This window comes from Riemerella anatipestifer (assembly GCF_035666175.1).
GTDB classification, from domain to species: domain Bacteria; phylum Bacteroidota; class Bacteroidia; order Flavobacteriales; family Weeksellaceae; genus Riemerella; species Riemerella anatipestifer_D.
Genome location: NZ_CP142016.1, coordinates 2,351,490 through 2,409,160 on the forward strand (window position 1 = coordinate 2,351,490; position 57,671 = coordinate 2,409,160).

48 protein-coding genes, 1 pseudogene and 1 riboswitch (2 of these 50 cut by a window edge) are annotated in these 57,671 nt (G+C 36.2%); of the genes and pseudogenes, 30 read left to right on the forward strand and 19 right to left on the reverse strand.

Annotated features, from left to right (window positions below; genetic code table 11):
* Positions 1 to 348, reverse strand: partial view of a porin gene (locus VIX88_RS11810; protein WP_064971298.1) — the 5' end (the start) only. 906 nt of this gene lie to the left of the window's left edge; only the first 348 of its 1,254 coding nucleotides appear in the window; the start codon lies at positions 346 to 348; its stop codon lies beyond the left edge, outside the window.
* Positions 349 to 982: 634 nt separating this feature from the next.
* Here VIX88_RS11810 and VIX88_RS11815 point away from each other — a divergent pair.
* Entirely contained in the window at positions 983 to 2,581 is a 1,599-nt protein-coding gene (locus tag VIX88_RS11815; RefSeq protein WP_222535096.1) for a hypothetical protein, read from the forward strand.
* Between the two features lie 24 nt (positions 2,582 to 2,605).
* Entirely contained in the window at positions 2,606 to 3,325 is a 720-nt protein-coding gene (locus VIX88_RS11820; protein WP_109475076.1) for a DNA-binding domain-containing protein, read from the forward strand.
* 96 nt (positions 3,326 to 3,421) lie between these two features.
* Here VIX88_RS11820 and VIX88_RS11825 read toward each other — a convergent pair whose 3' ends face one another.
* Positions 3,422 to 3,748 carry a DMT family transporter gene (locus tag VIX88_RS11825; protein WP_222535097.1) on the reverse strand — a complete coding sequence of 109 codons (327 nt, stop codon included), beginning with the start codon at positions 3,746 to 3,748 and terminating at the stop codon, positions 3,422 to 3,424.
* Between the two features lie 94 nt (positions 3,749 to 3,842).
* Positions 3,843 to 4,880 (reverse strand): PLP-dependent cysteine synthase family protein, encoded by a 1,038-nt coding sequence (locus VIX88_RS11830; RefSeq protein WP_064970294.1) that lies wholly within the window; start codon positions 4,878 to 4,880, stop codon positions 3,843 to 3,845.
* A 190-nt stretch (positions 4,881 to 5,070) separates the two neighbouring features.
* Between VIX88_RS11830 and VIX88_RS11835 the strand changes: the two genes are divergently transcribed.
* Positions 5,071 to 5,763 carry a ZIP family metal transporter gene (locus VIX88_RS11835; protein WP_064970293.1) on the forward strand — a complete coding sequence of 231 codons (693 nt, stop codon included), beginning with the start codon at positions 5,071 to 5,073 and terminating at the stop codon, positions 5,761 to 5,763.
* An 81-nt stretch (positions 5,764 to 5,844) separates the two neighbouring features.
* Here the strand turns inward: VIX88_RS11835 and kbl are convergent, their stop codons facing one another.
* From kbl to priA, 3 genes are all read right to left on the reverse strand, one after another.
* Entirely contained in the window at positions 5,845 to 7,038 is a 1,194-nt protein-coding gene (gene kbl, locus VIX88_RS11840) for a glycine C-acetyltransferase (RefSeq protein ID WP_222535098.1), read from the reverse strand.
* Between the two features lie 89 nt (positions 7,039 to 7,127).
* The gene (dacB, locus tag VIX88_RS11845; protein WP_222535099.1) at positions 7,128 to 8,549 is read right to left on the reverse strand and encodes a D-alanyl-D-alanine carboxypeptidase/D-alanyl-D-alanine-endopeptidase; all 1,422 of its coding nucleotides are present in this window, start codon (positions 8,547 to 8,549) and stop codon (positions 7,128 to 7,130) included.
* Positions 8,550 to 8,669: 120 nt separating this feature from the next.
* The gene (priA, locus tag VIX88_RS11850; protein ID WP_222535100.1) at positions 8,670 to 11,117 is read right to left on the reverse strand and encodes a replication restart helicase PriA; all 2,448 of its coding nucleotides are present in this window, start codon (positions 11,115 to 11,117) and stop codon (positions 8,670 to 8,672) included.
* A gap of 226 nt (positions 11,118 to 11,343) precedes the next feature.
* Here priA and dnaK point away from each other — a divergent pair, with 226 nt between their 5' ends.
* Positions 11,344 to 13,251, forward strand: a complete 1,908-nt coding sequence (gene dnaK, locus VIX88_RS11855) for a molecular chaperone DnaK (protein ID WP_064970289.1) — start codon at positions 11,344 to 11,346, stop codon at positions 13,249 to 13,251.
* A gap of 87 nt (positions 13,252 to 13,338) precedes the next feature.
* Here the strand turns inward: dnaK and VIX88_RS11860 are convergent, their stop codons facing one another.
* Both VIX88_RS11860 and VIX88_RS11865 read right to left on the reverse strand, forming a co-directional pair.
* The gene (locus VIX88_RS11860; RefSeq protein WP_153926652.1) at positions 13,339 to 13,917 is read right to left on the reverse strand and encodes a pyruvate decarboxylase; all 579 of its coding nucleotides are present in this window, start codon (positions 13,915 to 13,917) and stop codon (positions 13,339 to 13,341) included.
* Positions 13,918 to 14,050: 133 nt separating this feature from the next.
* Positions 14,051 to 15,553 (reverse strand): APC family permease, encoded by a 1,503-nt coding sequence (locus VIX88_RS11865; RefSeq protein ID WP_109475571.1) that lies wholly within the window; start codon positions 15,551 to 15,553, stop codon positions 14,051 to 14,053.
* 199 nt (positions 15,554 to 15,752) lie between these two features.
* Here VIX88_RS11865 and pnuC point away from each other — a divergent pair, with 199 nt between their 5' ends.
* From pnuC to VIX88_RS11925, 12 genes and pseudogenes are all read left to right on the forward strand, one after another.
* On the forward strand, positions 15,753 to 16,418 hold the full coding sequence (pnuC, locus tag VIX88_RS11870; protein ID WP_222535101.1) for a nicotinamide riboside transporter PnuC: 666 nt from the start codon (positions 15,753 to 15,755) through the stop codon (positions 16,416 to 16,418).
* Between the two features lie 3 nt (positions 16,419 to 16,421).
* Positions 16,422 to 16,659 (forward strand): annotated as a pseudogene (locus tag VIX88_RS11875) (hypothetical protein).
* 98 nt (positions 16,660 to 16,757) lie between these two features.
* Entirely contained in the window at positions 16,758 to 19,928 is a 3,171-nt protein-coding gene (locus tag VIX88_RS11880) for a SusC/RagA family TonB-linked outer membrane protein (protein ID WP_222535102.1), read from the forward strand.
* 11 nt (positions 19,929 to 19,939) lie between these two features.
* Positions 19,940 to 21,412, forward strand: coding sequence for a RagB/SusD family nutrient uptake outer membrane protein (locus VIX88_RS11885; RefSeq protein WP_214193902.1), 1,473 nt, complete (start codon positions 19,940 to 19,942; stop codon positions 21,410 to 21,412).
* A gap of 8 nt (positions 21,413 to 21,420) precedes the next feature.
* On the forward strand, positions 21,421 to 22,329 hold the full coding sequence (locus VIX88_RS11890; protein WP_064964772.1) for a putative zinc-binding metallopeptidase: 909 nt from the start codon (positions 21,421 to 21,423) through the stop codon (positions 22,327 to 22,329).
* A gap of 6 nt (positions 22,330 to 22,335) precedes the next feature.
* On the forward strand, positions 22,336 to 23,247 hold the full coding sequence (locus tag VIX88_RS11895) for a DUF4302 domain-containing protein (protein WP_004918583.1): 912 nt from the start codon (positions 22,336 to 22,338) through the stop codon (positions 23,245 to 23,247).
* A gap of 14 nt (positions 23,248 to 23,261) precedes the next feature.
* Positions 23,262 to 23,870: a hypothetical protein gene (locus VIX88_RS11900; RefSeq protein WP_004918581.1), complete on the forward strand. Its 609-nt coding sequence runs from the start codon at positions 23,262 to 23,264 to the stop codon at positions 23,868 to 23,870.
* Positions 23,871 to 23,887: 17 nt separating this feature from the next.
* Positions 23,888 to 25,069, forward strand: a complete 1,182-nt coding sequence (locus tag VIX88_RS11905) for a DUF4856 domain-containing protein (protein WP_222535103.1) — start codon at positions 23,888 to 23,890, stop codon at positions 25,067 to 25,069.
* A gap of 34 nt (positions 25,070 to 25,103) precedes the next feature.
* Positions 25,104 to 25,871: a T9SS type A sorting domain-containing protein gene (locus tag VIX88_RS11910; protein ID WP_222535104.1), complete on the forward strand. Its 768-nt coding sequence runs from the start codon at positions 25,104 to 25,106 to the stop codon at positions 25,869 to 25,871.
* 10 nt (positions 25,872 to 25,881) lie between these two features.
* Positions 25,882 to 27,045: an imelysin family protein gene (locus VIX88_RS11915; RefSeq protein WP_153928631.1), complete on the forward strand. Its 1,164-nt coding sequence runs from the start codon at positions 25,882 to 25,884 to the stop codon at positions 27,043 to 27,045.
* Positions 27,035 to 28,408, forward strand: coding sequence for an HTTM domain-containing protein (locus VIX88_RS11920; protein ID WP_013447188.1), 1,374 nt, complete (start codon positions 27,035 to 27,037; stop codon positions 28,406 to 28,408). Before VIX88_RS11915 ends, VIX88_RS11920 begins: the two co-directional genes overlap by 11 nt.
* Positions 28,389 to 30,602, forward strand: a complete 2,214-nt coding sequence (locus VIX88_RS11925; protein WP_109475569.1) for a TonB-dependent receptor family protein — start codon at positions 28,389 to 28,391, stop codon at positions 30,600 to 30,602. Before VIX88_RS11920 ends, VIX88_RS11925 begins: the two co-directional genes overlap by 20 nt.
* A 101-nt stretch (positions 30,603 to 30,703) precedes the next feature.
* Here VIX88_RS11925 and VIX88_RS11930 read toward each other — a convergent pair whose 3' ends face one another.
* Complete coding sequence (locus VIX88_RS11930) at positions 30,704 to 31,822, reverse strand: leucine-rich repeat domain-containing protein (RefSeq protein WP_004918568.1); 1,119 nt, start codon at positions 31,820 to 31,822, stop codon at positions 30,704 to 30,706.
* A gap of 259 nt (positions 31,823 to 32,081) precedes the next feature.
* Here VIX88_RS11930 and VIX88_RS11935 point away from each other — a divergent pair, with 259 nt between their 5' ends.
* Together VIX88_RS11935 and VIX88_RS11940 are read left to right on the forward strand one after the other, a co-directional pair.
* Positions 32,082 to 32,960 (forward strand): IS982-like element ISRa1 family transposase, encoded by an 879-nt coding sequence (locus tag VIX88_RS11935; RefSeq protein ID WP_127919822.1) that lies wholly within the window; start codon positions 32,082 to 32,084, stop codon positions 32,958 to 32,960.
* A 185-nt stretch (positions 32,961 to 33,145) separates the two neighbouring features.
* A complete protein-coding gene (locus tag VIX88_RS11940; RefSeq protein ID WP_014937180.1) occupies positions 33,146 to 33,721 on the forward strand; it encodes a PepSY domain-containing protein in 576 nt (191 codons plus the stop codon).
* A gap of 581 nt (positions 33,722 to 34,302) precedes the next feature.
* Here VIX88_RS11940 and VIX88_RS11945 read toward each other — a convergent pair.
* The 9 genes from VIX88_RS11945 to VIX88_RS11985 form a co-directional block, all read right to left on the reverse strand.
* Complete coding sequence (locus tag VIX88_RS11945) at positions 34,303 to 34,689, reverse strand: HU family DNA-binding protein (RefSeq protein ID WP_064969358.1); 387 nt, start codon at positions 34,687 to 34,689, stop codon at positions 34,303 to 34,305.
* Between the two features lie 65 nt (positions 34,690 to 34,754).
* Entirely contained in the window at positions 34,755 to 36,638 is a 1,884-nt protein-coding gene (locus VIX88_RS11950) for a hypothetical protein (RefSeq protein WP_222535105.1), read from the reverse strand.
* A gap of 29 nt (positions 36,639 to 36,667) precedes the next feature.
* A complete protein-coding gene (locus VIX88_RS11955; protein ID WP_064969360.1) occupies positions 36,668 to 37,345 on the reverse strand; it encodes a hypothetical protein in 678 nt (225 codons plus the stop codon).
* A gap of 578 nt (positions 37,346 to 37,923) precedes the next feature.
* Positions 37,924 to 39,225 carry a glycosyl transferase family 1 gene (locus VIX88_RS11960; RefSeq protein WP_064969361.1) on the reverse strand — a complete coding sequence of 434 codons (1,302 nt, stop codon included), beginning with the start codon at positions 39,223 to 39,225 and terminating at the stop codon, positions 37,924 to 37,926.
* Positions 39,212 to 41,737: a YfhO family protein gene (locus tag VIX88_RS11965; RefSeq protein ID WP_064969362.1), complete on the reverse strand. Its 2,526-nt coding sequence runs from the start codon at positions 41,735 to 41,737 to the stop codon at positions 39,212 to 39,214. Before VIX88_RS11965 ends, VIX88_RS11960 begins: the two co-directional genes overlap by 14 nt.
* Before the next feature lie 25 nt (positions 41,738 to 41,762).
* Positions 41,763 to 41,984 (reverse strand): hypothetical protein, encoded by a 222-nt coding sequence (locus VIX88_RS11970; protein WP_064969363.1) that lies wholly within the window; start codon positions 41,982 to 41,984, stop codon positions 41,763 to 41,765.
* 90 nt (positions 41,985 to 42,074) lie between these two features.
* The gene (locus VIX88_RS11975; RefSeq protein WP_222535106.1) at positions 42,075 to 43,124 is read right to left on the reverse strand and encodes a DUF6263 family protein; all 1,050 of its coding nucleotides are present in this window, start codon (positions 43,122 to 43,124) and stop codon (positions 42,075 to 42,077) included.
* A 37-nt stretch (positions 43,125 to 43,161) separates the two neighbouring features.
* Positions 43,162 to 43,938, reverse strand: coding sequence for a 23S rRNA (guanosine(2251)-2'-O)-methyltransferase RlmB (gene rlmB, locus VIX88_RS11980; RefSeq protein WP_310503702.1), 777 nt, complete (start codon positions 43,936 to 43,938; stop codon positions 43,162 to 43,164).
* 10 nt (positions 43,939 to 43,948) lie between these two features.
* Positions 43,949 to 44,413 (reverse strand): DinB family protein, encoded by a 465-nt coding sequence (locus VIX88_RS11985; protein ID WP_064964763.1) that lies wholly within the window; start codon positions 44,411 to 44,413, stop codon positions 43,949 to 43,951.
* A 215-nt stretch (positions 44,414 to 44,628) separates the two neighbouring features.
* On the opposite strand from VIX88_RS11985, the gene VIX88_RS11990 reads away from it, so the two are divergent.
* From VIX88_RS11990 to VIX88_RS12030, 9 genes are all read left to right on the forward strand, one after another.
* Positions 44,629 to 45,633 carry an AAA family ATPase gene (locus VIX88_RS11990; protein WP_064964762.1) on the forward strand — a complete coding sequence of 335 codons (1,005 nt, stop codon included), beginning with the start codon at positions 44,629 to 44,631 and terminating at the stop codon, positions 45,631 to 45,633.
* A 30-nt stretch (positions 45,634 to 45,663) separates the two neighbouring features.
* Entirely contained in the window at positions 45,664 to 46,527 is an 864-nt protein-coding gene (locus tag VIX88_RS11995; protein WP_004917470.1) for a DUF58 domain-containing protein, read from the forward strand.
* Positions 46,524 to 47,426, forward strand: coding sequence for a BatD family protein (locus tag VIX88_RS12000; RefSeq protein WP_214193908.1), 903 nt, complete (start codon positions 46,524 to 46,526; stop codon positions 47,424 to 47,426). The genes VIX88_RS11995 and VIX88_RS12000 overlap by 4 nt, the downstream gene beginning before the upstream one ends.
* Complete coding sequence (locus VIX88_RS12005) at positions 47,419 to 48,411, forward strand: vWA domain-containing protein (protein WP_064964759.1); 993 nt, start codon at positions 47,419 to 47,421, stop codon at positions 48,409 to 48,411. The genes VIX88_RS12000 and VIX88_RS12005 overlap by 8 nt, the downstream gene beginning before the upstream one ends.
* A gap of 24 nt (positions 48,412 to 48,435) precedes the next feature.
* Complete coding sequence (locus VIX88_RS12010) at positions 48,436 to 49,443, forward strand: VWA domain-containing protein (RefSeq protein ID WP_064969365.1); 1,008 nt, start codon at positions 48,436 to 48,438, stop codon at positions 49,441 to 49,443.
* Positions 49,444 to 49,546: 103 nt separating this feature from the next.
* Positions 49,547 to 50,227 carry a tetratricopeptide repeat protein gene (locus tag VIX88_RS12015; RefSeq protein WP_237190323.1) on the forward strand — a complete coding sequence of 227 codons (681 nt, stop codon included), beginning with the start codon at positions 49,547 to 49,549 and terminating at the stop codon, positions 50,225 to 50,227.
* Between the two features lie 5 nt (positions 50,228 to 50,232).
* The gene (locus tag VIX88_RS12020; protein WP_250206826.1) at positions 50,233 to 51,921 is read left to right on the forward strand and encodes a BatD family protein; all 1,689 of its coding nucleotides are present in this window, start codon (positions 50,233 to 50,235) and stop codon (positions 51,919 to 51,921) included.
* Between the two features lie 45 nt (positions 51,922 to 51,966).
* Positions 51,967 to 52,569, forward strand: a complete 603-nt coding sequence (locus VIX88_RS12025; protein ID WP_015345574.1) for a MarC family protein — start codon at positions 51,967 to 51,969, stop codon at positions 52,567 to 52,569.
* A gap of 15 nt (positions 52,570 to 52,584) precedes the next feature.
* Positions 52,585 to 52,779, forward strand: a complete 195-nt coding sequence (locus VIX88_RS12030) for a hypothetical protein (RefSeq protein ID WP_015345573.1) — start codon at positions 52,585 to 52,587, stop codon at positions 52,777 to 52,779.
* Between the two features lie 45 nt (positions 52,780 to 52,824).
* Here the strand turns inward: VIX88_RS12030 and aroB are convergent, their stop codons facing one another.
* Positions 52,825 to 53,868: a 3-dehydroquinate synthase gene (aroB, locus tag VIX88_RS12035; RefSeq protein ID WP_064964755.1), complete on the reverse strand. Its 1,044-nt coding sequence runs from the start codon at positions 53,866 to 53,868 to the stop codon at positions 52,825 to 52,827.
* Positions 53,869 to 54,607: 739 nt separating this feature from the next.
* On the opposite strand from aroB, the gene VIX88_RS12040 reads away from it, so the two are divergent.
* The 3 genes from VIX88_RS12040 to metH form a co-directional block, all read left to right on the forward strand.
* The gene (locus VIX88_RS12040; protein ID WP_222535107.1) at positions 54,608 to 55,780 is read left to right on the forward strand and encodes a proline dehydrogenase family protein; all 1,173 of its coding nucleotides are present in this window, start codon (positions 54,608 to 54,610) and stop codon (positions 55,778 to 55,780) included.
* Positions 55,781 to 55,957: 177 nt separating this feature from the next.
* A riboswitch (SAM riboswitch) is annotated at positions 55,958 to 56,060 on the forward strand.
* 66 nt (positions 56,061 to 56,126) lie between these two features.
* Positions 56,127 to 57,140, forward strand: a complete 1,014-nt coding sequence (locus tag VIX88_RS12045; RefSeq protein ID WP_064969368.1) for a homocysteine S-methyltransferase family protein — start codon at positions 56,127 to 56,129, stop codon at positions 57,138 to 57,140.
* Positions 57,137 to 57,671, forward strand: partial view of a methionine synthase gene (gene metH / locus VIX88_RS12050; RefSeq protein ID WP_064969369.1) — the start only. 2,156 nt of this gene lie beyond the right edge of the window; the window shows 535 of its 2,691 coding nt (coding positions 1-535); its start codon is at positions 57,137 to 57,139; its stop codon lies beyond the right edge, outside the window. Before VIX88_RS12045 ends, metH begins: the two co-directional genes overlap by 4 nt.

Below are 57,671 nucleotides of genomic sequence, written 5' to 3' on the forward strand. Positions count from 1 at the left end.
CTGTATAGCATACAAAAACCTAGGATTACCCACATACCCATCAAACCTTAAACGAAGACGGCGAATGGCAGCCTTATATTCTGTATTTTCATTGTCATTAAAATCAGCTTCTAGCCTGTTCTGCATTCTAAAACGAATATTAAATTGAAATAGACTATCAGGAGAAGTAATCCCTACACCTTTACCAAAGTTATAGTAGGGTAGAGCCTCTAAATGGAGCTGTTTAACCGTCTTAGAGGATAAAACAGTATCTTTTTTAAGCAGAATAATGGTATCCGAAACCTTAGTTTTTTGAGACTTGGCTACTAGGGGTAGAGTAAACAAGCATAGCCAAAACAAATATTTCATCTTAGTATATTATTTAGGAGTGCAAATTTAAACAAAAATAAGCAGGCGATTGTAGGGGATAAACTAAGTTTTGCATAAAATTTCTCTTAAACACTTGCACACTTCTACAAAAGGTTATAAGTTTGCCTTAGTTTTATGACACGCTATATCAGTAACATACAAACAAGTGTAAAAAAGTACCACAATTATTTGGAACTACCAAATAATTGTGTAAACACACACACACACAGGTAGTTTCGTGGGTATGCGTCCGACTATTTAGCAAATTCTTTAGACTTTTATCGTTAATAATAAATAGAGTTCCGCCAACTTTTATTGGGGGCTTTTGGTATTTATATCATTCTAAATTTAGCTTTCATACTTACTTGCTAAAAGCGTCTCATAACATGGTCGTTCTTGTTAGGTGCTTTTAGTGTTCAGGGGGAGCGTTACGCTCTTTCTGTTTTAGCCTTCCTCCTCGTTTTGTGTGTGTTGAGAGGGGGGAGGCGTTTTTTTAGGGTAGAGGATAGATTTCAGAGTTTAGAATTTAGTATAGCCTCATCAACCCTTAAACCGAACCTCCCAACCTCTAAAATCCAATATCTAACCTCTATAATCTTAAACAATTAAATATCAACTTTTAAAATTAAACATTATGACAACAAAGATTACAAAATTAAGTGTGTTAGCCTTTTTAGGACTAGGGCTAACAGTTTATGGGCAAAGTGGAAAGGTGGGGATTAACACTGATAAACCTGCGGCCACCTTAGAAATACAACCTAGCACGGTTAACTTAGCTGGAACAACTAATGAAGGAATTTTAGCTCCTAAGTTGAGTAAAACCCGTGTGGCAAGTATTGAAACACCTGTAGAGGGAACCTTAGTCTATGTAATAGATGATGCTACTAAAACTAATGGGGCTATAAGTAATTATACAGGCAATGATACTAAAGTGGCTAAAATCACAGAAAAAGGTTACTATTATTATAATGGTGTGGAATGGATAAAAAGTAAAAATAATGTGGAAGGACTATGGAAATATACTCAAAATACACAAGAAAGTTCCGTAAATGGTAGTACATCAAAAGATGAATATGCTCTAATACCATCATCTACGAACAATAACAAATATAGAATAATAGCTTCAGTTGGAGAAAATATTAATAACAAAACTCAGTTGAAAAGCTATGAAGGTAGATTAACTGTTTTCAACTATTTAGAAGATGGTACAGAAAGTTCGAGTACAACTTTAAGAACAGGAGGTTTAGAAATTTACAGAGGAGTTAGTGAAGTTTCTCAAACAACGCTAGGGTATATTGATTTTAAAAACAATATAGATATATATAACACAAGATTAAGAGCAGTAGACTTTTTGGCAGACACCGATACTTCAAACGATGATAAAAATAAAGCTTTGCGTTTGGAAAGTATGGATACAGCTAATGGCAATACATTTACTTTTGAGGTAAATGGAAGAGAAACAACATTTTCTAATCCCAATTATATTTATTCTTTTGGAAAAAAAGGAGCTACATTAAAATCTCTAAAATCTGTCGAATCTAATTCTATAGGAAACTATATATACCATAGAATGTATGTAAAAACAGGAAAAGAAGACACAGGTAATAGTTCTTTTATTGATTGGTCAATGAATAGATTTAAGGAAACTATAGATCCCACTCAGGACTGGGAAGGTACGGTTAATCGTCTTCAAAAAAGTATTGATGAAAGAAAAATGGGATTTATAGACTTTGGAATAAGCAATAATAGTTATAACGATATATTGGATAATAATGGTCTTGGATTTGGATATAATGAGACCGTTCATGCTGTAATTAGAGAAAATGGCAATGTAGGTATAGGGATAACAACTCCATCAGAAAAATTAGAAGTAATAGGAAATATAAAAGCAAATACATTTATTGCTAGTAATGGTAATACTTTCCCAGATTATGTGTTCCAAAAGTATTACACAGGAGCCTCTAGCATTAAAGCGGATTATAGCTTTAAAACCCTTAGCCAAGTGGAAGATTTTGTAAAAGCTAATGGACATTTGCCAGGGTATCAATCTGCAGAAGCTATCAAAAAACAAGGTTATATAGACCTTATGGCAACTCAACTCACCAATGTGGAGAAGATAGAGGAACTTTATCTACACAGCATAGAGCAAGACAAGGCTCTAAAAGCTAAAGATGCTAAAATAGCAGAATTAGAAGCTCGTTTACAGAAGCTAGAAGCCTTATTAGTAAAATAATTTAACCTTAAAAAATGATACATTATGAATACCTTAAAAGCATGGTTGCGTCCCAACCTACTCACCAAAGACGACCCTAACGATTTTGTAGCCGTGCCACTTCTAGGTGGTAGTCTTGGCATTACAGAAATCATAGAAGCCCTTAAAAAAGAGGGTATGGAGATACAAACCGAAACGGCGGTAGATATTATCACTCGTTTTAACCGTAAAGCTTCAGAGTTGGTACTCAATGGGTATAGTGTAAATACAGGGCTGGTGTATATGCGTCCTGCAATTAAGGGTGTGTTTTACGACAAAACTTGGGATAAAGAAAAGCACTCGGTGTATGTAAATGTGAACCAAGGTCTAGACCTTAGAAAAGCAGTAGCAGACACTAAGGTAGAAATCCTAGGCGAACAATCCAGCCCAATGAGCGTGTTCAGCATTACCGACAAAGCCACAGGCAAAGCAGACGGCACCCTAACCAAAGGTAAGAATGCGGAAATCAAAGGCACTTACATTAAAATAGACGGCAATGACCCTAAAAATGGCATCGTCTTCAAAAACCTAGACACTCAACAAGAAGTGAAACTCTCAGTAGAGCATATTGTGCTTAATGAGCCGTCAAGGTTACTCATTCTTGTGCCTTCGGATTTAGAAGCGGGGAACTATGAACTCAGCATTACCACGCAATATTCTAAAGGTGGTATCACTACCAAAGAGCCTAGAGTGGGTGTACTTTCAGCGCCAGTGGTTATTGGTTAAATAAGGTGCTATTCCCTAGCTTAATGAGAAACGCCTCCCCACGACCGTGGGGAGGCGTTCCCTATATCCATAGGGAGGTCTTCCCTAAAAATACATTTAGCTTGATACGGCTTTCAGCCCAATAATAGAGCCTATAAGAGTGACTAAGAAAAAGAGTCTTAGTGTGGTGGCGGGTTCTTTAAATATAAAGATGCCAATTAGTACGGTGCCTACCGCTCCTATTCCTGTCCATACAGCGTAGGCGGTTCCTATAGGTAGTGTTTGGGTGGCTTTAATGAGTAACCCCATACTTGTAGTAAGAGCAACCAAAAAGCCTAGATACCACCAAACCGCTTCTGTATTTTCCGAAGTTTTGGCTTTCCCTAAGCGAAATGCAAATAAGGCTTCAAAAAGTCCTGCAATGATTAAAATAATCCAATTCATCTTAATGGTATAAAAAAGGTTTTGATGAGTTGATGTAAAATAAAAAACTGTTTCTACATCTGTTGTAGAAACAGTTTTTACCTATAATTTTAGTTTATATATGCTCCGTTTTAAAGAGCTTGTCGTAGTTATGAAGTTCGTTATTGGTAAAGCCTTGAGATTCCATCCACTCGTCATTATAGACTTTGCTGATGTATCTAGAACCGTGGTCTGGGTAGATAAGTACCACTAAATCATCTTCTTTAAACGGATTCTCCTCTGCATACTGCATAAGAGCTTGGGTAACGGCTCCTGTAGTGTAGCCTCCCATAATGCCTTCTTTTATAGCGATTTCTCTTGTGCGGTAAGCACTTTGTTCATCGTTCACTCGTACAAATTCGTCTATTAAATCAAACCTAAGAGCAGTTGGGATTAAGTTTTTGCCCAACCCTTCTATTTGATAGGGGTGAATATCCTCTTTATTGATAGCCCCTGTTTCGTGGTAAGTTTTAAGTATAGAACCATCTGCATCTACTCCAATGATTTTAATGTCAGGGTTCTGCTCTTTAAGAAATTTAGCAGAGCCAGAAAGTGTTCCACCAGTACCAGTACACGCTATTAGATGCGTGATTTTCCCTTGGGTCTGTTCCCATATTTCAGGACCAGTAGAGGAGTAGTGAGCATCTATATTTAATTCGTTAAAATATTGGTTGATGTAGATAGAGTTAGGTGTTTCTTTAGCAATTCTCTTAGCGACTTCGTAATAAGAGCGAGGGTCGTCCGCAGGTACATTTGCAGGGCAAACATATACGGTAGCACCTAATGCCTTTAGATAAGCTATTTTTTCAGGCTTGGTTTTATCGCTTACAGATAAGATGCACTTGTACCCTTTGATAATGTTTACCATTGCAATGGAGAACCCTGTGTTACCAGAGGTGGTCTCTACAATAGTAGCACCTGGTTTTAGTAATCCTTTTTTTTCTGCTTGTTCTATAATATGCAGAGCTATCCTATCTTTAGTAGAGTGCCCTGGGTTAGAAGACTCTATCTTCGCATAGACTGTAGCTGCTATATTTTCGGTAATTTTATTTAATCTAACAAGAGGAGTATTTCCTATTAAACCGAGAATATTATCATAAACATTAGTCGCCATATTACATTTTCTCAAAAACTGGGTGCAAAGTTAATAAAAAAATAAGGAATATAAGACTTAAATATCTGTTTAGTTTTGGTGGTGTTTTATATTATTAGTTATAGTTGATTTGCTTTTTTACTTCAAGCTTCTATTTTATAGCTATACTCCCAAGGTTTTTTAATATTTTTGCGGTTCTATTTTTAATTCTATGATTATTGTTCTTCTCATTCTAAGTGTAATACTGGGGGTATTGTTGGGTAAATTTTTTGGGGCTAAAGAGAAGCTAGCAAAGAATTTACTTATTCTAAGTGCGGGGTTTCTTATTACGATTTGTCTTAACGAAGTCTTTCCTCAAGTCTACCACGAACATAATCACAACATAGGTGTTTGGATTGTATTAGGAGTCCTGTTGCAGATGGTTTTAGAAAGCCTTACCAAAGGCTTTGAGCATGGGCATATCCACCATCACAGCGAAACTAAAAATATACTGCCTGTGGCACTTATGGTGGGTTTGTTTCTTCATGCTTTTATAGAAGGTATCCCTTTAGCTAACGAAACAGAGGTTTTGTCGCCTTATCTTACAGGTATCTTGTTTCATAACCTTCCTATTTCCTTTGTTTTGGGAGCGTATTTGTTTGGTAAAGGGTCATCAAAGCGTTATTCGTGGAGTATTATTAGCATTTTTGCTTTGGCTTCTCCTCTTGGAGTGTTTTTGGGTAAATATATCCCAATGGAGTGGCAGTCTTATTTTCTAGCCATAGTGGGAGGGATATTTCTGCATATCTCCGCTGTAATTATTTTTGAAAGCAACAAAAACCACAAAATGGATTGGACGAAGCTCTTGCTTGTAGTGTCAGGGATTTTGATTGCTTTGCTAGGGCATTTATTTCATCATCATTAAAAGGTTAAATCTGATTGATATAAAAAAATAAACCTTTGTAGTAAATATTACAAAGGTTTTATTTTTATAAATATAGGTCAGCTAGATAATCCCTAATTCTTTTCCTACTTTTTCAAAGGCAGCTATGGCTTTATCTAAGTGTTCCCTTGTATGTGCAGTTGATAATTGTACTCTAATTCTAGCCTTACCTTTAGGAACCACAGGATAGAAAAATCCGATAACATAGATGCCTTCGTCCATAAGTTTTTCTGCCATTTTTTGAGATAGTGGGGCATCATAAAGCATTACAGGTACAATAGCTGCATCGCCATCAGGAATGTCAAAGCCTTTGGCTTTCATTTGGGTTCTAAAATATTGGGCGTTATCCATTACCTTGTCTCTTAGGCTGGTATCTTCGGAAATCATTTCTAGAACTTTGGTTGCCGCACCTACAATGCCAGGAGCTAAAGAGTTGGAAAACAGATAAGGTCTAGAACGTTGTCTTAACATATCTATAATTTCTTTTTTACCAGAAGTAAAGCCACCCAACGCTCCACCTAGTGCTTTACCTAGTGTAGAAGTAATGATGTCCACTCTTCCCATAACTTCGTTTGCTTCGTGGGTACCTCTTCCTGTTTTGCCGATAAAACCTGTAGCGTGGGAGTCGTCTACCATCACTAGAGCATCGTATTTTTCAGCTAAATCACAAACACCTTTTAGGTCGGCTACGATACCGTCCATAGAAAACACTCCATCGGTAACAATGATTTTAAATCTGTGGTTGTGTTTACTCGCTTCAATAAGCTGTGCTTCCAAGTCTGCCATATCATTGTTTTTGTAGCGATACCTTGCCGCTTTGCAAAGTCTTACTCCATCAATAATGGAAGCGTGGTTAAGTTCATCAGAAATGATGGCATCTTCTGCTGTAAATAGAGGTTCAAAAACCCCACCGTTGGCATCAAAACAAGCCGCATAGAGAATGGTGTCTTCCATACCCAAAAACTCAGATATTTTAGCTTCTAGATTTTTATGAATGTCTTGTGTACCACATATAAAACGCACAGAAGACATACCGTAACCGTGAGAAGCAATAGCGTTTTGTGAGGCTTTCATAACTTCGGGGTGGTTAGATAGCCCAAGGTAGTTATTGGCACAGAAGTTAAGTAACTTTTTACCATTAGCTATAATTTCAGCTGATTGTTGAGAGGTAATGATGCGTTCGTTTTTATAAAGACCTTCGTTTTTGATATTTTGAAGTTCGGTTTGTAAATACTCTAGATAATTTTTAGAAATCATATTTAGTTTATTTTGGTTATAAAATCGTTGGCTAATTTAATAAAAAAAGCCTTCACTGTTGGAAGACTTTATAGATTATTTTACAAATACTAGAGGTTGAGTGTAGGCTCTAGCAGTTTTTCCATTTTAGCTTTAATCTGATTTACAGACCCTGTGTAATTATTGATTAACAATGAGAAAGTAAGGGTTCTGCCAGATTTGGTATTGATGTAACCTGCTAGACATTTTACAGCTCTTAATGTGCCTGTTTTAGCGAAGATTTGTCCGTAGCCTTCGTTATAGAGAAACATTTTCTTTAATGTCCCTGTCTGCCCTGCAATAGGTAGTGAATCGAAGTAGGATTTATAATATCTTTCTTTCATAAGACCTGCTAAAAATTTAACTTGTGAAATAGGTGTTACTAGATTATTTCTAGATAAACCACTACCGTCCATTAGGTTTAATCCATTAAAATCATAGCCGTTAGTATTTAGGTGTTCTACGATTGTTTGTCTGCCTGTTGCTAGAGACTCGTCACCGTTTTTGTAAAATCCTACCGAACGAAGCAGAGCTTCTGCAAATCTATTATTACTCACCTGGTTAACGAAATAGACAATCTCTTCTAAGCTAGGTGATTGATATTTGGTGATAAAAGTTCTGTCTTCGGGTGTGATATCAATTGTTTTTCCTTCTACTTTGCCTGTTACAGATATCTTGTTTTTAAGTAAAGAAGCCTTTAATGTATTGGCGAGAGAATAAGGTGCAGAAGGTATCTTACCAGCTACAATATTACCTTCAAAAGAATCTGTATAAACCATTTGGTTGGTGTATGGAGAAACATAGAAAAATCTTTTTTCATCGGCTTTAAATTTGCGTTTGGTGATTTTTCTCTCTTTGGTTGGGTCTATATTGGCTGTTTTGCCCACAGGGAGGTAGTAATTCTCTCTTTCTAACCATACAATGTTAGCAGGAAGGTTGTCATTATTACCTTTGAAAACTGCAGTTTGTACGAAAATACCACCATTGATTTTGGTAATCCCTAAGCTCTTTATTGAAGATATAAAATCAGAAGCAATGCTACTATAACTAGAAGAACCAGCCATACCAGTTCCCAAAGTAGGGTCGCCGCTACCTATAACGTATAGGTTGCCTTCTAGAACTCCTGTGTCAGATATTTTACCTGAGTATTCTAGCTGTGTATTGTATTTGAATTTGGGACCTATAATGTTCATGGCTGCATCTGTAGTTAACAACTTTGTGGTAGATGCAGGAACTAATGGAGTAGCCTCATTATAAGAACTTATGACTTGCTTACTTTTTGGGTCGTATACTACAAATCCCCATTGACCATTTTTTACCATAGGGTCACTTGCCAGTCGATTGATAGCGATGTCGAGTTCTTCTTTAGCCGAAAGAGTTACTTTTTCAGTAGTTGGTGTCTCGTAGGTAGGGTACGAACTAGAATACTGAGCAAATGAAACGGAAAATATAGATATACAGGCTGTTAAAAGTCCTTTTTTTATTAAATTCATACTTTGAAATTTTATTACTTTGAGGTTTTCTATTAGAAAACAACGAAACAAAGGTAAAAAATATTATAAGTCTAGACCTATGCAAGGGTGGTAAATAGACTTAAATTATGTTAAAAAGAGTTAAAAATCTACAAACACCTCTATTTTTACAGATTGATAAGCGGAGATTTCTCTGAATTCGTCTAATGATTGTGAAATGTACTCTTTGAAAGTAAAGTATTTATTATTTCTAGGCAGTTTGAGTAATATTTGGAACTGATATTTGTTTTTCAACTTTGCGATAGGTGCTTTTTCTGGACCTAAAACACAGTCTAAAGGCAAGTATTTCCTAAGGATAGAGCCTAAAAATTGTGATGCTCTATCTGCTTTACCTTCTTTGGAATGTTTAATTTCTAAAAGTACCACTTTGGTAAATGGTGGATAGAGGAATTTTTTTCTATCATTTAGAAAATGCTCATAGATTTCTTGAGTGCTATTGTCTTCAATCAAACTGAATAAAGGGTGTGCTGGGTTGTAAGTTTGTATAACTACTTTACCTTTTCCTGAAGTTCTGCCTGCTCTTCCAGATACCTGAGTGATGAGTTGATAGGCTCTTTCTTCCGCTCGGAAATCTTGTACGTAGAGGAGAGCATCAGCCTTAGGAATTGCCACTAGGTCTATATGGTAAAAGTCTAAACCTTTAGAAATCATCTGTGTACCGACAATGATGTCAGTTTCTCTATTTTCTATTTTTTCATAGAGTTTCTCATAGGCGAACTTTTTTCTCATAGAATCTATGTCCATTCTGTCCACTTCTGCCTCTGGAAATAGTCTTTTAACTTCCTCCGCCACTTGTTCTACTCCGATGCCTTTGGTATTGAGTTGTTGAGACTGGCACTTAGGGCATTGGTTAGGTTTAGAAGCTCTTTGTCCACAATAATGGCACTTCAATTCGTTAGAAGATTTGTGATAGGTCATTACTACATCACAGTTAGAGCAATAGGTTACATGTCCGCAAGCCTCACATTCTACCACATTGGCATAGCCTCTTCTATTATGGAGGATAATAATTTGTTTTTTGTCCTCTAGGTTTTCCTGAACTTTTTGAACTAATGCTGCCGAAAAATTACCATTTAGAGTTTTGGCTTCCTGCTCTTCTTTAATATTGATGATTTCAAAATCGGGTAAATTTACATTGCCGTATCGTTCGCCTAAATAAAGGTATTTAAGTTTTCCTTTTTGGGCAGCGTAATAAGATTCTAAAGATGGTGTGGCAGAGCCGAGCAGTAGATGTGCTTTATAATGATGAGCTAAAATTTGAGCAGCATCTTTAGCGTTAAAGTAAGGATTAGCTTCTCTAGGCTTGTAGGCGGAATCGTGTTCTTCATCTACAATCACTAAATCTAAATTTTGGTAAGGGAGAAACAATGCATTTCTAGTTCCAATAAGAACTTTAATCTTGTTGAGTTTTACTTTTCTCCAAACTTCCACTCGTTCAAAATCGGTGAGTCTTTGATGATAAAAGCCAATTAAATCGCCGTATTTTTTTTCTAATCTGCGGATAATTTGTTTGGTTAATGCAATCTCGGGTAATAATAATAATGTGTTTTTATTCTCTTTGATGAGTTGCTCTATCAAGTGGATATAGATATGTGTTTTCCCTGAAGAAGTTACGCCGTGTAATAATACTTTCTGATTTTGAGCAAAAGCCTCTTCTATTGCTTTAAGTGTATTGTTTTGAGTTTCAGTAAGAGGTTCAATATTTTCTATATCACCACTATAAGCCTCTAGTCGGTCGTGCTGGAGGTAATATTCATCTACTAGACCTTTATCCATCAGAGCTTTCATTTGAGCGTGGGCGAAATTACCTTCTTCAAACAAAATAGATTTTTTAATAGGAACTTCAGGCGAAGTTGTTTGTTTAGACAAAATGAGCAAGAAAAGTTCTTTTTGTTTTTCTGCTCTATTAAGGCTAAAAATGACCTCTGCTAAAGACTGATTGCCTAGCAATTCCTCTTTGATTTTTACATAAGCTACCTCCTTTACTTTGTACTTTTCTGCCACTTTTTCATCTATCTCTATATAGTGCATATCTATAAGAGCGTTGATGGTTTTAATTAAATTTTTCTTTGGAATAAAGGCTTCCATTTCAGAAAGATTGACCAATTGTTGGACTTCCAGTGCCTGTATTAAAAGTATTTCGTTGGCATCTAGGAGTTCATAATCTATATTAGCATTTGGTTTAAGCTTTAGATAGGTCTCACTTTCCAATTTTAATGATGAAGGAAATGCCAAGCGGTAAATTTCACCCAAATTACACAGATAGTAGGAAGATAGCCATTGCCAAAACTCAAGCTGTGGAAAAGGTAAAATAGGGGTGTCGTCTAAAATGCTGTAAATTTCCTTTGGAGAAAACTCTTTGGGAGTGTTTTGGTGAAGGTCTGAGATGATTCCAGTATAGATTTTTTTTCCTCTAAACGGAACAAGAACACGCATGCCTAACGCTATTTTATCCTGTAAATCAATGGGAACTTTGTAAGTGAAAGTTCCTTTTAGATTAAGTGGTAATATGACTTGAGCGTAAAGCATAGAGGGGAACAAAAATAAGTGATTTTTATTAAAAGTATTTAATGAAGAGCTAATTTTTAACAAGTGTCTTTATGCAAAAAGTACAATGCTACTGACTGAAAAAACATATCTAGGCAAATGATGAAGTTTGGTGCTGTCATTTTGTCATAAAAAAGGGAGTGGCATATTCTTGGTAAAATTGGAGGTGTACTAAAAATGAATATTAACAAAAAAATACATAATTAAAATGAGTAAAATTATAGGAATCGACTTAGGTACTACTAACTCTTGTGTGGCAGTAATGGAGGGTAAAGACCCTGTGGTAATCCCTAATGCAGAAGGAAAAAGAACAACACCTTCTATTGTAGCTTTCACTGAAGATGGTGAGAGAAAGGTGGGGGACCCTGCTAAAAGACAAGCGGTTACAAACCCTAAAAATACAGTTTATTCTATCAAGAGATTTATCGGAGCTAATTTTAAAGCAGATGCTAACGAGGTGTCTAGAGTTCCGTATCAAGTGGTAGAAGGTTCTAACGATACTGTTAAAGTTAAAATTGGAGATAGAGAATACACACCTCAAGAAATTTCAGCGATGATTCTTCAAAAAATGAAGAAAACGGCTGAAGATTATTTAGGTCAAGAAGTTTCTCGTGCGGTAATTACTGTACCTGCTTACTTTAACGACGCACAAAGACAAGCGACTAAAGAAGCTGGAGAAATCGCAGGTCTTAAGGTAGAAAGAATTATCAATGAGCCTACTGCAGCAGCTTTAGCTTATGGTCTAGATAAGGTAGGTAAGAAGGATATGAATGTAGTGGTGTTCGACTGTGGTGGTGGTACTCACGACGTTTCTGTACTAGAAATGTACGAGGTAGATGGTAACGCATCTTTCGAAGTAAAGGCTACCGATGGTGATACACACTTAGGAGGGGACGACTTTGATAATGTGATTATCGACTGGATGGCGGCTGAATTCCAAGCGGAAGAAGGTGTAGATTTAAAATCTGACGCTATTGCTCTTCAAAGATTGAAAGAAGCGGCAGAAAAAGCAAAAGTTGAATTATCGTCTTCTACTCAAACAGAAATCAACTTACCATATATCACAGCTACGGCTTCAGGTCCAAAACACTTAGTTAAAACATTAACTAGAGCTAAGTTTGAACAATTAGCAGGAGATTTAATTCAAAGAACTATCGAGCCTTGTAAGTCTGCTCTTAAAAATGCAGGTATGAGCGTTTCTGATATTGATGAAATTATCTTAGTAGGTGGTTCTACAAGAATTCCAGCGATACAAGAAGCAGTAGAGAAATTCTTCGGTAAAGCTCCATCTAAAGGGGTAAACCCAGATGAGGTAGTGGCTATAGGTGCGGCTATCCAAGGGGGAGTTCTTACAGGAGATGTTAAAGATGTATTGTTACTAGATGTTACACCTCTTTCTTTGGGTATAGAAACTATGGGTTCTGTATTCACTAAATTGATAGAGGCTAATACAACCATTCCTACTAAAAAGTCAGAAGTATTCTCTACTGCGGTAGATAACCAGCCTGCGGTTACTATCAGAGTAGGACAAGGGGAAAGACCAATGTTTAACGATAACAAAGAAATCGGTAGATTCGAGCTTACAGATATTCCGCCAGCACCTAGAGGTGTGCCACAAATTGAGGTAACTTTTGATATAGATGCTAACGGTATTTTGAGCGTTTCTGCAAAAGATAAAGGTACGGGTAAAGAGCAATCTATCAAAATTCAAGCATCGTCTGGTCTTTCTGATGAAGAAATTGAAAGAATGAAGAGAGAAGCTGAAGAAAATTCAGCAGCAGATGCTAAGAAAAAAGAAGAAGCTGACCTTATCAACAAAGCAGATGGACAAATCTTCCAAACTGAAAAGCAAATAAAAGAATTTGGAGATAAGATTTCTGCGGATAAAAAATCAGCGATAGAAACAGCTTTAGCTGAATTAAAAACAGCTTATGAAGCTAAAGACATGGCAAATATTAAAACTAAGTCTGAGGCTTTAGATGCAGCTTGGATGGCAGCATCAGAAGAGTTGTACAAAGCACAAGCTGAAGCTCAAGGAGGTGCAGAACAAGCACAAGCTAACACAGGTAATGCTGCAGATGATGTACAAGATGCAGATTTTGAAGAAGTAAAATAATAGTTGATTGTATATTCAACAAAAGAAAAAGGGAACTCGTTTAGAGTTCCCTTTTTTACTATATAAATAATAGGAGAGTAATTCTTTTTATAATTTTTCTTCAGAATTTAGCTTGTGGCGTCTGATTTCTTTATTCATCTTTTTTAACATACCTATAGTCCCTATTTTTACAGAGTTTTCAGCATTTCCTAGTAATCTAGCATTTCCTTTATAGGTATCATAAGAGGTTTCAATGATGAAATTTCCTTCTGCGTCATAAAGTTTAGCACTTACAAGCACTTGGTTAGAAAAAACATAGCGTCCGAAACCTACTTTAAAATACTTTACCTTTGGGATTAAAGCGACCTCAGCATTATTATTAAGGCAGATTTCTTTGATATACTCAGTATCGATATTATCGTAAGACATGGCACAATCTACTCTTACAATTTTACCACTGTTTTTGTCTTTTAAAAAATCGCTTGCGGCACTATAGAATGCATGGTAGGTAGGAGCATATATTTCAGGGATTTCAGGCACGACGAGTGGATTAAAGTAAACCACTTTTTTTACTTTTTTTATTTTGATATTCTTATTCAGGTAGCCAAGGCTATCTCCCCAAGCTGCACACCCAACAGTACAAATAAAAAAACTAGATATACCTATTAAAATTAGTACCTTTTTCATATATATATTATGCTACAAATATACTCTTTTAAAGCTCATTGGTGCAATACCTTTAAGCAAGATTTATATCTATCTATGCAATCATAAAAAAAGAGCCTTTGTTTAAAGACTCTTTTTTTATTGAAATTGAATTTTATTCGTATTCATCGTAACCACCGTTATTCAGTACAGAGTTGCGTCTTCCGTAGAGGAAGTAAACCAAAATACCAAATATCAACCAACCTATAGCCATATAGATAGCGGAGGTTTCTAAATTCCAAATGAGGTAAATGTTGGTTAAAATCCCTAGACTTGCTATCACAGGAAGCATAGGTGTTTTAAAATCTCTTTTAAGCTCAGGTTTTTTAACTCTCAATAACCAAACAGCAAAACAAACCATTGCAAAAGCGAAAAGTGTCCCAAAACTACACATGTGTACTAAAGTGCTAATTGGCGTAGAAGCAGCTACTGTTGCTACAATAGCACCTACTAGCAGGGTGTTTTTATAAGGTGTTTTTCTTACAGGGTGAATATCTTTAAACATTTTTGGAAGTAGACCATCTTTTGCCATGCCTAAGAAAATTCTAGACTGACCAAGCATCATTACTAATAGAACAGAGATAAGACCTACTGTTGCAGCTACCGTGATGAGAATAACAGCCCAACTCATTCCTGTCGCTTTTTCAAAAGCGATGGCAACAGGAGCGGTAAGTGCATCAGGTACAGAACCAAAGTCTTTATAGTTCATCATTCCCGTAAGGACTAACGACATTAGTATGTAAAGTGCTGTACACACCAAAAGAGAGGTGATGATAGCAAAAGGAATATCTTTTTTAGGGTTTTTAGCTTCCGCTGCTTGAGTAGAAATAGCATCAAATCCAATATAAGCAAAAAATACGGCAGAGGCTCCTGCTATAATGCCTGAAATACCATAGGCTTTACCGAGGTGTCCATCGGCTTGTTTAATCAGTGTTTCTTCAGGAATAAAAGGTGTAAGGTTATCCATATTGATGTACAATGCCCCAACAATGATAATGAAAACCACTACTGAAGTTTTTAATAAAACAATCATATTATTAGTTCCAGCAGCCTCTTTAGTCCCTCTTACTAGAATAGCGGTTACTAATAGCACGATAAGAAACGCAGGGAGGTTAAAAGCAAAAGAAGGTTCAGTTAAACCGTGGTTAATTGCATATTGTTTGGCACTAGCAAAATCGTTGGTAAGATAATAAGGAATTTCTATGCCTACGATCTTTAATAACTTGTTAAAGTAGCCCGACCAAGATACAGCTACCGTCATGGAGCCCATAGCGTATTCTAGCACAAGTCCCCAGCCTATAAGCCATGCGAAAATTTCACCAATAGTACCATAAGCATAGGCATACGCAGAGCCTTCCACAGGAAGTAATGAGGCAAATTCAGCATAGCACAAAGCTGCAAAAATACACGCTATCCCAGCGATTACAAATGAAAGTGCTAAAGCAGGACCAGCGTGATAGTAAGCTCCTGTACCTGTAAGTACAAAAATACCACCACCTATAATGGCTCCCACTCCAATAGCGGTAAGACTCCATTTTCCAAGAACTCGTTTGAGTTCACTTTTTTTCATATCAGCTTCGTAGGCACCTATGGGTTTTTTCCTCCAAATATTAGACATAGTTTATTGGGTTAAATTTTATTAAACATTGCGAATATAAAACAAATTAGCTTAAGTAACTTATCTTTATAATAAAAATAATGAATGATAGGTGTGTTTTAGTTGATTTTACTTTTAAGTAATTGATATTTTTTCAATCTGTTTTTTGATGATTTTTAAATGACCATAAGGCTCAATATTTTGTACTATATTTGGGGCTATGAATTTTGAGGAGCTTTTTTTGAAACCTTACGAAATATGCGCTTACCAAATTATTTTGGAAATGGTAGCTAGTACTTTTGGATTGCTGAGTGTTTATTTTTCTATGAAGAAAAACATTTGGGTATATCCTACGGGTATCGTAAGTACCATTATCTATGTATATCTCTTGTTCAAATTTGGGCTTTTAGGAGATATGATGATTAATTTCTACTATACTGTTATGAGTATTTATGGTTGGATATTGTGGTCTCAGAATTCGGTGGATAATGTTTATATTCAAGCGACTAGGGCTACGGCAAAAGATTGGTTAATATCGGTGGGGCTATTTGTATTGAGTGTGGTTTTGGTAGGGATTATCTACTATTTTAAACCTTATATCGACCAAAATTTTTCTATGGAAGGTGTTGAATTGGGTTGGTATCATCTAGACTGGATGAACTATACCGATATTGTAACAACGGCTATATTTTTAGTAGGTATGTGGCTGATGGCGAAAAGGAAAGTTGAGAACTGGCTGTTTTGGATTTTGGGAGACCTTATTAGTGTGCCTATGTATCTCTATAAAGGTTTAGGGATAACTTCAGTACAGTATTTTATATTTACCATATTGGCAATTATAGGGTATATAAAATGGAAAAAAAATATTTCAGTTGAAAATGCATAATTTATGAAAATAGTACATATAAAAGCGAATGATTTTTTTTGAATTACTAAAGTTAAAAGATGTTTCTATGTGGGATATTTTTGCCCAAATGATAGATGGTGAAGAAAAACAACTTCAGTTTATGGATAATAACAATGAAGTTTTGTTTTCTTATAATCTACCCACCACAACGGAACAACTACAGGAAGATAAAGCTATTTTCTCTAAACAATATGCCAAAAAATTGATGCAAAACAATTGAAGTTAATTTATTTTTATTCTAAATAAACTGATATTTATCATATATTTTTATTTGGACTTATTCTAATTAAGTTTTATCTTTGTCAAAAAAGATAAGACTTGAAAACGAAAAATTATTTTTGCAGGACGGCTTTACCTTTGTCAGTAGTGTTCTTTTTGGGGCAGAGTGTTTATGCTCAAAAGGATACTCTAAAAAATAAAGACATTGATGAAGTCGTGCTTACCGGATACACTAAGGTAAAGAATAGAGTGTTTACAGGGTCTGCCATTCAGGTAAAAATGAAAGATATACAACTGGATGGGATACCTGATGTTTCCAGAATGTTAGAAGGTCGTGTCGCAGGGCTGAATATTCAGAATGTAACGGGAACTTTTGGAGCGGCTCCAAGGATTAACATTCGTGGAGGAGCGTCTATCACGGGTAATGTACAACCGCTTTGGGTGGTAGATGGTGCTGTTTACGAGGATATTGTGAGTCTTACTTTAGACCAATTAGTTTCTGGAGATGCAGTTACTTTAGTAAGCTCTGCCATTGCGGGGATAAATCCTTCGGATATACAAGATATTCAGGTGCTTAAAGATGCTTCTGCAACCTCTATGTATGGTGCAAGAGCCCTTAATGGAGTTATTGTAATTAGTACAAAATCAGGGAGAAGAAATACACCAAACAAAATTTCTTACAATTACGAGCAAACTTATAGAAGCATTCCGTCTTATGCAGACTATGACTTGCTTAACTCACAAGAGACGATGTCTATCTATCGGGAAATGGAGAAAAAAGGGTATTTCTCTATGGCAAATGCTTATTATGGAAGAAGGGGAGGCGTTTATTATAGAATGTATGATGCCATCAATACCTTTAATCCTAATACCAGTACTTTTTTATTGCAAAACACCGAAGAAGCTCGTTTAGCTTTTCTTAGAACTCACGAATATGCCAATACCGATTGGTTTAAACAATTATTCAATATTACGCCAACCCAAAATCATACTATTAGTTTTTCTGGAGGTGGTAAAAATACAGCCAATTATGCTTCGTTAGGATTTTTCAATGATGCGGGTTGGTCTGTTACGGATAGGGTCAGTCGTCTTACGGCCAATTTGAGAAATACTTTTTACCTTAATGATAACCTCAAGTTGGATATTGTAACGCAAGGAAATATAAGGGAACAGAAAGCGCCAGGCACTTTTTCTCAAAGAAGAAATACCGTCATTGGTTCTTTTGAGAGAGATTTTGATATCAATCCTTTTTCTTATGCCCTTAATACTAGCCGTACATTGCGTGCCAAAGACCAGTATGGAAATTTAGAGTATTATCGGAATAACTGGGCACCATTCAATATTCTTAACGAATATCAAAATAACTATATGGATATTAAAGTTTTGGATTTGAAGGTGCAGACGGAACTTGAATATAAACTCAATAAAAAATTAACAGGGAATTTATTAGCGGTGGCTCGCCGTGCACAGACGGAGAACAAGCATTATGTTAAAGAAAATTCTAATACCATTTTGGCATTTAGAGCCAATGATAATGCGGCTGTGGGAGCAGAGAATGTATATTTATTTAAAGATGCAGACCATCCTTTGGCTCAACCGCAATTAGTATTGCCACACGGAGGAATATTCAATCAAACCACCAATACTTTAGAAAGTTACTTGGTGAGAACATCGTTAGATTATAACAATAAATGGAACGAACACGATTTAAAACTATTTGGATTTGGAGAAATTAGATATGCTGACCGAACAGTAACGCCTTTTCAAGGTTATGGAATACAGTATGATAGAGGAAATCAGGTGCGTACTTCTCCATTGGTATTTCAAAAATTAATTGCAGATAATTTAGATTATTTCGGATTGATGACAAGGCAGGATCGAGGGGTTACTTTTTCGGCTAATGCCACTTATGCCTATAAGAATAGATATGTTTTTAATGCGGTGGGTAACTATGAAGGTTCCAATATTGCAGGAAAAGGGGCAAAGACTCGTTGGTTGCCTACTTGGAATGTGGGGGCGAAATGGAATGTGGATAAGGAGCATTTTCTTGAAGATGTGGCTTGGCTTAGCACACTGGCGATTCGTTCCAGTTATGGTCTAACGGCTAAAATGAACGAAAACGCCATCAATTCTTTGGCGGTGTTCAGAAGTGGTGTTACCAATCGTTACCAAATTACCGATAGGGAAAATATACTTAATGTTTTGCATTTGGAAAACAGGGATTTAACTTGGGAAAAAATGTACGAACTCAATTTGGGGTTGGATTTGGGGATGTTCAGAAATCGCATCAATGCTACCGTAGATGTTTATTCCAGAAAATCTTTTGATTTGATTGATTTGGTGAGAACTTCTGGGATTGGCGGACAGTATTACAAATATGCTAACTTCGGAGATATGGAAACCAAAGGGATAGAACTCACGCTTAATACCACCAATATTAAAACCGAGGCATTCCAATGGAAAACCAATTTGAGTTTGAGTTATTTTAAACAGAAAATCACGAGATTGCTTAATAATCCAAATACTTTTGATTTGGTTTCTGGTACAGGACGAGGCAATGTGGTAGGCTATGCCAGAGGGTCTATTTTCTCGTTTCAGTTTCAAGGGTTAGATGGGCAAGGTTTACCCACTTTTGATTTTGGGAATTATCCGTTTCAGGGAGGCGATTTATACGCTCACATTTCGGGAGCCGACTTTGCTGACACCAATTATTCTTTGTCCTATCTAAAGTATAATGGTGCGGTAGAGCCCAACTTTACGGGTGGTTTTTCTAACTCTTTTGAATACAAAAATTTTGATATTTCGTTTTTCATCACTTTTCAAGCGGGAAATAAAATAAGACTTCAGCCGACTTACGACCCTGCTTATGGCGACCTTAATGTATTTTCAAAATATTATTATGACCGTTGGCTCAATCCAGGGGACGAATACAAAACCAATGTACCTGTAATTCCGTCTCAAGATTTAATAACCCTTATGGGGAAAGAAAATATCGAAAGAGCTTATAATACTTATAATTATTCGCAGTTGAGAATTGCGGACGGAAGTTTTATAAGAATGAAAAATATTTCCGTAGGATACAAAATTCCGCAGGAATATATCCAAAAGTGGGGAATGACTTCATTGGCGTTTAGGTTTCAAGTTACCAATCCGTTCTTAATTTATTACGATAAAAATCTAAGAGGGCAAGACCCTGAATTTTATCGTGCGGGAGGCGTAGCTACCCCGATTGCAAAACAGTATTCGGTAAGTCTCAATTTAGGATTTTAAAATCAATAGAAATGAAAAAAATAATATACTTTTTACTGGGAACGGCAATGCTTTCTTGTAACCGTTATTTAGATGAAATGCCAGATTCCCAGTTGGATATAGAAATAGATTCGGAACAAAAAGTAGAAGAGCTACTTACAGCGGCTTATCCCAGAGCCAGTTATTTCCCGTTTTTAGAACCAATGACGGATAATGTAGATGTGGTGGAAAAAGGAGTGCATACAAGGCTAAACGAGGCTTCTTTTTATTGGAGAGATTTTGAACAGGAAGATTTGGATACTCCATTGAATTATTGGAACGATTGCTACCGAGGCATTGCCCAAGCCAACCACGCATTGGACTATTTGAAACAGTTTCCCGATAAAACGGACAGAATTAAAGCCCTTTACGGAGAAGCGCTGTTGGTGAGAGCGTATCTGCACTTTATGCTCGTTAATATTTGGGCAGAGGCTTACAGTCCTAACTCTACGGCTTTGGGTATTCCTTATGTAACGCAACCTGAAAAAAAGGCATTACCAGAATATAAGAGGTTAACAGTAGCCCAAGTCTATGACAAGATAGAAGAAGATTTGCTATTGGGTTTGGCGGCAGTTGATGACCGCTATTATAAACTACCGAAGTATCATTTCAATAAAAAAGCGGGTTACGCTTTTGCTTCCAGATTTTACCTTTACAAAGGGGAATGGGATAAAGTCATTGCTTACGCTAATTATGTTTTGGAAGATAATCCATTGGCTAAAATAAGAGATTGGGCGGGCAAATATCAAACTTTTTTATCCACGCCAGAACTTATTCCTCAAGTTTACTCTTCGGCAGATGAAGAGTGTAATTTGCTGATTACCTCAACGGAATCTCGTTGGAAAAGAGAGGTATCCAAACTAAAATATGCCGTTAGCGAGAATAAAAGAAAAGAACTTTTCTCTAATTATGCTCCCAAATACTCGGCTTCGTTTTGGTACTTAACGAGAGGGAGTAATACGGGAAACCGATATGTGAATAAATTCAGAGAATTACAAAAATTCCAAGATGTAAGTGCCAATCCAAGAGAGCTTTATGTAGATAATGTTTTACTCACGACCGATGAGGTGCTCCTGAACCGTGCAGAAGCTTATACGATGAAGCAAATGTACGATTTTGCGACCAACGACATCATTACCTTTATGAAAGCCAAGTCGCAAAAAACATTCATCAAAGACGAGTTGATGGTAGCGTTTCAGTCAGGGCAAGAAAATTATACTCCTTTTTACCATCTTACCTTCTATCAAGGAGCGTTGGTAAATGCCATTGCGGAGCTAAGAAGACGAGAGTTTGTGCACGAAGGGTTGAGATGGTTTGATATTAAACGCTTTTACCTTTCTGTGAATAGAAATACAGCGGGCGAAACTTACAGCCTTGACAAAATTTTAAGAAAAGAAGATTTAAGAAAACAAATTCAAATTCCGCTTCAGGCTCAAAAATTAGGCTTGGAGGCTAACCCCAGATAAACGAAAAGATGAAAAAGATATTTTGGATATTGTCAATTATAGCAGGTTTGGTATCTTGTAATGACAGAGAGACCTTAAACTCGGAATCGGTGCTTGTGCCAGAAATTAAAAATACCGATGAATTGGATAGATGGCTTTACCAAACCTATACCCAGCCGTATAACATAGAAGTAAAATACCGCTGGGACGCCAATGTGTCGGGACTTAATAACGCGGCTACACCTCCGAGTAGAGCACAAGTGAAACCAGTGATGGAGGCGGTACATTCTCTATGGTTACAAGCCTATGAAAATATTGCTGGAACTCAATTTGTAAAGCAGTACGCCCCGAAGGAAATTTATGTTTACGGAGATAAAAACTTAGATTCGGAAGGTTATGAGCAAATGAGAAGCAATCACGCTCACGGGCAGATGCCATTATACCGAGTGAATGAGTTTTCTAAGTCCGATTCGGCAAGTGTGGTAAAGGTAATGCGTATGGCTCACCATCAGTTTGTGAAGGCTTTAATACAATCTAAACCTTTTGATAAAGAAGCGTTTTCCAAACTCAATTTCAATGCTTATAGCGAAACTTGGGGACAAACAAGTCCTAACAATCTCTACGACCTTACAAGCAGAGCATCGGACTTTGGTTATTATAGCCTATTAGCGGCAAGAGGTGGGGTAGAGGAAGATTTTGCAGAAACAGTAAGTGCTTTACTTTGCAATACCAGACAGGAGGTAGATTATATGATATACAGCTATGCGGGGTACGAAGACCCTTATGATGCTGCCGATAGAGAACGAGCCAAAAAAGCCGTAAAGACCCTCACAGAAAAAAGAGCTTTTGTGATTAAATATTTCAATGAAAATTTTGGAATTAACTTCAATAGGTTGCAGTTTGAAACCAATGTGAAATTAAAAACTTATTTAAAATAAAAATTTATGAAAAACACGATAATCGTCTTTGTAAGTTTGTTTCTATTAGTGGGAGCTTGTAGAGATAAAGATGAAACTATTTTCAAAGAAACACCTTCTCAAAGAACTCAAGAGCCTATCGCTGCATTGAGGAATGAGTTGGTTTCAGCTAAGGAAGGGTGGTGGTTTACCTATTTTCCAGATGTGGATTCTTTGCGTTTTTCAGACCCGAATAAAAATATTAAGACGAGTGATAACGCTATTGTTTTTTTAGAAAGACAATTTGGGCAAGGAGGTTATACATTCTATATGAAATTTAATGAAAAAGGAACGGTAGAAATGCTAAGCGATACCGATTATAACGCTGCAAATAACCTCAAAACAAGTGATTTTGAAGTGAAACAAAGTTCCTACACTCAACTTAGTTTTACCACTTACAACTACATACACCAACTGAATAAAAGTGATTTTCTATTTTGGAAAAAAGACAGCGAGGGCAACTTAATATTCCGTACCAACCGTTATCTGGATACCAATAGAGAATATTTGGTAATGAAGAAAGCCATACTTAACGGAAAACAAGCATCGGATAGAATGAATTTGATGTATCAAAACAAAATAAATTACGAGAGACTCTACAATCCTATTTTAACGATAAAAGATTCGGAGGGCGGTGTTTTGTTTCAAAGCAATTTACCTTATAAAAAGCAAGATGTAAAGAATAGATACCAAGCCTTTGTTAAGAACTGGCAACCTAATCTTTACAATAGTTCTTATTATTCTGGGGTGGCTTCTGGTTATGTGGCTACGCAAGAGGGGTTGTTTTTCTATCCAGGAATACAGCTTACAGACCAAACGAAATTTAGGGTTTTTACTAAAGAAGGTGAGGCTTACAAATCGGTGGTAAACGGCTACGAAGCCTTAATTACGATAAAATAAAAAATACTAATCTTATGAAAAAAATAACTTATTTGTGGAGTTTACTTGTTGTTATTTTCTTTTCGTGTAATGAAAGAGTTGCCGATTTGCCAGAAGAAGACTATCACGCTTTATTTCCAAACAAAGGTAAAATTGATAACCCCAATATAGATTATACCAATATGACTCCTACGGTCTGTGAGCCTACGGAAAACGAGCTCAGTTTTGTTTACCCAGGCGTTGATATGAGCCAAGAGCTTAGAGATTATATCGTAACACTAAAGTTTAAATACACAGAGCAGCAGACCTTTCCTTTAGGACAGAAAATGTCCCAATTTGATTTGAAATATGTGGGAGTAGATAAAAAGTTGGTGGTTTTACGAAGCTACAAAGATAATAGAGGAACACCTCCAACCATAGAAGAAGGCAAGGAATACGAAATTAAGTTTAAAGTAAAATCAGGGTATCCGCTTTATCTTTCCGTCCACGGGGGTGGGTATGATTTATTCTCCCTCAATGCGAGTATTCAAGCCAAATCGGACGATGGGATAGTGGTTTCTCCCGTTATTAAATACGAAACATCGGTTTATTCGGACGGTTTTACAGAGCTTACACCTTACTGCGAAAAAATCATTTTACCGTAGTAAAAATAACTTGATAAATGATAAAAAGTTTAATTATGAAAAATAAAATTATTTTAGCTTTAATGCTTTCTGCATTGTGCTTTACCTCTTGTTCAAGAGAAACTTCTGGAGTGGAAACGCCTTCGGTTCTTCCGCCTGTTACTAAAGAGTCTTACGAGTACAAATTTTCAAGAAACGGACTTTCCACAGTAGATTTAGAACAGGGAAAGGAAATGATAGACTTGTTTTATTTGTTGGATAACGGAATGAAAATCGCCAGTTCTCAATCCAGAAATTATTACGAAAGGAAGGGAAGTGTTTACGCTTTGAGTATGAAAGATATTACGGCAGCTTCCAGTTATTATGCCTCCAAAACAGCTTTACAAACTACCGTCCGCAACGAAATAGAGGTAATGTTTGGTGAGTTGAAAGCCATATCAGATAATAGCGGATTGGAAGCTAAAAAAGGTCAAGCAGGGTTCATTGGGTACGAAGAAGAACGAAGATATGTAGATGCTTACGGTATAGAAACGGGGCAAGTATTGCAAAAAGCACTTATGGGAGTGGCTTTGTTAGACCAAGTACTCAATCAGCATTTAGGGGAAGAAGTCCTTGGCGATGCCCAATTACAAAAAGATAACAGCAACTTAGTGATGGTTACTGGGAAGAGATACACGGCTTTAGAGCATCATTGGGATAGGGCTTATGCGTATATGGGAAGAGAAAACTCTAAGTTTACGCCATTGTTTATTGCCTATTATTTGGAGAAAGAAACTAAAGATATGCCGTTTTTGGCGGGGATAGACGAAAGAGTTTACACAGCGTTCTATAAAGGAAGAAAAGCGGTAGTGGATAAAGACTATACCGAAATGAAAAAACAAGCAGCCATTATAAGAGGTGAATTAAACAAACTCTTTGCGGCCAGAGCTATTTATTATCTTAAGAAAGGCATTCCAGATTTAAGAGAAGATGTTCGAAATGCATTTCACGGTTTGTCGGAGGCTTATGGTTTCATCTATGCCCTTAATGCTGCCAGAAAAGAAGACGGTTCGTCTTATTTATCACCAGCGGAAATCAATCGGATTTTAGCCGAATTTAAGGGAGAGCACGGTTTTTGGGACGTGGACCGCTTAGCGGCAGATGAAAAGACCAAAGGTTCACTACTTAATTTGTCCAAACAGATAGCAGATAAATTCGGATTTAAAGTCAATGAAATTTAAAAATAATCACTATCAATCTAAAAACCATTAAAAAATGAAAAAGTTTTTACTAACCGTAGGAATACTTAGCTCCTCGTTGTTATTTTCTCAAAATTTGATAACCAACCCAAGTTTGGAAGAATGGAGTAGCAGTTGCTACTTAGGAAATTGCAGATACTATCCTAAAGATTGGACGGGCAATGCCGTACAGTCTTCCGATACTCCGAAAGAAGGCACTTACAGTGCGGAGTTGGGGTATGGCAAGAATATAAAATTTGAATTGAGACGAGGGATTGAAGCAGGTCAGAAGTATATTTTGAGTTATTATGTGTATTCTGCCGGTGCAGATAGAAAAGCGGTTCACCGTTTCAGATGGCAAGACTCGGGAAGGTTGCCTTTAACGACAAGTGGAGAAGATTATGATTACACTCATTCTACTACTAATTTCGAACAATGGGAAAAGGTAGAAAAAGAATTTGTGGCACCAGCAGATGCAGCAGGATTTTACATTAACCTCAATACTTCGGGAAGTGGCTCGGAAGTCATCCGATTAGACGATTTCAAATTTTATAAGCAGGGAAGTCTGGCGACACAAGAGTGGTCTTCGCAAAAAGAAGTACAGCTCCATACCCAAGGAAAGGAACTCCAAGTTTTTACAACCAAACCCGTAACTATTAAAATATATGGCGTTGGAGGACAATTATATGTTACAAAAACGGTGAGCTCCAATGATAGGATAACTTTGTCGGCTTTACCTCACGGTATTTATTTGGTGTTGGTAGAAACAGATAAAGGGGCATTCAGTAAAAAAATAAGATTATAAAACAGTCGTAATGAATTATTTTAAACTATTTTTTTCAGCACTCTTTTGTTTGGTATTGTTTTCTTGTGGCGGTAACGATTCCCCTACGGAAAACGCAAAGGTGGACGATGGATTTGACCGAAAAGAAATGCTCAGGCATTGGGCAGATAACTTTATCATTCCCTATACGGAAAAGTTTAAAGATGAGGCGACCAATTTGGATACAAAGATTAAAGCATTTGCACAAGAGCCCAATCAGACTCATCTAACTGAGGTGAGAGAAGCACTTAATAAGACTTACGAAGCCTACCAGTATATTGGTTTTTATCGTTTGGGTAAGGCGGAAGAAGTTTCTATGAATTTTCTGTATAGGGTGAATACCTACCCTACCAATACGGAACGGATAAAACAAAATGCGAAAGACCACAACTATAATTTCCGTCAACTTTCGGAAATTCAGGGGGGTAAAATAGCCCAAGGGCTTCCTGCGATAGATTATTTGGTGAATGGCTTGGAGCCCGAAGATAACGCTATTTTAATGGAATACACTTCGGGGCAAGAGGCAGCGGCTTATAAGGCTTATTTATCGGCGTTGTCTGCGGAAATTTTAAAATCGGCTACCGAAGTTTTAGCAGATTGGAAGGGCGGTTACCGAAACAAATTTGTAGAAAATACGGATAGCAACGCTTCTGGAAGCATCAGTCTAATGGTAAATGCCTATGTGCAGTATTACGAGAAAAATCTTCGTGCAGCTAAGATAGGCTATCCGTCTGGTGTTTTAACGCCGATGTTCCTGGCACAAAGCGAAGCTCCTAAACCTCATTTGATAGAAAGCCAGTTTGCTCCCCAGTACAGTAGAGCGTACGCTCTCTTGGGAACGAAAGCAATGCTGGAATTTTTTCAAGGCAAAGGGATTAACGGTAAAAGTGGCAAGTCGCTACAACATTATATAGACTATATGGCGACCAAGAATGCTCATCACAAGACTTTATCACAAGACATTGTCCGCCAGTTTGAGGAAGCCATAAAAAATATAGAAGCTCTTAATCCCAATCTTAAAATCCAAATAACCCAAGATTTGGCTCAAATGAAAAATGCCTATTTCAGTCTTCAGCAGAATGTTTCTAAACTGAAAGTGGATATGGCACAATCGCTCAATATCACCATTTCTTATATGGATACCGATGGAGATTAAAGACTGGAAATATCAGTATTTTAAAAAGCCTGTAAGTTCTGCCGTTTTGGGGACTTATAGGCTGTTTTTCGGATTGCTAATGCTGGTAAGCATCGCTCGGTTTTTTCTGTACGGTTGGATAGAGCGTCTGTATATAGAACCTCGTTTTTTCTTTAGTTATTACGGTTTTCAGTGGGTAAAACCTCTGGGGAATTATACCTACGCTTTATTTTTGTTTGCGGGGCTAATGGCTTTTTTAGTAATGGTGGGGCGGTATTACCGAATGGCAATCGTTGGTTTTTTCCTTTCGTTTACTTACATCGAACTTATGGATAAGACTAATTATCTTAACCATTATTACTTTATCAGTATTTTGAGCTTTTTGTTGATATTTTTACCGATGAACGTGGCTTTCTCTGCCGATGCGGAAGCCAATCCCGAAAAGAAAAGAGAGTTTGTTCCAGTATGGACGATTAACGCCATTAAGTTTCTGGTAGGCTTGGTTTATTTCTATGCAGGTGTGTGTAAGCTCAATTCCGATTGGCTATTGGAAGCAATGCCGCTCAAGTTATGGTTGGCTTCAAAGTTTCATCTTCCGCTGATAGGTGGTTTGATGGATAAAACTATAACCGCCTATTTGTTCAGTTGGGCAGGAGCATTGTACGATTTGAGTATCCCTTTTTTACTATTATATCGTAAAACCAGAGGCTGGGCATTTGGGAGTGTGGTGGTTTTTCATACGCTCACTTGGTGGTTGTTTCCTATTGGTATTTTTCCTTTTGTGATGATGTTTGGAGCTACGATTTACTTTTCTTCCGAATGGCATCAGAAGTTTTGGTACAGGCTGTACTCTTGTTTCAAATGGGATTTTAAGGCTTACTTTAATGGCAAGGTTTACCAATATGCGCCGTATTTCAAGAAACCTATCTGTGGAATTTTGGTTTTATTTTTTACCGTTCAAGTGTTACTGCCTTGGCGGTATTTGCTTTATCCGGGGGAATTATTCTGGACGGAGGAGGGCTTTAGATTTTCTTGGCGGGTGATGCTGATGGAAAAAGGCGGTTATGCAGAGTTTAAAGTCTATAATCCTAAAACTAAGGAATATTACCGAGTGGAAAATTCGGATTTTCTCACCCCTACACAAGAAAAACAGATGGCATTTCAACCTGATTTTATTTTAGAATACGCCCACTTTTTAAAGGATTATTTTGAAAGGGAAAAAGGAGTAAAAAACGCCAAGGTCTATGCCGAGGTGTATGTGGCTCTCAATGGTAGGAGAAGCCAGTTGTATATTAACCCTAATGTAGATTTAACTAATGAAGAAGAATCATTTTTACCAAAGAAATGGCTATTACCTTTCAACGATGTTATTAAAGGCTTGTAACATTGCATTGCTTACCGCACCATTATTTTTGAATGCTCAACACAAAGAAAGAATCAAGGATATACAGGAGGTAGAACTGGTTAAAAGAAAGTTGGAAGCCTTTGAATCCAGAAAATTGAGGGAAGTGGAAGGCACCAGCATCTTTGCCGCTAAAAAAACGGAAGTGGTGCTAATGGATTTAAAGTTGGCTAATAAAGCCCTTAATAATCCCAGACAGGTCTTTTCCCAAGTATCGGGCGTTAATGTTTTTGATAGTAACGACGGGGGGCTTCAGCTCAACATAGGAGGGCGAGGGCTTAACCCTAACCGTTCTGCTAACTTTAACACCAGACAGAATGGGTACGATATTAGTGCCGATGTATTAGGTTATCCAGAGAGTTATTATACACCGCCTGCAGAGGCATTGGAGGAGATTCAGGTGGTGAGAGGAGCGGCTTCGTTGCAATACGGGACACAGTTCGGAGGGTTGCTTAATTTTAAACTAAAAACGCCAACTAAAACACAACCGTTGGAGCTTATCAGCAGGAATACTTATGCAAGTTTTAATACTTATACGAGTTTCAATGCTTTGAGCGGAACGGTGGGCAAGTGGTCTTATTATACCTTTTTTAATTATAAGCAAGGGGACGGATTTCAAGAAAATTCGGAATATAATGCCAGAAACTTTTATGTTCATTTAAACTATGAGATAACGCCTCAAACAAGTATCAGTACGGAGTTTACCCGTTTTAATTATTTGGCACATCAACCTGGGGGGCTTACCGATTTTCAGTTCTACCAAAATCCTTATCAAAGCAACCGAGCAAGAAATTGGTTTAAAGTGGACTGGAACCTTTGGAATGTGTCATTAAAGCATCAGTTTACCCCTCGGGCCAAATTAAGTTTAAGTGGGTTTGGCTTGGGAGCGTCCCGTTATTCTTTAGGGTATCGTCCGTCCAGAGTTGCAGATGTGGATTATGAAGGGGCTACACGGGATTTGATTACAGGAGATTTTAAGAATTGGGGAGTAGAAGCAAGGTTCCTGCAACAATATGGGAATAAAAACCATACTTTTTTGGTAGGAGGTAAATATTATAAAGCTCAAAACTCGGGGAAGCAAGGACCGGGAAGTGCTTTTTCTGGGGCAGATTTTAACTTTGACCAGACTAATAAAAACTATTTCTTTCAGTCGGATTATAGCTATCCTAACCGAAATATAGCGGTGTTTTCAGAGAATATATTTAAGTTGGGAGCTTCTTGGTCGGTAGTTCCTGGTGTGCGTTGGGAGTTTATAGATACTGGTGCAGATGGGGCGTACCAAAGGGTGATAGAAGATAATGCAGGAAATGTAATCTATAACAAACGCTTTGAAGAACAAGAGAAACGCCAAAGGAATTTCGCACTATTTGGGTTGGGTGTTTCTTATAAGCCTACCAAAGCGTTTGAATTTTACACTAACTTGTCCCAAAATTACCGCTCTGTAACCTTTAGTGATATTAGAGTAGAAAATAATTCCCAAGTGATAGACCCCAACATTAAGGACGAAACAGGCTATACGGGAGATTTGGGGATAAGAGGGAATTGGAAAAATACACTGTCTTACGACATCAATATGTTTGGATTGTGGTATAATAACAGAATAGATAATGTTTTTAGAAAAAGGGAAGGCTTGTTCTCCGATGTAGCAAAGGTACGAACTAATGTAGGAGCGGCATTTATTGCGGGGTTAGAATCGTTGGTAGACGTAAATATCAACCAACTTCTTTTAGGGAATTTGCAACATTGGAAATGGAATTTGTTTTTTAATACAGCACTCACGCATTCTCAATATGTAAAGTCTGAGATACCTGGGATTAAGGGCAACCGTGTGGAATATGTACCCAAAGTCAATTTAAAATCGGGGCTTAACTTTGGGTACCGTAACTTTTTGGGAAGCCTTTTGTTTACCTATATGTCGGAGCAATTTACCACGGCAACTAATGAACCTACGGATAAAACAGATCATCTGTGGGGGATACGAGGGAGCATACCGGCTTATAAGCTATTAGATGCCTCTTTTTCGTACTGCATCACGCCTAATCTCCGATTGGAAACAGGTGTGAATAATGTACTGAATGAAGTCTATTTTACCCGAAGAGCCACAGGGTATCCAGGGCCAGGGATTATTCCTTCCGCTCCTCGCCAATATTATTTCACTTTGGAAATGAAGCTGTAGGCGGTTGGAGATAGGTTGGTTTTATGGAAAATAATATTTTAATGAAAAAGCCGCTGTAACAAATGTTACAACGGCTTTTTCGATATTCTATTTTTAGTAGTTTATTGTTTTATGATTTTTTTGGTTATCATCTTTCCGTCCACTTTTATTGATAGGAGGTAAACTCCTTTTTTTAGGTGATTTAAGTCAATAGTTTTGCCGTGGGTATTGGATAAAATAAGCGTTCCGGAAGCGTCGTAAAGGTTTATTTCGGAAACTGTTTTCTTGGAAGTAATGTATAGAATATCTTTTACAGGGTTAGGATAAAGCGTTACATCATCGCTTGAAGAAGATAAGTTGGAGGTGGACATAGTACCGCAATCTGTATTATAGGTTACACCACTATCTTGTTGCCACGTAGAACTTACTTTTTCGCCTTCGGTAATTTTTACACAAGTTAAGTTAGGGTTATTGGTAATATCTAATCCCGAAAAATTAGCATAACTTCCGAATGCAATGTTTAGACTATTGAGGTTATTGCTTGCCAGAGATAAATTGACCAAATCTGGATTTTTACTGGCGTCTAAAGTTTCTATTTTATTATTGCTTAAATCTACACTTACAAGTTTGGGGTTCTTATCAATGCTGATATTGGTAAGGCTGTTCCCGTAGCAAGATAGGCTGGTAAGTTTTGTATTGTTATCTATGTTTAGCGAAGTTAGTTGGTTGTTATAGCCATCTAAGGTAATAAGTTCTGGGTTTTTGCTTAGGTCTATATTACTGATTTGGTTGTCGCCAAAATTTAAAATCTTTAGCTTTGTGTTTTGGCTTACGTCTAAGGAAGTTAGATTGTTATAGTAGCTGTTTAAATCCTCCAATTCTGTATTTTGACTAATATTTATGGAAGAAATATTAGACCCTTCTAAGTAAACTCTCTTTAGAGCTTTGTTTCCACTGAAGTCTATTTCTGTAAGGCTCCCTGTATTGTAGTATAATTGTATTTCTTCCACATTTTTGAAGGCTTCTAATCCCGTAAGATTGTTGATTTTTTTATCTGATAAATCCAATCTATCAGTTAGGGCTTCTGCCTCTGTTACGCTAATTTCCCCATCGCCATTTGTGTCAATTTTGGGGTAATGCTTAATGAGAGCTTGCTTGAATTCCGAATCAGGAATGTTCACATTTTGAGATAGAACTACCATATGCGATAGTACTAATCCACTAAGTAATAATTTTTTCATGTTTGCTTATTTAGATTTTGTAAAAATAAAAATAACGATAAAGAAAATCCAAATTAAATACCTACGAAAGGATATATTATGATAAATATCAGTTTTAATAAGTTCAGTAGTTTGATTGTGAATGATAGATATTATGAAGAATTCTAACGCATATAAGTTTTTTCTATATAAAACCCGTTGTGCATTATGAAATGAAAAAAACAAGAGTTGTTTATTAGACTGAAAATCAGTATATTGTTTTTGCTATAAAACGATATAAATGAACAACATAGAGCAAATATATGAAAGAATTTTGGAAGTTTTAGGACTTTTTTCAGAAAATCAACTGATTAGTTATCAGAGAAGAACACCTAAAATGAGCGATTTAGAAGTCATAAGTCTTAATATTACTGCTGAATACTTGAGTATTGATAGCGAATTACAGTTATTTAGAAAATTGCCAAACTCTCTGATAAACAAAATTGAAAGAAGTGTTTACAATAAGCGAAAACGAAGACTATCCCTACAAACAGAGCAAATTAGACAGCGTATTTCGATGGAGTTCAATGAGTTTGAAGATATTTTTATCGTTGATAGCATGCCAATGAAAGTTTGTGAAAATGCTCGTTCTACTCGTTCAAAAATTTGTAAAGAGCAATCCTATTCTTCACCAACATATGGTTATTGTGCTTCACAGAAATTATATTTCTATGGCTATAAACTACACGCAGTATGTTCTTTAAATGGTGTGATTAAGAATTTTGATATAAGCCCTGCATCCGTTCACGACATCCACTATTTAAAAGATATTGGTGAGCAAATGCGAAACTGTACTTTAATTGGAGATAGAGGCTATTTATCAGCAAAAGTTCAAATAGATTTATTTAACTATGCTAATATTAAATTAGATACACCAATGAGAAGTAATCAGAAAGATTATATTCCTCAATTTTCATTGTACAAGAAAAAGCGAAAACGAATTGAGACATTTTTCTCTCAACTTTGCGACCAATTTATGATTAAAAGAAACTATGCTAAAACTTTTGAAGGCTTTAAAACAAGGATAATCAGTAAAATAACCGCCGCAACGGTTATTCAATATATCAATAAATTTATCTTCCAAAGAAAATTAAATCATCTAAAAATCAGTATTATTTAAAATGCACAACGAGTTATATAAAATATAAAAGGATAAAAATGGAGAATTGTTCATCTTTTTTTAGGTCTGGTGAAAGCATCTTTATTATGATGAAGCAGGTTTTGTAAAGTTATGTTATATTTGTCCCAGTGATTTTAGGGGGACTAATGACCAGATTTTGCTTACTAATTGTGAAATAGATAAAGATGATACAGAAAGACAAAAGAAAGAAACAAGCTACGCTACTTAGGAATTTTAGAAAAATACATAGGATAACAGGAGCTTTACTATTTGTATTTTTCTTTTTTATATCCGTTTCGGGGCTTCTGTTGGGTTGGAAAAAGCATAGTGGTGGGTTTATTCTGTCTAAATCCTACAAAGGTACTTCCACCGAACTCAAAGACTGGCTTCCGTTGGACAGTCTGCACCGTAATGCTTGTAAAATATTGCACGATTCTATTTCGCCAGACTTATCTCTTGAGTTGGATAGGATAGATGTTCGCAAGGATAAGGGTATGGTAAAGTTTGTATTCAGTCATCATTTTTGGGGCGTTCAGCTTGATGGTTCTACGGGAAAGCTATTGCATATTGAACGGAGGCGGTCGGATTATCTTGAAAAAATCCACGATGGCTCCATTATCGACTTTTATTTGGGAACCGATGGCAGTCCGTTTAAACTGATATACACCACCGTCATGGGGATTGCTCTTTTGATATTTACGATTACAGGCTTTTGGCTTTGGTATGGTCCTAAAAGAATGAGAAAGACTGCCAGACAATAAAATCCCAACACTTATAATAAATCAAGGCTGGTTCTGTGTAAAACCAGCCTTGATTTTATCTAAAAGGAGGCTTCTAATTGGTAAAGAGGAAGCCTCCTTTTACCCGAAAAGACGCTTCCTTTTGTAATGCCTATGGATAGGGACTTTACACCGTCGGGCTTAGAGGTCAGATATACTATATATTATAACCACTTAGCTATTATCAACAGTCTGCCGAGCAAAGGTAAGTTTAGGGAGTGCCCCCGTAGCGGTATTGGGAGCGATAGCTTCCAAATAGCAGGGGGCTGTCCCGTGTCGAAGACAAACCCAACCTTTGCTCTTGAATTTTTCGTCCTTTTGTTTCAAGACAAAAGGACATACATACACTTTATCGTTTTGAAACAAACTTAACACAGTACTTCTGTTTTGCTCCCACTACCAATGCTTATACAAAGACAAGTTGAAATTACTAAACCCCACCTTTAGTTTATGTAAAAACCTGCTGTACTTTTATCCCAAACCACGGCAGGTTTTATACAAAACTACCGCAAGTTTCAAGAGAAACCTGCGGTAGTTTTTTTAAGGCGTATAGATAGGATGGGTTACTTCATTTTTTCAAAGCCTGCTGCCGTCATACTATCTAAGATGCGTTTACCGGGGCGATAGTTTACGCCTACCGATTTAATAAGGCTTTGATTAAAATCTTTCTCCGTAGCTGCTCCGCCACTGCTTAGGGTAGGATAGAGGGTGCCTAACTTTTCTAAACGAACCATATAGCCATTGGCTAAGGCTTCTTGGGCTACATTTTCTAAAGCAACCAATACTCCTTTGATATCCGCCTCACTTAGAGCAGAGAATTTTTCTATTTGTTTTACCATATCGTCTATGGAGAGCTCGCCTGCACTTACAGCTTGGGCATACCATTTTTTAATGCCACCACCTGCTACCCCAGGCTGTGGTTTTTCTACTACTGTGAATTTTATTGCCATAATTCTATTTTTAATGATTGTTGTTCTTTCAAAAAATTGAAATACACAACAAAGGAAAGGGTTAACTATTTTACTAATAATAAGGCTTCTAGCTTCTGTAAACGAGCTTCCAATTCCTTATTTTTATTTTCCAAGGTTTCTATTCTTGTATCTTTAGCTTTCAACTCTTCTTTTTGAGCTTTTAAAGCTTTATCTTGCTCTATACTATGCAGATAAAGTTCTTCTATCTTCTCTACATTGGTAAGTTGAGTTGCCATAATATCTATATAACCTTGCTTTTTGATAGCTTCTGCGGACTGATACCCCGGTAAATGCCCGTTAGTTTTTACAAAATCTTCTACTTGGCTAAGGGTTTTAAAGCTATAATCTGCTTTAATGCTAGAAGTTCCTGTGTAATATTTTTGGAACACATAGTCTGGGAAAAGGGTAGCCCCATTAGTTCCCATAAAAGCTGATGCCTTTACTTTACCTGCAACTTCTAGTTTTTCTACTGGTGTATCTACGCCGACACCTACATTATCCCCAAAACGAACGGTTCCTAAACCTGTATAAATAGCATAGTTTTTAGTAGCTCCTTTATTTACATCATCTATATACAAACCGTACATTTCTCCTATTGTAGCTGTAGCATCATTAACAAAGAAATACCTTGCTCCATATAACTTATCTACGTTAGCTCCTGCATAAGTTCTGTTATAGTTATAAATACCATAATGTAACGGATTTTTGCTGTTTTGACGGAAATAAGATGCTGATCTAATACCATTAGTCCCTGTCTCTACCGTAGCATTTTCTGAAACACTTACCACATTATCTATTCCATACATTACTTTTACCGCGTGAGCAGGAACTACACCGCCAACAGAATTTTGTGAGCTTATAGTATTATTAATACCATAAATATTACCAATAGTTCCATAATTACTTGAATTAGCTATCCTAGCTCCATAAGAAGATGTGATAGTACCGTAGTTTCCAGTAGTAACATCAATTCCTCTTAAAGTCCCCACATTAGCTTGAGTAATATCCACCCTACCATTTAGAGCATTCACTCTTCCCCCTGTTAATCTTTCTATAGTAATATTTGATCTTAAAGCAGCTGTAAACTCACTTCCTTCTATACTAGAAATATTACTGGTTGTAAGATTATCTGCTGTAATTAATCTAAAGCTATTTCCTAAATAACTTTTTTTATTTGTACTTGTGGTATTATTTCTTTCTGCATGCTCATTTTGAAGTAAATATAAATTTGAAGCATATCTATAGGCGCCTGTAGGAGAGCCATTTGTAGAACCTATATGTGATACGGTTGGTAAAACCTTAGAATCAACTATCGTCAAATGTGGTATTTCATTCGTAGGTATCCCCATTCCTCCACTTGTCCATATATCATCAGTTGTATTACCTCCACCTAAATTCGTTAAAAACATACCTGTATTTGTCTTATAGGCTACAGTATCCCCATTAGCATCAGCTGGTTTTAGATAAGTTTCCGTAACTCCATTATTATCTCTCTGAGCCCAAAGTTGGTCGTTAGCTTGGGAGTCACTTAGCCTCACCCATTTTCCTTCAGAAACTGTTTGGTTGGTAGCTCCATTAGGATTAGAGAAATAGTAGAATCCTGGGGCTACATCTACTACTTTACCTTGGGTATTAGCGTCCGAACCTGTTTTCCCTGTAGCGGTGTTATAAACCACTACACCATCAAATCCCGATAATGTTACCTCATCGGTAACCACCTTTAAATCAAACTTAAACTGTGTTAAATCGGTTTTAGGAAAACCTAACAACTTTCCTTTAGAAACATCTGCTTGACCTTGAAAATTACTTGCATCAAGAAAGTAATTGGTATCAAATAAGCTTTTAGAAATTTCTCCATTGGATAGTACTTGGGCTTGAGCTATTGTACAAGTTCCTAATGCTAATGCCAGTATTGTTATTTTTTTCATTTTGTCTGTTTTTTTATGTTAATAAATGACTAGTTTCTACCTCCTATAAGATACCATTTAGCTCCATCAGACCAAACCATTTGAGCTGAACTTGCAGTAATAGATGAGGTTTCTGATGGGAAATCCACCCCATTAGTCCCTGTATAGTTAAGCGTCCCCCCTGTAGAATTTTTAAAGTGAATAATTGCTCCTTTATGTGCACTAGGTGCTGGGAGTTTTAACGCTCCTGCATTAGTTGTAAACTCATAGAAATCAGCTAAACCTATTTCTTTACCAGAAGAAATTCCTCCTTCTTTTGTCCACTCATAACTTGGAGATACCGTTTGCCCCAATCTTGCGGTAAACTCTTTAGTTGTAGAAGCCGCTCCTACTTTTACCCACTTAATAGCAGTTTTATCAAAGTAGTAAAACCCTTTACCATTGTAATTAGATGTAGTACCTGTAGCATTAGCTGCCCCAGAACCAATGAATAATAAAGTACCATCTTCTAGCCCTGTACCCATATTTTCGGCTCTGTCTGCACTTACATTTGGGATTAAAATCCCCTCTTTGGTATTTCCACTTTTGTTAGCATCAGATATTTGAATCTCTAATGTTGCATTAGGATAAGGAGTATTGATACCCACTTTACCATTGTATTGTCCGTAAGCTACTAAGCCTAAACCTAAAAAGGCGAATACACTCAATTTTGTCGTTTTTGTTGTCATAAAATTTAATTTTAAAATTGTTGATATTTAAAGTTTATAGATATTGGATTTTAGACTTTAGATTTAAGGGTTGAGGTGATACTAGGTTCTAATATCTCACCTCTAAGTTCTAACCTAAAAAAACGCCTTCCCCCTCTAAACACACACAAAACGAGAGGAAAGGCTAATACAGAAAGAGCAAAATACTCCCCCTGAACACTAAAAGCACCTAACAAGAACGACCATATTATTAGACAAAACAATGGTGCTTTTAGCATGTATTTATGAAAGCTAAAATTAGAATAGGATAAACGCCAAAAGCCCCCAACAAAAGTTGTTGGAAGAAGTCTATTAAGCCCAAATTTAGGACTAATGATTAACGATGAAAATCTATATAAAAAGTAATATAATAGAACGCGTAGGCACGGTACTATTTGTGTGTGTGTGTGTGTGTGTGTGTACAATTATTTGGAACAACCAAATAATTGAGGTACTTTTTTACACTTAGTTGTATGTTTTTGATATAGTGGGCCATAAAACTGGGACAAATGTATAAGCTATTTTTTAGATATGCAAGTTTTAGGAGCTTGTTTTTTCTTTCAGAGGATACCATTATCCAATAGTTTTGCTAAAGACAGGGCTAAATTTTTTCTAGAAAAAGCAGAAATATCTTGTGGAGTTTTAGTAAAATCGGTTTGTTTCCAAAGTTGGTATTGCTGTAATAAATACTGCTTTAAAGAAGTTTTGTCTTGGTAAGAAAAATGTTTGCCCGTTTGGGTTTCTTCTAATATCTTCTCTACATCAGCTTGGGCAGGTCCAAAGGAAATAATGGTATTTCCAGAAGCAAGATACTCAAATATTTTACCAGGGATAATCCCTTTAGAAGTCTCTTGAGGGAAGTTCGTTATCAGAAGTAGTGTAGAATGGTGCATCTCTTCCACGGCTTTATGGTGTGGGAGGTATCCTAAATCGTTAATATGGTTTTTAAGAGGCGTGTGTTCCCAACTTTCGGAGATTTTGGCATCAATTCTACCCACCAGTTTTAGCTCAAAGTCTGCTTTAAAATCGGTAAATTCACTAATAAGTTCGTTCAGCGTTTCCCATAATATTTCGGGGTTTCGCAGTTGCTCTAATACTCCAATATAGCTTAATGTAAATTTGGTTTTGGGCTTTCTTTCGGTGATATTAAGAGCTTCAGAATCGTAACCATTGGTAATACATACCGCATTTGCTCCTTTTTTTCTAAAGTTTTCGGCATCGGTGTAGCTGGTAGCAAGGGTAATATCCGCATGATTAAATACCTTCTGCTCCAGTTCTCGATGTTTTCTATCGGCTATTTTGGAGAGTTTAAGGTGTTTGTAGTAGGATATTTCTGTCCATGGGTCACGGAAATCGGCAATCCATTTTAATTTTGGGAACTCTTTCTTGAGTTTAAGCCCAATTAAGTGCAGGGAGTGTGGTGGTCCTGTAGTTACCAAGGCATCAAAATGATGTTCCTTCAAATACTTTTTTAGAAACTTTACCGAAGGATTTACCCAAAATACTCTAGCATCAGGAATAAAAAAGTTTCCTCTTATCCAAATAGAAAGTTTAGAATTCCAACTTTGATTAGTGCCAATATCAAACTGTCCTGTCTTAAATTTTTTGTTGTTTTTGTTGAGTTTTTCGGCAATTTGGTAAGGCTCCCAGATTTTTGTTTTTATAATATCAATATCCTTTGGTACTTCCTTTAGCAGGCTGTTGTCTAATAAAGGATAGCTTGGATTTTCTGGAACAAATAAGGTAGGTTGCCACCCAAATTCTGGGAGGTATTTGGCGAATTTGAGCCATCGTTGCACCCCTGGACCTCCAGCGGGAGGCCAGTAGTAAGAGATAATGAGTATTTTTTTAGGCTGTGGCATTCTGCTCTTTGTAGAGTTTTAAAATTCCCAAGATACTTAGTAAGATGAATACTCCAAAAGCTCCATAAGACCATAGTTTACCTTTGTGCAGAACTTCAGGGTCAAAAACCATTTTGATGGTATGATTTCCTGCAGGAACATAAACAGCTCTAAGAAGGTAGTTTGCCTTTATATAAGGAACTTCTTGATTGTCCACAAACATTTTCCAACCTTTCGGATAGTAAATTTCGGAGATTACTGCAAGTTGAGGTGTTTTAGACTGGCTCTTAAGCTGTATTTCGTTTGGCTGATATTGGGTAAGCTGGATATAGGCGGTACTGTCAGGCTGAATGTTTTTGCCATTAAAGTAGCTTTTGTCTTCGGTGCTTACCACTGCTGTTCTTTTGTTATCTATTGTGCCGATGGCCTTGATTTCCTCGTTAGGCGTATTAGCCCATAAAATGTCGGAAACAAACCAAGCGTTGCCGTTAGCATCAGGGTTAGGGTAGGCTTGTGGATTGTCCGCACTACCTACCACGAAATACTTAGCGTTGAGCATATTCAATACTTTTGGTAATGCTACGGTGTCTTGTTTGCTAAAATATTCGTTGATTAAATCATCATATCTTCTCAGCTTAGCAGCACTATAACCTCCAATAGAAGCTTTGAAATAAGAAGTGTTGGTTTCGCCAAAAGTTCCTAAAGTATTATTGAAAATTCGGTAATGACTCTTATCTTTTTCGGCTAAAGTTTCCAAAGTCTTATTGATGTTCACTTGAGAAAGAAGTCCTTGTATGTAAGGATTGTCTCCTGCCTTTCCTATGAGATAGTCGTTGTTTTCTGTTTGGAAAGGGTTTTCTGCGAAGGTTTTATCTACAAAATTACTGCTGTTAAGATAACGCTGATTTACTGTCCATAAATCAAATAAACTTACCAAACCAATGATAACTAAAGCGATATTTTGAGATAATTTTCCCTTTAAACTAAGCCAAAGCACTATCGCCGTAATGCCTACATATAATATTGCTTTTATAGCATCTGCTCGGAAAAACTGCCATCTTTCGTCTTGTAGATAATTGAGTAGATAGGGTGGGAGATAGGTCTTTTCGGTATCATTGTAAAAGTTTAAAAGAGATTTGCCTCCTACGAGTAAAATCACCGTAAATCCTAACACAGAAGCCGTAGTATAGATGAGGTACTTTTGTTTTAACTCTTTGGAAAAATTTTGATTTTTAAAAAACTGATACAAACCTAAAATCCCAATGAGCGGAAATAAAAGTTCTACCACAACTAGGATAGAAGATGGTGCTCTAAATTTGTTGTAGAGCGGAACATATTCTATAAAAAAGTCGGTAAGTGGCATAAAATGATGTCCCCAAGCCAACATAATCGTGAGGGCGGACGCTCCCAAAATCCAATATTTGTATTTTTTTCTAGCAAACACAAATCCTAACACTGCAAGGAAACAAACCACGGCACCCTGATAGGCAGGTCCAGAAGTCATAGGCTGGTCTCCCCAATAGGTAGGACTACTAAGCCCTTTAATGATATTATTAACTTCCTCTTGTGAGGTTGCATTTTCTTGTACAAGTTCTTGGATACGCCCCATCATTCGTTCCGAGTCTTTTTCTTGGCTTCCGCCTCCCATAAGTCTAGGAATAAATAGGTTGAATGTTTCTAGCTTTCCGTAACTCCACATGGTAATACTTTCTTTATCCATACCAGACTTTTCAGTATTGCCTTTTTCGGTGTTTAGAATTTGCTTTCCTCTTACGGTTTCCTTAACATATTCGGCATTTGCCATGAGCCTTTGAGCATTCATACCTACCCCTAAAGCAATAGCAAGGGCTAGTACACCAGAAGAAATACCGAAGTGTTTCCAAGTGGTATTGCCTTTAATGGCTCTAACAAGTTCTGAAATAAACAGAAATCCTAATGCTATAAATAGGTAGTAGGTCATTTGGATATGATTTGCTGCTATCTGTAACCCCATAAACAAAGCGGTAACAATGAATCCTAAAATGTACTTTTTCCTGATATACACTAATAGAATACCTGCAAGTAGAGGTGCAAAATAGGCTACAGTGTGTACCTTACCATTATGCCCAGCAGCGATGATGATGTAAAAATAAGTAGATAGCCCAAAAAACGAAGCTCCAAGTAAAGCGTACTTCCAATTTCTCACGGTTACCATACCCAGTAGGAAAAATCCTGAAAACAACAAAAACAGATAATTGGCTGGTTTAGGAAGGAAGTTTAAGATATTATCCACCTGTTTTATAAGGTCGCCTCTAAACTGTGCACCTGTTTGGTAGGTCGGCATTCCGCCAAACATAGCATCGCTCCAATAGGTTTCAGTACCGTATTTAGCTCTATAATCTAATAGCTCTTTTGCACCGCCTTTGTAGTGCACAATATCGGGTTGCATAAGCTGTTTACCAGAGATAATAGGATTGGCATAAAGTACAGCGATTAGCACAAAAATAACCAAACTGCCAATGATAAAAATGATGTTTTTGTTTTTCAGATTCATATCACTTCGTGAATTTTGTAGCGTATTATTCCTTTATTTCTTCATAATCTACGGTTTCGGCCTCCCATTTTATATTGCTCTTTTTGGAAGTGCTTTTTTGCCGAGATTGACTTTGAGATTGTGATTGATTTTGAGCTTTCTGATGAGGAAAATAATTATAGAATTTGTTAAAGAATAATCGTTTTAGGATATTCCAAACAAAAAATATAACAATAGTAGTCAAAATTATCTTTAAAATATATTGCATAATTTGTTGTAAATAATACGGTTTTAAAGAGTTAAAAAAATCAAAATACACCTACACTAAAGTAATAGAATAGGTGTATTTATAATATGATTAAGGATTAAGCGTAATGCTAGACTGTGTGGTCTGCGTCATCGTTTGGCTTTGTTTACCATCAGATAAACTTTCCTTTTGTGTAGTAGTCATATTTTGTTTAGACGAAAGAATCCAACCTGTGCTGGCATCTAAAATAATTTTACCATTCTGAGAACCTTCTACACTAATGCTGTGTGTGATACCTTCTTGCTTTTTAGAGTCAGATTTTTTTGGAATGCCACCTTTTATGCTTACTTCTGCCTTTCCATCAGCTACTTTTTCTAGTTTATAAGTGGTACTGATTTTTAGCTTTCCGTCAGGTGTTAAATTATCGGTTTCTGTCCAAGTTTCGCCTATTTTAACTCCTTTTTTAGGCAGAATGTTAAGGCTTTGAGTAAATTGTTCCTTAAACATTTTCTCATTAAACCCTTGCTTGAAACCGTCCATAAATTGTTTTCTTTCTTTGGCATCTTTGATAAGACTAGTGATGTTTTGTTCCACCTTTTTATAAACTGCATCAAATCCCGAAATAGAAATAACATTCCCCTTTTCGTCCATTTTCATTTGGAGTTTGTTACCAGAAAGAGCTTTGTTTACCGTCCACATACCTTTTAGTTGTTCCTCTTTTGGTGCAGCTTGTTTGGTATCAATAACTACTGTTTTGCCTTGGGAAGAAGATTTATTAACTTTTCCTACGAGGTTTACGGTAATATCGTAAGTGCCATTAACAAAATCGTTTACGGTAAACGTAATTTCATCGGTCATTTCTTGTGTACCACTAATGCTTTTCCCAGAAGGGTCTTTTACAGTAGTAACATCTTTTTGAAAGGAAGTTAAAGGATAAGTTTTACCTTTTTCTAGTTTAAAAGATAAAGAATATATTCCAGCAGAATCAGCGATGGCAGGTTTTGCCTCAGGAATTTTAGCTCCTTCTTCCTGCGGAGTATCTACTGTAATGGTTTCAGCTTTACCTGTTTCTTTATTGATAACCACTTTGGTTTCTTTGTCTTTTTTACAAGATGTTAATGCGAATGCAACGATGCTAAGTGCAATTATTTTTTTAATCATTTTAAATATTTCAAATTTTAGTTGTGTTATTTTAATTTTAAAGTCCCATTCTCTGTCTTACCACTTCGTACAGGATAGCACCACAAGCTACGGACACATTTAGGGATTGCGTTTTACCTTCTATTGGTAGTTTTATTTTTTCGTCAGAATGGTGAAGTACTTCTTTAGAGATGCCTTTTTCCTCGTTCCCCATTACTAGGGCAAAAGGAATTCTAAAATCCACATCATAGATTAGTTGTTCCGCTTTTTCGGTTGCAGAAAATACAGAAACCCCCGACTGTTGAAGGAAATCTACGGTGTGAGCTAGATTTTTTTCTTTACATATTTTAACATTGTATAGGGCTCCAGCAGAAGTTTTAATAGCATCTGAGTTGATGGAAGCAGCACCTTTCTCTGGAATGATGATGGCATCTACGCCTACACATTCTGCGGTTCTACAAATGGCTCCGAAGTTTCTAACATCAGTTAGTCTGTCCAAAATGACTAAGAAAGGTGTTTTACCTTGTTCAAATATTTCAGGGAGTACCGCTTCTATACTATGGAAAGGAATATCTGAAATAAAAGCCACCACGCCTTGATGATTTTTTCTCGTAAAACGGTTGAGCTTTTCTATGGGTACATAGTTAGGACGGATTTTATGCTTTGCTAAAAGTGCTTTAAGTTCGGCATAAATGCTCCCTTGTAACCCATTTTGTAAGAATACTTTATCTATGGTTTTACCTGCTTCTATGGCTTCTATTACAGGTCTTAAACCGAAGATGAAATCTTCTTTTTTATCGTTATTTTTTTGGTGCGATGTATAATCTTGCTTCATTTTCTGTTGTTTAGTCAATCATCAATGCTCTTCTCTGTGCTAATATATAGCCGTAGTGCAAGCTTTCGTGTAAGTTGTTGAATATAATGGCTTCTTTGATACTTTTAATATCTATCCCAAAACTGGTGGAATATGGCGAGTAGTCCAAAAATAGACCATCATCATAGTCTTTCATTAAAACTCTAGAAGTCTCGGATAGTAGAAATCCTAAATCCTCTACTTCAGAATCCTTTACATCTAAGTTTGGGAGTGTGCCTTTTTTGTATCGTTCTATCCAGTAAGAGTCTATCCGAAAAGGGTTGCCACTAAGATAGTAGTGCAACAACTGTTGAGTGGCTACACAATGAGCAATGTTCCAATAGATGTTATTATTAAATCCATCAGGAATTATGAGCAATTGCTCCAAAGGAGAGCTTTGCAGTACTTCTAATAGATTTTTTCTGACAGCTTTATGGTTAGAAAAATGATAGTTCATTTAAACTTTATTAAAAATGTATTTAATCCTCAAAAATAGTTTAATTAGTTGAAAATGCCAAAGTTTTATTATAAATTAACTATTTTCTAGGGAGAGCTTGGTTAAGTACGATGAATAAAGGATTTAATTTAACAAACTTTAACACAAATTTAGCTTAATTTATTTTGAAAATATTCTCGAATTATTGCACTTTTACCAAATATTTTTGAATAAAAATGGCAGAATTACATCAAGCGGAAGAAATAAAGATTTTAACTGAACAGATTCAAGTTCAGAACTATCATTTTAAGCTCTTAAAAGAAGAGATGGGGAAAGTGGTTATAGGGCAGTCTTATATGGTGGATAGATTGCTAGTAGGGCTTTTGGGTAATGGGCATATCCTTTTAGAGGGCGTGCCTGGCTTGGCAAAAACTTTGGCTATAAAAACACTTTCGGAAGCCTTACAAGGACAGTTTTCAAGGATACAGTTTACGCCAGACCTTCTACCTGCAGATGTGGTAGGTACAATGATTTATAATGTTAAAGAGAATGATTTTTCTATAAAGAAAGGTCCCGTGTTTGCTAATTTTGTGTTGGCTGATGAGATTAACCGTGCTCCAGCAAAGGTGCAATCGGCACTATTGGAAGTGATGCAAGAAAAGCAGGTAACCATAGGTGATGAAACATTACAGTTGCCAAAACCATTTCTTGTAATGGCAACGCAAAACCCTATTGACCAAGAAGGAACTTACCTTTTGCCAGAAGCACAAACCGACCGTTTTATGCTAAAATGTAAAATAGAATATCCTGAATTTGAGGACGAAAGAGTGGTGATGAGAATGGTGTCTACATCAGATATTCCTAAGGTAACTCCTGTGGTATCTTTGGAGCAAATTTCAGAAGCAAAACAACTTATCAATAAAATTTATTTGGACGAAAAAATAGAGAAATACATTTTGGATATGGTCTTTGCAACTCGTTTTCCTGAGCGTTATGGCTTATCCGATTTAAAAGATTATATCAGTTTTGGTGCGTCTCCTAGAGCATCTATCGGTTTAGCGGTGGCATCTCGTGCAATAGCCTTTATTAAAGGAAGAGCTTTCGTGATTCCAGAAGATGTTAAAGAGATTGCAAAAGATGTTTTAAGACACCGAATTGGATTGAGTTTTGAAGCTGAAGCCGAAAATATCACTACAGATGAAATTGTAGATAGAGTTTTAGCTAGAGTTCAAGCTCCATAAAACTTTATTTTATTTGATACAGAAAAATAGATGCAGGTAAAAGACATCATAAAGAAGGTTAAGCAGATAGAAATTCGCACCAAAAAAAGGATAGATGCAGCACTTATGGGGCAGTATCATAGTGCTTTTAAAGGGCAGGGAATGGCTTTTTCTGAAGTGAGGCAATATCAGTTTGGAGATGATATTAGAAGGATTGACTGGAATAAAACTGCTCGTTTCAAAGAACCCTTTGTTAAGGTGATGGAGGAGGAAAGAGAGCTTACTATTATGCTATTGGTAGATATTTCTGCGTCTATGGATTATGGAACAAAGGTTCAACTAAAGAAAGAATTTGTAGCAGAGATTTGTGCTAGTTTAGGATTTTCGGCAGTAGGAAATAATGATAAGGTAGGTGTGGTACTTTTTGCAGATAAAGTATATAAAGTCATTCCGCCACAGAAAGGTAGGAAGCATATTTTAGCCATTTTGAGTCAAATTTTGTCAGCAGATTATGTACCTGCGAAATCTAATATAGATGTAGCTTTAGAATATGTGATGAATGTTTTTAAGAAGAAATCGTTTTTGTTTTTACTATCCGATTTTAATGATGAGATAGATGAGAAAACATTAAAGGTAGCATCAAGAAAGCATCAACTATTAGGAATAAGAGTAGCAGATGATAAGGATAACGAAATTCCAGATGTGGGATATGTGTTTTTTCAAGATGTAGAAACGGGAGAAAATATTTGGGTAAACACTTCTAACCGAAGATTTAGATACCACTTTGCGGAAGAGCAAAAGCAGAATTTAAAAAAGATGAAAGAAACTTTTGATAAAAGTTCTGCCCATTTCATAGACCTTAAAACAGGAGCTGATTATACGCGAGCATTATATCAATACTTCCAAAGGAGATGAAACTAAGAATAATTTATACATATATAGCAGTATTTCTTTTACAGTGCTTTGGGGCTCAAACACTTTCCTCTAGTCTTACAAAAAATAAAGTAGGAATGGGAGAGCCTACGGTGCTTAAAATAACCATCAATGGTCTTCAAGGGAAAGATGTAGTGTCTGCTCCTAAAAATGAGTTGTTGCCCTTTCATTTTGAAGAAATTAAAGATGATATAGATAAAAAAGAAGACCAATACACGAGGCTGATAGAGTTTGCTATTTTTGAGGAAGGAACTTTTAAGATTCCACCTTTGGAATTCAAAATTGGAGGGCAGGTGCAAACAACGATACCTTACGAAATACAAGTGGTAAATACGGCTCAACAAGGAGATGAGGTGAAGGATATTATGAATAACAAGCAGGTGGAGCTTGGGGTAAGAGATTATTGGGAGCTTTATAAATATTATGTGTTAGGCATTTTAGGCATTCTAGCATTGGTATTTCTGATAGTGTTCTTTGTTAAATACGGAAGAAAAAAATCAGCGGAAGCTAAATTACCAACTAATAAAACCCTAAAAGCACTAGAATTATTAAAGAAGAAAAAGTATATTCAGTCAGGTAATTACAGAAGTTTCTATGTGGAACTTATAGAGATTAGCAGAACTTTTTTACAAGAGCAGTACCATATTCCTGCGGAAGTTTTATTAACAGATGATTTGTTGGCTTTAATGAAAGAAGACTCTAAAATATCCATAGAAAATGAAAAAGTGATAGAGGAAGTCTTTTTGAGAGGAGATTTGGTAAAGTTTGCTAAAACCATTCCTGATGCCGATTTAATGGAAACCGACTATCAGAAAATAGTGGATTTTGTGAAACGTTCATATCAAGATATAGAATTTGAAAACTTAAGGAGAGATGTTTAATTTTGAGTTTCATAATCCTTGGTTTTTATTACTTTTTTTAGGTTTTATACCTCTTGTTTTTAGAGATTTAAGTCATAAGAAAAGAAAAGGAGTTGCTGTGTCTTCTACTAAGAATATGCAAGTGATTTCTTATTTTGGAGCGGTGTTGTGGCTACTCAGAGTTTCTAAATATATTATTCTTTCGGCTCTTATTTTGGCGATAGCAAGACCTAGGACTTTCAGTATTTCGGAAGATAGGGACGAGACTAAAGGTATGGATATTGTGCTTTCCATAGATGTGTCGCTGAGTATGTTGGCTAAAGATTTAAAACCTGATAGATTAACGGCTCTCAAAGAGATTGCAAGGACTTTCATTAAGCAAAGAACTACGGATAGGATAGGCTTGGTGGAATATTCTGGAGAGGCGTTGATGAGAGTGCCTTTGACTTCGGATCATAGGGTAGCAGAGGAGGAATTGATGAGTTTTAACCCAATGGATTTGGAAGGTGGGACTAATATCGGCGATGGTTTGGCAGTGGCTGTTAGCCATTTAAGAAAATCTAAAGCAAAGTCTAAAATCATTATTTTGATGACAGATGGTGTAAATACCATAGATAATGCGATGTCTCCACTAACAGCAGCAGAATTGGCACAAAATAATGATATTAAAGTTTATACCATAGGTATTGGGAGTAATGGCTTAGCATTGATGCCTACACAGCAAGATATTTTTGGTAATTTGGTGTTTACGGAGGAACAAGTGAAAATAGATGAATATCTTCTGAGAGATGTAGCACAAATTACAGGAGGTAAGTATTTTAGAGCGACTTCTAATGAGAGTTTAAAGCAGATTTACGAAGAAATAGACACTTTAGAAAAGTCCAATATTAAAACCTCTAAGATTTACAATTATCAAGAGTATTTCAGGTGGTTTTTATGGATAGCATTGGTAACTTTAGTTCTAGATGCTTTGTTGAGATGGAGGGTGTTTAGAGTATTAAATTAACAAGAGAAACTTTATGTTATAGTGATGGATTGGTATTTGGGTAATTATTGGTATGCATTATTGATGCTTTTGTTACCATTATTGGGTTATCTTTTGTTTCGTTATTTAAAATGGAAAGAAAGGGTTAGAGGCTATTTTGCAGATGAACGCTTTCAGAGTACATTATTTGAAAAAACAAAGTGGTATCCTAAGTTTTTCTTGGTGATGTATTTTGTGGCATTTTTATTTTTAATTTTTGCGATGATGGATTTAATGGGAGGTAAAGAAGAAATTAAAGTGCAGCAAAAAATGAATAATGTAATGTTTCTTGTAGATGTTTCTAACTCTATGAATGCTCAAGATGTTGCTCCAGATAGGCTTTCGTTAGCGAAAAATATTGTAATGTCATCTATGCAAAAAATGACTAATGATAGAGTGGGTTTGGCTGTTTTTGCAGGAGAGGCTTTTTCGGTAATGCCATTAACTACGGATTATTTGGCGGCGGAATCTTTTGTGTCTGGTTTGGAAACTTCGGTGGTTTCTACGCAAGGGACGGATTTCTATAAAGCCATGCAGGTGGCGGTTTCTAAATTTAAGACCGTTTCCAAAGGGTCTGGCAGGATAGTACTGATAAGTGATGGTGAAGATAATGAAGGCAATGAAGCTGCAGCGATAAAAGAAGCTCAATCTAATGGAATACAGGTTATTACCGTAGGTGTAGGTACAGAGGAAGGAGCTCCAATTCCCGAATATATTTTTGGACAATTGATGGGGTATAAGTCTAGTCTAATGGGGGAAACGGTAATTTCTAAAAGACAAACTCAGGCTTTAATAAATATTTCTGAAAAGACGGGAGGTGTTTATATTGATGGTAATCATATAGATAAAGCAGTTAATGAGATTTTAGAAAATCTTAAAAAACAATCTTCTACAACAGAAAGTTTTGTGAAATCTCAAACAGGAGTACATTACTATCAATACTTTTTGGCGGTGTCTTTGCTTTTATTTTTTATCATTTATTTAACAAATCCTAAGCGAAATTTTAACATTTAAAATCGTTATTTTTGCATAGTAAATGACTAGGAATCTATTTATTAGTTTTTGTTTAACTTTCTTTTGTATCTGTATCTTGCAAGGGCAGGGCAGCTACAATGTTTTGTCCTATAAGGGAAATAGAGAATATGATTCTAAAAACTATGATAAAGCTTCGTCTTACTTTTTAGAGGCTATTAAAAAGAGGCAAGACTTTGGCGGTCATTATAATTTAGGTAATACTTTGTATAAGAGAGAAATGTATTCTGAAGCAAAGGCAGAATACCAGAAAGCTTTATCTCTAGCGAAAACTAAGGAAGATAAAATGGCATCTTTGTACAACTTAGGCAATGCAGAAATGAAGGCTCAAAATTATGATAAAGCCGCTGAGTTCTACAAGAAAGCTTTACAGCAAGACCCTTACAATGAGTCTATAAGAAAGAATTATAATATTTCTAAGTTAAAACAAAAGGAGAAGAATCAATCAAAATCGAATAATAAATCTCAAAATCAAAATTCGGAGCAAGATAAATCACAAGATAATCAGCAAAAAAAAACTGAACAAGAGTCGCCTCAAAATTCAGATAAAAATAAAGACGGTGGGGCTAATGAGAAAGATAAAGGTCAGGGTGCAGGACAGACGCCTAAACCTGATAATAACAGCTCTGAAAACAAAAGAGGAATGTCTAAGGAAGAAGAAAATAGAATTATGCAACGCTTGGAAAGTAAAGAGCGAGATGCTGCAAGAAGAATTCTTAATAAAAATTCATATATAGACCCCAAAAGTAATGAAAAGGATTGGTAGCTATAATGCGTAAGGAGTTTTGGAGTATATTACTGTTCTTATTGTCCGTAAAATTGTACGGGCAAGTCTCTTTTTATGCAGAAACTAATACCAAAGAAGTCAAAGCAAATGAGCCTGTATTATTTACAATAATGCTAGAGCTTAATGGTAACGAATACAGACAAGAGTCTCTAATAAGGTTGCCCGACCTTTCAAAATTTGAAGTTTTGAGTGATGGCTCCTCCAGAAATATTTTTTTAGACCCTGATAAAAATATTATGGTAGACCAAATTGTCTATCAAATATTGATAGTGCCTAAGAAAATAGGGAAACTAAAGATTGGAAGTGCTTTAGTAACTGTAAATGGGAAAATATATAAAACAGAGCCGTTTGAAGTATCTGTAACGGGAAGAGAGGCATTGAGTAATAATAAAATTTCCGATGATATTCAACTAAAACTACAGGTTAAAAGTCACTCTGTTTATCAGCATCAAGGAGCGGTGGTAGAACTCAAAGCGTATGCTAAGAATATAGACTATTTTCAAAGAATCCATGATATTAAACTTCCAAAAGATGGGGATAATAGATTTTATCTTATATCAGGGAGATCAGACGATATAGAACCATTAGAAGGGAATATACTTTTGTCTCAAGTATTGGGAGTGTATGTAATGTTTCCTGAAAAATCTGGACAGGTGGAGCTATCTAAAATTTCTGCTAAGGTAGCAGGAACGGGGAAAGATGAGATTATTTATTCTAACTCAAAAAATTCTATAAGAGTTAAGCCGTTACCAAAAGAGGCGCCTGTTGGATTCAAAAATGCAGTTGGGCAGTTTGAAATAGCATCTGATAATGTTGTAAAAGAGGTGAAAAAGGGAGTGCCGTTTTATTTTACGGTGCGTTTAAAAGGGGTAGGCAATTTGGATAGATTGCAATTTCCTTCGCTTGTGCCTAGTAAAGACTACAAGGTTTATCCTCCAAAAATTACAAAAAATATAGCTGTTACCCAGCACGGAATGAAGGGGAGTTTAGTTGCTAAGTATTTAGTAGTGCCTAATGTACTTGGTGATATAAAACTAGAGTTGGAGCCTTTGGCTTATTTTGACCCTAAAAAAGAATCTTATCGCACATTAGAACTTAATGAAGTGAATGTGTTGGTGGCTTCCGATAGTTTAGATAAAGCAAAAACTAACACTTTGGATAAAGTGATAGATAATACTAACTATGTCTTAGAAACGGTACAGTTACCTAAAATTAAAAATGAAACTTTTAAAAGCTCTGAAAATACCAAATGGTATCTTCTAGGAGGGTTACTGCTATTAAGTAGCTTTTTAGGTGGTTTTTTATTGAGTAAGAGATTGAAGAAAAAAGGTAATGCAGCTGATATAAAATCTGATTTGAAAGTACAACATTACAGCATAATTGATTTTGAAGATGATTATAGAGTTCTGAGAGAATCTCTAGAGTATAAAAATTACCCAATGTTTTTTGATACTTTTGATAAAATGAAGATAAAAGTTCAGCACTATTTTAATTCAAACAGTATCAATATTCAATCTGTGATAGAAGAGAAGAAGGGCTATTTTATAGCTGAAGAATACAGGCAATTGGTTTCTAATATAGAAATAGAAAAGTACGCTCCTGTTAAAGATGCTGAACAATTAAACGAGTTGTATTATAAAATCATCAATTTACACAACAAGATGGTGGTGTAATCATTTTTTATTCCTATTTTTGCCCCCAAAAACGTAATAATAAAGATGGGATTTTTAGAAGAATTTTCGCTTAAAGAGTCAATGACGAGTTTCATGGTATTGTTTGCCGTAATAGATATTATCGGTTCTATTCCTGTTATTGTATCATTAAGGAAAAGGTTTGGTCATATAGAGTCAGAAAAGGCTTCTATAGTATCAGGTGTTCTAATGATTTCTTTTCTTTTTATAGGAGATAAAATTTTGCAATTTATTGGGGTAGATGTTAACTCATTCGCAATAGCAGGGGCTTTAGTTATCTTTGTAATTGCTTTAGAAATGATTTTAGGAATTGAAATCCATAAGGCAGGAGAGGTTAATGCTGCTTCTATAGTTCCTATTGCGTTTCCTTTGGTCGCAGGAGCAGGTACGCTAACTACGACTCTTTCGTTAAGAGCAGAATATCATATTGTAAATATTATTATAGGTATATTACTCAATATTTTAGTGATTTATCTTGTGCTTAAATCTGCTAACTGGCTAGAGAAAAAGCTTGGAGATGCCACACTTATGATTTTCCAAAAGGTGTTTGGGATTATATTACTAGCCATTTCTATAAAACTATTTACAGCTAATTTTGCACAACTAATAGCAAACTATATCAATATCTAAAAAAGAGTTATGAGTATGAAACTGGTGTATAAAATATTTTTAGTGTTATTCGTTGTATTTATAGGTCTTAACCTTTATGCAATAGATTGGGAATTAGGATTTATGGATAATGAGAATACCAAATTTGTATTTTCTATTTCTGCAGCGTTGTTGGGAGTGCTTTTAGTTTTTGTACTCAATACATGGAGTAAGTTGTCTCCTAAAAAATAAAATAGAAGGAGGGCTTTTCAAAACTGAAAAGCCCTCCTTTTTTATTTACTTCTCTAAGTTTCTGTAGTAATCAAGTGCAGCAATTATTTGTTTTTCATCCACTTTATAATCAAATAAGCAACTACCTATCTCATTGATGAGTGCGAAATTAACAATGCCATTTTGGTTTTTCTTGTCATTTTTCATTAGGGTTATAATGTTGTCGTTAGAAAGCTCTTTTATAGAAATATAAGGGTAAAAACGAAGCAGTTGTTTCTCTATATTATGATAAGTTTCGTTATCTATAAGCCCTTCTGTAAGGGCAAGGTAACTTTCTGTAATCATACCTAGAGCTACGGCTTCACCGTGAGGAATAGGCTTTTCTAGTGCCATAAAAAGGCTTTCTACGGCGTGCCCTATAGTATGTCCAAAATTAAGAGTCTTTCTTACATTTTGCTCTTTAAAGTCTTTATTTACGACCTCTTGTTTTATTTTCATAGAAGTTTCTATAAAAGGAGCAATGCTTTCTGGTGTGAGTTCGGTAATGGAGCTTAGAGCGTTCCAATGTTGCCTATCAGCTATTAGACCATGCTTTAGCATTTCTGCAAAGCCACTTCTTAATTCAATGAAGGGTAATGTTTTCAAGAAATCTGTATAGACAAAAATCTGTTCAGGAAGAGCAAAAGTCCCTACGATATTTTTAAGATACTGGTGGTCTATTCCTGTTTTTCCACCTATGGAAGCATCACACATAGAAAGGAGCGTGGTTGGGAGGTTAATAAAACTAAAACCTCTTTTGTAGGTAGAAGCGATAAAGCCACCTAAATCGCTAATAACACCACCGCCAAGGTTAATGAGCAATGATTTTCTATCTACTTTGAAGTCTGAAAGTATCTCCCAAATTTGTACGGCTGTACCGATGTTTTTATTTTCCTCACCAGCTTCTATCTCTACAATTTCAAAATGAATATCGGTTTGTAAATTTCCTAGAAGAGTGGGGAGGCAGTATTCGTGAATGTTTTCATCTACCAAGATGATAATTTGGCTTGGTTGGGTCTTTTCTAAAAACTGATTAAGACTACTAAAATCGGAATCTAAACGACTAATCATAAGTGTTAAATTTCAGCAAAGATAACTATATTTTTGGAGTAGATATTTTAAAATAGAGCTTTTAAAAAGATGATACTATCAAGTTGAAAATTCTAAAAATACCATAGTCCATAAAATTCATACTCCAAAGGATAACTAGAAATACTAATAGAACAATGATTCGTTGTTTCTTATCAAATCTCCTCCAATACGAAGTAATGGTATAATACAATAGAAAGATACTGGTTAGAAAGTTAATAGCTCTAAGTATGTAACTTTGTTGAATATCTTTATCACAATGAAGACTAAATGAGTTAACTATATTAAAAGCTGATAAGCTTAATACCACAATAATAATTGATATTATTGGTACATCATCAAAGAATAATTTATGTACAACTAACAGTAAAACAGAACAGAAAAACGGTACAATCCAAATTTGTACGGCAGCTAAGTTATAAATACGGATATAAAAATCAAGAATTCCTATTCCCCAAATAATAAAAGAAGAGAGAATTAAATTTTTAATAAAATGATAGATAAAACTGGAATTGATTTGCATTTAATTAATATGTTGTTTGTTATAGCAAAATCATTTTCATCATAGCTAAATTATAAAAATAAATTAAACTCTATTGGCTTGTTTGGAGTATTTGCTATTATCAACGATTATTTGAAAAGGAACTAAATTTTAATAAAGAAATTAGTTTTAAATCGGATAAATTAGATAAATTTGTCGTCGTATAAAAAACAACTAATAATGAGTCTTTTTAACGATGCCAAAGTCGCTTTTGCAGATAAAACAACAGAACAGCTAGAGAAAGCAAAGTGGATGTTTACTATGATTAAGTTTCCACAACTGACTAATATGGGGATAAACCTTCTTAACTTTAGTATTAAAAATAATTTTCCTTTTGTTGAGGGGATTGTTGAAAAAACATTATTCCAGCAGTTTTGTGGTGGCGTTACTAGAGAGCAAAGCCAGAAGGTAGTTAATGAGATGTATCAGCGTCATATAGGCAGCATCTTTGATTATGCTATAGAAGGTAAAGAAGAAGAACAAGCCTTTGACTATACTTGCGAAGAAATAAAACAAAATATTCTATACGCTGCGGGGAATCCTGCCATTCCTTTTGTAGTTTTTAAACCAACAGGATTTGGGAGGTTAGATTTATATGCAGAAGTTCAGGCGAAAAAAGAGCTAACAAGTTCAGAAAAAGAAGAGTGGAGCAGGGTAGTGAAACGCTACGAAGAAGTTTGTCAGTTAGCATACGACAAAGGTGTGATAGTAATGGTAGATGCCGAAGAGTCTTGGATACAAACAGCCGTAGATGATTTGGTAAACGAAATGAAATCTCGTTATAATAAGGAGAGAGCCATTGTGTGGAATACCATTCAGATGTATAGAACAGGAAGATTGGAGTATCTAGCCGAAGACTTAGAAAGAGCCAAATCTAAAGGTTACTACTTAGGTTATAAGTTTGTGAGAGGGGCTTATATGGAGAAAGAAAGAGAAAGAGCAGAAAAAATGGGTTACCCATCACCTATCCAGCCAACAAAACAGGCTTCTGATGATAATTATAATGCAGGGATAGATTTTGTAATGGCTAATTTAGATAAGGTTTCGGCGTTCTTTGGAACTCATAATGAGAAATCTACGGAGTTGGTAATGGATAGAATGAAAGAAAAAGGTCTGCCGAATGATTTTCAACAAATCCATTTTGGACAACTTTATGGAATGAGTGATAATATCACTTACTATCTAGGAAACCAAAAATACAATGCGTGTAAATATCTGCCTTATGGTCCAGTGAAAGATGTAGTGCCATACCTTACAAGAAGAGCCCAAGAGAATACTTCTGTGGCGGGGCAAACAGGTAGAGAGCTATCTCTAATAGAAAGAGAACTTAAAAGAAGAAAAACAGAAAGATAAAATCTATCTAAGATATACAAAAAAGCCAAAGTAAAGCCTTTTACTTTGGCTTTTTTATTTTAGGCTAGGATTGTTAGGCCAAAGTTGCACTTGTTTCAAAAAAAGTTTTGTTTCTTTTGGATATTCAAAACCTAAGGTCTATATTTGTGCTGTATTTGTACCTTAACATCATCGGAAATGTTATCAAGAAAGGCGGAGGGACTAGACCCTATGAAGCCTTAGCAACCCTTTCATCAAGAAAGAAGGTGCTACATTCTACCTATTTAGGGATAGATAACTAAAAGATTTCTACATTACCTTTTGAGCTTTCTTTTTAACATTTCAATGATTTTTAAATTTTATTGAAATGGAAACTAGCATATTTAATCAGTTCGATGCCTTGCTGCAAAAGAGGATACTTATTTTGGACGGTGCTATGGGCACTATGATACAACGATATAACTTTACCGAAGAAGACTATCGTAGCGAACGCTTTAAAGATTGGGAGCACCCTGTTAAAGGGAATAACGACTTGTTATCCCTCACACAGCCACAAGCGATAGAGGAGATACATCGTCTGTATTTAGACGCAGGGGCAGACATTATAGAAACCAACACCTTTTCTAGCACTACCATTGCGATGGCAGACTACGCAATGGAGTCTTTGGTGGAAGAACTCAACTATGAATCGGCTAGAATTGCTAAAAAACTTTGTGAAGTTTACACCGAAAACAATCCTGATAAACCTCGTTTTGTGGCAGGAGCAATGGGACCTACTAACAGAACGGCGTCGTTGTCTCCAGATGTTAATGACCCAGGCTATAGGGCAATTACCTTTGAAGATTTAAGAAAAGCTTACAAGCAACAGGCAAAAGCATTATTAGAAGGTGGTGCTGATATTTTACTCGTTGAAACCATCTTTGATACGCTTAACGCCAAAGCCGCTTTGTTTGCTATTGATGAGCTGGCAGAGGAGAGAAACACCAGAATTCCTATTATGGTATCAGGTACAATCACCGATGCCTCTGGGAGAACCCTTAGCGGACAAACAGCAGAGGCTTTTCTTATTTCGGTTTCTCATTTAGACTTGCTGAGTGTAGGGCTTAATTGTGCCTTGGGAGCTAAGCAGCTCACACCTTATTTACAGGCTTTGTCAGAACATTCTAATTTTTACATTTCGGTGTATCCTAACGCGGGGTTGCCCAATGCTTTTGGAGCATACGATGAAACGGCAGAGCAAACGGCAGAGCAAGTTAAAGAGTATTTAGATAAACGGTTGGTCAATATCATTGGGGGCTGTTGTGGTACAACACCAGAGCATATTCGTGCCATTGCCGAATTGGTACAACATTATGAACCTAGAAAACTTAATCTCGTATGAAAGGAAATCATCATCAGTTAGAACTTCCTGCGAGACCGCTTAAATTGTCAGGGTTAGAGCCGCTTATCATCACTCCCGAATCTAACTTTGTGAATGTTGGGGAAAGAACGAATGTTGCAGGGTCTAAACGATTTTTAAGGCTGGTAAAAGAGGGCAACTATTCTGAAGCTTTAGAGATTGCAAGGCATCAGGTGGAAGGTGGCGCTCAGATTTTAGATGTCAATATGGACGATGGACTTATTGACGGTAAAGAAGCTATGGTAAAATTCTTAAACCTCATCGCTTCCGAGCCTGATATTGCTCGTATTCCGATTATGATAGACTCTTCCAAGTGGGAGATTTTAGAGGCTGGGTTACAGGTAGTACAAGGTAAAGCGGTGGTCAATTCCATTAGCCTTAAAGGTGGCGAAGAAGAATTTATCAATCAAGCTAAAAAAATAAAAAGATACGGTGCGGCAGTTATTGTTATGGCTTTTGATGAAGTGGGGCAAGCCGATACTTACGACAGAAGGATAGAAATCGCGGAGCGGT

Excerpts from the sequence above, each read along its gene's own strand:
- VIX88_RS11815 (WP_222535096.1), top strand. The coding sequence starts at position 983 with ATGACAACAAAGATTACAAAATTAAGTGTGTTAGCCTTTTTAGGACTA.
- VIX88_RS11820 (WP_109475076.1), top strand. The coding sequence starts at position 2,606 with ATGAATACCTTAAAAGCATGGTTGCGTCCCAACCTACTCACCAAAGAC.
- VIX88_RS11825 (WP_222535097.1), bottom strand. The coding sequence starts at position 3,748 with ATGAATTGGATTATTTTAATCATTGCAGGACTTTTTGAAGCCTTATTT.
- VIX88_RS11830 (WP_064970294.1), bottom strand. The coding sequence starts at position 4,880 with ATGGCGACTAATGTTTATGATAATATTCTCGGTTTAATAGGAAATACT.
- VIX88_RS11835 (WP_064970293.1), top strand. The coding sequence starts at position 5,071 with ATGATTATTGTTCTTCTCATTCTAAGTGTAATACTGGGGGTATTGTTG.
- kbl (WP_222535098.1), bottom strand. The coding sequence starts at position 7,038 with ATGATTTCTAAAAATTATCTAGAGTATTTACAAACCGAACTTCAAAAT.
- dacB (WP_222535099.1), bottom strand. The coding sequence starts at position 8,549 with ATGAATTTAATAAAAAAAGGACTTTTAACAGCCTGTATATCTATATTT.
- priA (WP_222535100.1), bottom strand. The coding sequence starts at position 11,117 with ATGCTTTACGCTCAAGTCATATTACCACTTAATCTAAAAGGAACTTTC.
- dnaK (WP_064970289.1), top strand. The coding sequence starts at position 11,344 with ATGAGTAAAATTATAGGAATCGACTTAGGTACTACTAACTCTTGTGTG.
- VIX88_RS11860 (WP_153926652.1), bottom strand. The coding sequence starts at position 13,917 with ATGAAAAAGGTACTAATTTTAATAGGTATATCTAGTTTTTTTATTTGT.
- VIX88_RS11865 (WP_109475571.1), bottom strand. The coding sequence starts at position 15,553 with ATGTCTAATATTTGGAGGAAAAAACCCATAGGTGCCTACGAAGCTGAT.
- pnuC (WP_222535101.1), top strand. The coding sequence starts at position 15,753 with ATGAATTTTGAGGAGCTTTTTTTGAAACCTTACGAAATATGCGCTTAC.
- VIX88_RS11885 (WP_214193902.1), top strand. The coding sequence starts at position 19,940 with ATGAAAAAAATAATATACTTTTTACTGGGAACGGCAATGCTTTCTTGT.
- VIX88_RS11890 (WP_064964772.1), top strand. The coding sequence starts at position 21,421 with ATGAAAAAGATATTTTGGATATTGTCAATTATAGCAGGTTTGGTATCT.
- VIX88_RS11895 (WP_004918583.1), top strand. The coding sequence starts at position 22,336 with ATGAAAAACACGATAATCGTCTTTGTAAGTTTGTTTCTATTAGTGGGA.
- VIX88_RS11900 (WP_004918581.1), top strand. The coding sequence starts at position 23,262 with ATGAAAAAAATAACTTATTTGTGGAGTTTACTTGTTGTTATTTTCTTT.
- VIX88_RS11905 (WP_222535103.1), top strand. The coding sequence starts at position 23,888 with ATGATAAAAAGTTTAATTATGAAAAATAAAATTATTTTAGCTTTAATG.
- VIX88_RS11910 (WP_222535104.1), top strand. The coding sequence starts at position 25,104 with ATGAAAAAGTTTTTACTAACCGTAGGAATACTTAGCTCCTCGTTGTTA.
- VIX88_RS11915 (WP_153928631.1), top strand. The coding sequence starts at position 25,882 with ATGAATTATTTTAAACTATTTTTTTCAGCACTCTTTTGTTTGGTATTG.
- VIX88_RS11920 (WP_013447188.1), top strand. The coding sequence starts at position 27,035 with ATGGAGATTAAAGACTGGAAATATCAGTATTTTAAAAAGCCTGTAAGT.
- VIX88_RS11925 (WP_109475569.1), top strand. The coding sequence starts at position 28,389 with ATGTTATTAAAGGCTTGTAACATTGCATTGCTTACCGCACCATTATTT.
- VIX88_RS11930 (WP_004918568.1), bottom strand. The coding sequence starts at position 31,822 with ATGAAAAAATTATTACTTAGTGGATTAGTACTATCGCATATGGTAGTT.
- VIX88_RS11935 (WP_127919822.1), top strand. The coding sequence starts at position 32,082 with ATGAACAACATAGAGCAAATATATGAAAGAATTTTGGAAGTTTTAGGA.
- VIX88_RS11940 (WP_014937180.1), top strand. The coding sequence starts at position 33,146 with ATGATACAGAAAGACAAAAGAAAGAAACAAGCTACGCTACTTAGGAAT.
- VIX88_RS11945 (WP_064969358.1), bottom strand. The coding sequence starts at position 34,689 with ATGGCAATAAAATTCACAGTAGTAGAAAAACCACAGCCTGGGGTAGCA.
- VIX88_RS11950 (WP_222535105.1), bottom strand. The coding sequence starts at position 36,638 with ATGAAAAAAATAACAATACTGGCATTAGCATTAGGAACTTGTACAATA.
- VIX88_RS11955 (WP_064969360.1), bottom strand. The coding sequence starts at position 37,345 with ATGACAACAAAAACGACAAAATTGAGTGTATTCGCCTTTTTAGGTTTA.
- VIX88_RS11960 (WP_064969361.1), bottom strand. The coding sequence starts at position 39,225 with ATGCCACAGCCTAAAAAAATACTCATTATCTCTTACTACTGGCCTCCC.
- VIX88_RS11965 (WP_064969362.1), bottom strand. The coding sequence starts at position 41,737 with ATGAATCTGAAAAACAAAAACATCATTTTTATCATTGGCAGTTTGGTT.
- VIX88_RS11970 (WP_064969363.1), bottom strand. The coding sequence starts at position 41,984 with ATGCAATATATTTTAAAGATAATTTTGACTACTATTGTTATATTTTTT.
- VIX88_RS11975 (WP_222535106.1), bottom strand. The coding sequence starts at position 43,124 with ATGATTAAAAAAATAATTGCACTTAGCATCGTTGCATTCGCATTAACA.
- rlmB (WP_310503702.1), bottom strand. The coding sequence starts at position 43,938 with ATGAAGCAAGATTATACATCGCACCAAAAAAATAACGATAAAAAAGAA.
- VIX88_RS11985 (WP_064964763.1), bottom strand. The coding sequence starts at position 44,413 with ATGAACTATCATTTTTCTAACCATAAAGCTGTCAGAAAAAATCTATTA.
- VIX88_RS11990 (WP_064964762.1), top strand. The coding sequence starts at position 44,629 with ATGGCAGAATTACATCAAGCGGAAGAAATAAAGATTTTAACTGAACAG.
- VIX88_RS11995 (WP_004917470.1), top strand. The coding sequence starts at position 45,664 with ATGCAGGTAAAAGACATCATAAAGAAGGTTAAGCAGATAGAAATTCGC.
- VIX88_RS12000 (WP_214193908.1), top strand. The coding sequence starts at position 46,524 with ATGAAACTAAGAATAATTTATACATATATAGCAGTATTTCTTTTACAG.
- VIX88_RS12005 (WP_064964759.1), top strand. The coding sequence starts at position 47,419 with ATGTTTAATTTTGAGTTTCATAATCCTTGGTTTTTATTACTTTTTTTA.
- VIX88_RS12010 (WP_064969365.1), top strand. The coding sequence starts at position 48,436 with ATGGATTGGTATTTGGGTAATTATTGGTATGCATTATTGATGCTTTTG.
- VIX88_RS12020 (WP_250206826.1), top strand. The coding sequence starts at position 50,233 with ATGCGTAAGGAGTTTTGGAGTATATTACTGTTCTTATTGTCCGTAAAA.
- VIX88_RS12025 (WP_015345574.1), top strand. The coding sequence starts at position 51,967 with ATGGGATTTTTAGAAGAATTTTCGCTTAAAGAGTCAATGACGAGTTTC.
- VIX88_RS12030 (WP_015345573.1), top strand. The coding sequence starts at position 52,585 with ATGAAACTGGTGTATAAAATATTTTTAGTGTTATTCGTTGTATTTATA.
- aroB (WP_064964755.1), bottom strand. The coding sequence starts at position 53,868 with ATGATTAGTCGTTTAGATTCCGATTTTAGTAGTCTTAATCAGTTTTTA.
- VIX88_RS12040 (WP_222535107.1), top strand. The coding sequence starts at position 54,608 with ATGAGTCTTTTTAACGATGCCAAAGTCGCTTTTGCAGATAAAACAACA.
- VIX88_RS12045 (WP_064969368.1), top strand. The coding sequence starts at position 56,127 with ATGGAAACTAGCATATTTAATCAGTTCGATGCCTTGCTGCAAAAGAGG.